49 protein-coding genes (2 of these 49 cut by a window edge) are annotated in these 57,671 nt (G+C 50.5%); 27 read left to right on the forward strand and 22 right to left on the reverse strand.

Translation table 11 applies throughout. The features are described 5' to 3' along the window. The 4 genes from DZK30_RS17825 to DZK30_RS17840 form a co-directional block, all read right to left on the reverse strand. A protein-coding gene (locus DZK30_RS17825; protein ID WP_162903202.1) for a hypothetical protein crosses the window boundary here: on the reverse strand, window positions 1-315 show its 5' portion. 258 nt of this gene lie to the left of the window's left edge; only the first 315 of its 573 coding nucleotides appear in the window; the start codon lies at window positions 313-315; the stop codon falls past the left edge of the window. A gap of 110 nt (window positions 316-425) precedes the next feature. After that, a complete protein-coding gene (locus tag DZK30_RS17830; RefSeq protein WP_118975519.1) occupies window positions 426-1,115 on the reverse strand; it encodes a DUF2306 domain-containing protein in 690 nt (229 codons plus the stop codon). Continuing rightward, window positions 1,100-1,708 carry a M15 family metallopeptidase gene (locus DZK30_RS17835; protein WP_205529482.1) on the reverse strand — a complete coding sequence of 203 codons (609 nt, stop codon included), beginning with the start codon at window positions 1,706-1,708 and terminating at the stop codon, window positions 1,100-1,102. The genes DZK30_RS17830 and DZK30_RS17835 overlap by 16 nt, the downstream gene beginning before the upstream one ends. A 40-nt stretch (window positions 1,709-1,748) precedes the next feature. Next, complete coding sequence (locus tag DZK30_RS17840) at window positions 1,749-2,705, reverse strand: YARHG domain-containing protein (protein WP_118975521.1); 957 nt, start codon at window positions 2,703-2,705, stop codon at window positions 1,749-1,751. A 204-nt stretch (window positions 2,706-2,909) separates the two neighbouring features. Here DZK30_RS17840 and fusA point away from each other — a divergent pair, with 204 nt between their 5' ends. The 5 genes from fusA to DZK30_RS17865 all read left to right on the forward strand — a co-directional run bounded on the left by fusA (window position 2,910) and on the right by DZK30_RS17865 (window position 9,901). Then, the gene (fusA, locus tag DZK30_RS17845) at window positions 2,910-5,060 is read left to right on the forward strand and encodes an elongation factor G (RefSeq protein ID WP_118975522.1); all 2,151 of its coding nucleotides are present in this window, start codon (window positions 2,910-2,912) and stop codon (window positions 5,058-5,060) included. 149 nt (window positions 5,061-5,209) lie between these two features. Beyond that, window positions 5,210-5,815: a hypothetical protein gene (locus DZK30_RS17850; RefSeq protein WP_118975523.1), complete on the forward strand. Its 606-nt coding sequence runs from the start codon at window positions 5,210-5,212 to the stop codon at window positions 5,813-5,815. Between the two features lie 30 nt (window positions 5,816-5,845). Next, complete coding sequence (locus DZK30_RS17855) at window positions 5,846-6,469, forward strand: hypothetical protein (RefSeq protein WP_118975524.1); 624 nt, start codon at window positions 5,846-5,848, stop codon at window positions 6,467-6,469. Window positions 6,470-6,631: 162 nt separating this feature from the next. Continuing rightward, the gene (locus DZK30_RS17860) at window positions 6,632-7,276 is read left to right on the forward strand and encodes a LolA family protein (RefSeq protein WP_162903204.1); all 645 of its coding nucleotides are present in this window, start codon (window positions 6,632-6,634) and stop codon (window positions 7,274-7,276) included. Between the two features lie 204 nt (window positions 7,277-7,480). Next, window positions 7,481-9,901 carry a gliding motility-associated C-terminal domain-containing protein gene (locus tag DZK30_RS17865; protein ID WP_162903205.1) on the forward strand — a complete coding sequence of 807 codons (2,421 nt, stop codon included), beginning with the start codon at window positions 7,481-7,483 and terminating at the stop codon, window positions 9,899-9,901. A gap of 229 nt (window positions 9,902-10,130) precedes the next feature. On the opposite strand, the gene hutI is transcribed toward DZK30_RS17865, so the two are convergent. Beyond that, a complete protein-coding gene (gene hutI, locus DZK30_RS17870) occupies window positions 10,131-11,360 on the reverse strand; it encodes an imidazolonepropionase (protein WP_118975527.1) in 1,230 nt (409 codons plus the stop codon). A 269-nt stretch (window positions 11,361-11,629) separates the two neighbouring features. On the opposite strand from hutI, the gene DZK30_RS17875 reads away from it, so the two are divergent. From DZK30_RS17875 to DZK30_RS17885, 3 genes are all read left to right on the forward strand, one after another. Beyond that, complete coding sequence (locus DZK30_RS17875) at window positions 11,630-13,246, forward strand: DNRLRE domain-containing protein (RefSeq protein WP_118975528.1); 1,617 nt, start codon at window positions 11,630-11,632, stop codon at window positions 13,244-13,246. Between the two features lie 547 nt (window positions 13,247-13,793). Beyond that, window positions 13,794-16,535, forward strand: coding sequence for a T9SS type B sorting domain-containing protein (locus DZK30_RS17880; RefSeq protein ID WP_118975529.1), 2,742 nt, complete (start codon window positions 13,794-13,796; stop codon window positions 16,533-16,535). 56 nt (window positions 16,536-16,591) lie between these two features. Then, entirely contained in the window at window positions 16,592-17,200 is a 609-nt protein-coding gene (locus DZK30_RS17885; protein ID WP_118975530.1) for a hypothetical protein, read from the forward strand. Here DZK30_RS17885 and DZK30_RS17890 read toward each other — a convergent pair. Further along, complete coding sequence (locus DZK30_RS17890; protein WP_118975531.1) at window positions 17,197-18,195, reverse strand: LuxE/PaaK family acyltransferase; 999 nt, start codon at window positions 18,193-18,195, stop codon at window positions 17,197-17,199. The two genes, DZK30_RS17885 and DZK30_RS17890, sit on opposite strands and share 4 nt — an antisense overlap. Before the next feature lie 110 nt (window positions 18,196-18,305). On the opposite strand from DZK30_RS17890, the gene DZK30_RS17895 reads away from it, so the two are divergent. The 3 genes from DZK30_RS17895 to DZK30_RS17905 all read left to right on the forward strand — a co-directional run bounded on the left by DZK30_RS17895 (window position 18,306) and on the right by DZK30_RS17905 (window position 23,513). Continuing rightward, entirely contained in the window at window positions 18,306-18,788 is a 483-nt protein-coding gene (locus DZK30_RS17895; protein ID WP_118975532.1) for a hypothetical protein, read from the forward strand. Between the two features lie 30 nt (window positions 18,789-18,818). Continuing rightward, entirely contained in the window at window positions 18,819-22,259 is a 3,441-nt protein-coding gene (locus DZK30_RS17900; RefSeq protein ID WP_118975533.1) for a DUF4175 family protein, read from the forward strand. A 123-nt stretch (window positions 22,260-22,382) separates the two neighbouring features. Then, on the forward strand, window positions 22,383-23,513 hold the full coding sequence (locus DZK30_RS17905) for a beta-ketoacyl-ACP synthase III (RefSeq protein ID WP_118975534.1): 1,131 nt from the start codon (window positions 22,383-22,385) through the stop codon (window positions 23,511-23,513). A gap of 108 nt (window positions 23,514-23,621) precedes the next feature. On the opposite strand, the gene DZK30_RS17910 is transcribed toward DZK30_RS17905, so the two are convergent. Further along, window positions 23,622-24,122: a hypothetical protein gene (locus tag DZK30_RS17910; protein ID WP_118975535.1), complete on the reverse strand. Its 501-nt coding sequence runs from the start codon at window positions 24,120-24,122 to the stop codon at window positions 23,622-23,624. A gap of 210 nt (window positions 24,123-24,332) precedes the next feature. Between DZK30_RS17910 and DZK30_RS17915 the strand changes: the two genes are divergently transcribed. Next, on the forward strand, window positions 24,333-25,025 hold the full coding sequence (locus tag DZK30_RS17915; RefSeq protein WP_118975536.1) for a Fe2+-dependent dioxygenase: 693 nt from the start codon (window positions 24,333-24,335) through the stop codon (window positions 25,023-25,025). A 242-nt stretch (window positions 25,026-25,267) separates the two neighbouring features. Here DZK30_RS17915 and DZK30_RS17920 read toward each other — a convergent pair whose 3' ends face one another. Next, complete coding sequence (locus tag DZK30_RS17920; protein ID WP_118975537.1) at window positions 25,268-26,251, reverse strand: GlxA family transcriptional regulator; 984 nt, start codon at window positions 26,249-26,251, stop codon at window positions 25,268-25,270. 340 nt (window positions 26,252-26,591) lie between these two features. Between DZK30_RS17920 and DZK30_RS17925 the strand changes: the two genes are divergently transcribed. Together DZK30_RS17925 and DZK30_RS17930 are read left to right on the forward strand one after the other, a co-directional pair. Continuing rightward, window positions 26,592-26,972, forward strand: coding sequence for a DoxX family protein (locus tag DZK30_RS17925; protein ID WP_118975538.1), 381 nt, complete (start codon window positions 26,592-26,594; stop codon window positions 26,970-26,972). Window positions 26,973-27,015: 43 nt separating this feature from the next. Further along, window positions 27,016-27,399 carry a DoxX family protein gene (locus DZK30_RS17930; protein WP_118975539.1) on the forward strand — a complete coding sequence of 128 codons (384 nt, stop codon included), beginning with the start codon at window positions 27,016-27,018 and terminating at the stop codon, window positions 27,397-27,399. A 64-nt stretch (window positions 27,400-27,463) separates the two neighbouring features. Here DZK30_RS17930 and ftsH read toward each other — a convergent pair whose 3' ends face one another. Continuing rightward, entirely contained in the window at window positions 27,464-29,545 is a 2,082-nt protein-coding gene (gene ftsH, locus DZK30_RS17935; protein WP_118975540.1) for an ATP-dependent zinc metalloprotease FtsH, read from the reverse strand. Between the two features lie 140 nt (window positions 29,546-29,685). Continuing rightward, on the reverse strand, window positions 29,686-30,090 hold the full coding sequence (rsfS, locus tag DZK30_RS17940) for a ribosome silencing factor (protein WP_205529483.1): 405 nt from the start codon (window positions 30,088-30,090) through the stop codon (window positions 29,686-29,688). Window positions 30,091-30,147: 57 nt separating this feature from the next. Here rsfS and DZK30_RS17945 point away from each other — a divergent pair, with 57 nt between their 5' ends. Next, the gene (locus DZK30_RS17945) at window positions 30,148-30,918 is read left to right on the forward strand and encodes a biotin--[acetyl-CoA-carboxylase] ligase (protein WP_118975541.1); all 771 of its coding nucleotides are present in this window, start codon (window positions 30,148-30,150) and stop codon (window positions 30,916-30,918) included. Here the strand turns inward: DZK30_RS17945 and DZK30_RS17950 are convergent. After that, window positions 30,912-31,796, reverse strand: coding sequence for a hypothetical protein (locus DZK30_RS17950; RefSeq protein WP_118975542.1), 885 nt, complete (start codon window positions 31,794-31,796; stop codon window positions 30,912-30,914). The two genes, DZK30_RS17945 and DZK30_RS17950, sit on opposite strands and share 7 nt — an antisense overlap. A 98-nt stretch (window positions 31,797-31,894) precedes the next feature. Between DZK30_RS17950 and DZK30_RS17955 the strand changes: the two genes are divergently transcribed. Continuing rightward, a complete protein-coding gene (locus tag DZK30_RS17955) occupies window positions 31,895-32,638 on the forward strand; it encodes a glycine-rich domain-containing protein (protein ID WP_118975543.1) in 744 nt (247 codons plus the stop codon). 29 nt (window positions 32,639-32,667) lie between these two features. Continuing rightward, window positions 32,668-33,048 (forward strand): hypothetical protein, encoded by a 381-nt coding sequence (locus DZK30_RS17960; protein WP_162903206.1) that lies wholly within the window; start codon window positions 32,668-32,670, stop codon window positions 33,046-33,048. A gap of 100 nt (window positions 33,049-33,148) precedes the next feature. Here DZK30_RS17960 and DZK30_RS17965 read toward each other — a convergent pair whose 3' ends face one another. The 6 genes from DZK30_RS17965 to recF form a co-directional block, all read right to left on the reverse strand. Then, window positions 33,149-33,511, reverse strand: coding sequence for a YtxH domain-containing protein (locus DZK30_RS17965; protein WP_118975545.1), 363 nt, complete (start codon window positions 33,509-33,511; stop codon window positions 33,149-33,151). 40 nt (window positions 33,512-33,551) lie between these two features. Beyond that, window positions 33,552-34,130 (reverse strand): guanylate kinase, encoded by a 579-nt coding sequence (gene gmk / locus DZK30_RS17970; RefSeq protein ID WP_118975546.1) that lies wholly within the window; start codon window positions 34,128-34,130, stop codon window positions 33,552-33,554. 20 nt (window positions 34,131-34,150) lie between these two features. After that, window positions 34,151-34,741: a TlpA family protein disulfide reductase gene (locus DZK30_RS17975; RefSeq protein WP_162903207.1), complete on the reverse strand. Its 591-nt coding sequence runs from the start codon at window positions 34,739-34,741 to the stop codon at window positions 34,151-34,153. A gap of 100 nt (window positions 34,742-34,841) precedes the next feature. Further along, entirely contained in the window at window positions 34,842-36,290 is a 1,449-nt protein-coding gene (locus tag DZK30_RS17980; protein ID WP_118975548.1) for a hypothetical protein, read from the reverse strand. 143 nt (window positions 36,291-36,433) lie between these two features. Further along, on the reverse strand, window positions 36,434-37,426 hold the full coding sequence (locus tag DZK30_RS17985; protein WP_118975549.1) for a sterol desaturase family protein: 993 nt from the start codon (window positions 37,424-37,426) through the stop codon (window positions 36,434-36,436). Between the two features lie 114 nt (window positions 37,427-37,540). Next, entirely contained in the window at window positions 37,541-38,608 is a 1,068-nt protein-coding gene (gene recF / locus DZK30_RS17990) for a DNA replication/repair protein RecF (RefSeq protein ID WP_162903208.1), read from the reverse strand. Between the two features lie 174 nt (window positions 38,609-38,782). On the opposite strand from recF, the gene pdhA reads away from it, so the two are divergent. After that, window positions 38,783-39,775 carry a pyruvate dehydrogenase (acetyl-transferring) E1 component subunit alpha gene (pdhA, locus tag DZK30_RS17995; protein ID WP_118975551.1) on the forward strand — a complete coding sequence of 331 codons (993 nt, stop codon included), beginning with the start codon at window positions 38,783-38,785 and terminating at the stop codon, window positions 39,773-39,775. 163 nt (window positions 39,776-39,938) lie between these two features. Continuing rightward, window positions 39,939-40,643 carry a tetratricopeptide repeat protein gene (locus tag DZK30_RS18000; protein ID WP_118975552.1) on the forward strand — a complete coding sequence of 235 codons (705 nt, stop codon included), beginning with the start codon at window positions 39,939-39,941 and terminating at the stop codon, window positions 40,641-40,643. Between the two features lie 67 nt (window positions 40,644-40,710). On the opposite strand, the gene DZK30_RS25955 is transcribed toward DZK30_RS18000, so the two are convergent. Together DZK30_RS25955 and DZK30_RS25960 are read right to left on the reverse strand one after the other, a co-directional pair. Then, a complete protein-coding gene (locus DZK30_RS25955; protein ID WP_162903209.1) occupies window positions 40,711-40,887 on the reverse strand; it encodes a class I lanthipeptide in 177 nt (58 codons plus the stop codon). Window positions 40,888-40,934: 47 nt separating this feature from the next. Continuing rightward, on the reverse strand, window positions 40,935-41,111 hold the full coding sequence (locus DZK30_RS25960) for a class I lanthipeptide (protein ID WP_162903210.1): 177 nt from the start codon (window positions 41,109-41,111) through the stop codon (window positions 40,935-40,937). A gap of 239 nt (window positions 41,112-41,350) precedes the next feature. Between DZK30_RS25960 and DZK30_RS18005 the strand changes: the two genes are divergently transcribed. Next, complete coding sequence (locus DZK30_RS18005; protein ID WP_118975553.1) at window positions 41,351-42,229, forward strand: bestrophin family protein; 879 nt, start codon at window positions 41,351-41,353, stop codon at window positions 42,227-42,229. Between the two features lie 170 nt (window positions 42,230-42,399). On the opposite strand, the gene DZK30_RS18010 is transcribed toward DZK30_RS18005, so the two are convergent. Next, complete coding sequence (locus DZK30_RS18010; protein WP_240432950.1) at window positions 42,400-43,779, reverse strand: MFS transporter; 1,380 nt, start codon at window positions 43,777-43,779, stop codon at window positions 42,400-42,402. A 196-nt stretch (window positions 43,780-43,975) separates the two neighbouring features. On the opposite strand from DZK30_RS18010, the gene DZK30_RS18015 reads away from it, so the two are divergent. From DZK30_RS18015 to DZK30_RS25965, 4 genes are all read left to right on the forward strand, one after another. Further along, a complete protein-coding gene (locus tag DZK30_RS18015; RefSeq protein WP_118975554.1) occupies window positions 43,976-46,102 on the forward strand; it encodes a T9SS type A sorting domain-containing protein in 2,127 nt (708 codons plus the stop codon). Between the two features lie 79 nt (window positions 46,103-46,181). Next, the gene (locus tag DZK30_RS18020) at window positions 46,182-48,290 is read left to right on the forward strand and encodes a T9SS type A sorting domain-containing protein (protein ID WP_162903211.1); all 2,109 of its coding nucleotides are present in this window, start codon (window positions 46,182-46,184) and stop codon (window positions 48,288-48,290) included. Window positions 48,291-48,394: 104 nt separating this feature from the next. Next, window positions 48,395-48,604, forward strand: a complete 210-nt coding sequence (locus DZK30_RS26610) for a class I lanthipeptide (protein WP_205529484.1) — start codon at window positions 48,395-48,397, stop codon at window positions 48,602-48,604. Between the two features lie 181 nt (window positions 48,605-48,785). After that, a complete protein-coding gene (locus tag DZK30_RS25965; protein ID WP_162903212.1) occupies window positions 48,786-48,980 on the forward strand; it encodes a class I lanthipeptide in 195 nt (64 codons plus the stop codon). 64 nt (window positions 48,981-49,044) lie between these two features. Here the strand turns inward: DZK30_RS25965 and DZK30_RS18025 are convergent, their stop codons facing one another. Together DZK30_RS18025 and DZK30_RS18030 are read right to left on the reverse strand one after the other, a co-directional pair. Beyond that, on the reverse strand, window positions 49,045-49,260 hold the full coding sequence (locus DZK30_RS18025; protein ID WP_118975556.1) for a hypothetical protein: 216 nt from the start codon (window positions 49,258-49,260) through the stop codon (window positions 49,045-49,047). Between the two features lie 63 nt (window positions 49,261-49,323). After that, window positions 49,324-51,216, reverse strand: coding sequence for a DNA topoisomerase IV subunit B (locus DZK30_RS18030; RefSeq protein WP_118975557.1), 1,893 nt, complete (start codon window positions 51,214-51,216; stop codon window positions 49,324-49,326). A 220-nt stretch (window positions 51,217-51,436) separates the two neighbouring features. Here DZK30_RS18030 and DZK30_RS18035 point away from each other — a divergent pair, with 220 nt between their 5' ends. The 3 genes from DZK30_RS18035 to DZK30_RS18045 all read left to right on the forward strand — a co-directional run. Beyond that, entirely contained in the window at window positions 51,437-53,353 is a 1,917-nt protein-coding gene (locus DZK30_RS18035) for a T9SS type A sorting domain-containing protein (protein WP_118975558.1), read from the forward strand. A 175-nt stretch (window positions 53,354-53,528) separates the two neighbouring features. Continuing rightward, window positions 53,529-54,503: a deoxyhypusine synthase family protein gene (locus DZK30_RS18040; protein WP_118975641.1), complete on the forward strand. Its 975-nt coding sequence runs from the start codon at window positions 53,529-53,531 to the stop codon at window positions 54,501-54,503. A gap of 140 nt (window positions 54,504-54,643) precedes the next feature. Beyond that, a protein-coding gene (locus DZK30_RS18045) for a LamG-like jellyroll fold domain-containing protein (protein WP_118975559.1) crosses the window boundary here: on the forward strand, window positions 54,644-57,671 show its 5' portion. The gene runs 464 nt beyond the window's last position; 3,028 of the gene's 3,492 nt are visible here — the first part of the coding sequence; its start codon is at window positions 54,644-54,646; its stop codon lies off the right edge, out of view.

Here is a 57,671-nt window from a genome sequence, read left to right on the forward strand (position 1 = left end):
ATAACCAACAAGAATGGTTATGCCTCCGATCAGCAGGATCAGCCTGCCGGCAGGCCAATGTTGTATAATGAACAGCTGGCCCAGCCAGAAAAAACCGATACCGCTGTAAACGAATGGCCGTAGAGGGCTCTCGCGGAGCGTGCCTTCGGTATAGAGCCATAAGCCTCCCAATAGATGAAAGGCGCCAAATGCCCACCGGTAGGCAATATAGGCTTCGTCGGCCCAAATGCCAAAGTAGTATAAAACGTGGCTCGCCACGCTAAGACAAAATAGTACCGGCAACAAAATACGCATGACTTTCCTTGTTCTGCTCATATTTCCTTTTTAGTGTCCATCCGGATACAACTCGTCGGCCAGAAACGGCTGCTGACCCGTCGAAGCATCATCTTTATCCTTTCAACAGGCTCAAGGAACGGCTTGGTTTCCTATATCGGGATAGTCAGATTCTTTTTTATTTCAGACTTGCTTTTGCGAAAGCTATAGTAAATAATCCATTCTGCCACCAGCAGGTTTCCTACCCAACCGAGCCAGGCCACCAGGCGGTACACTTCCATAGGCTTAGGCGCAAACAGCAGCACCAGTACCCATTTCCAGAGCCTGAGGCTGATCGCCGACAAGGTGAGTGCATAGCTGCGGTACATCCAACGACGATGCGCATCGAAATTGCCTTTGCGCGCTGCCCGGTAACCCAGGAAAGTGAACAACAGCCATAGTAAAGCCAGCAGGCAAAAAGCCGCCTGCGCCACCCAGCCGCCATTGCCGTAATAGCCCATCAGCAGTCCGGAAGGCCCGGCCAGCACCAGGATAAGCCCGACATATACGCGGCCGCTCCAGCGATGCAGCACGGGAAAACGTTTGCGGATCATGGGCGGGAATTGCAGTATACCCGTCAGCAATACGAAGATGCTGCTGTAGACATGGGTAAAAAAGGCCAGCTGGTAATAACCCCTGCCGGCTACGTCCTGCTTCACACGCAGGAAGGCTACATCGGGCCGTGCCGGTATATACTGCGAGGTGATGAGCAGCATGAGCCAGGTAAAAAAAAGCAGCGCCCCGTATACGGCAAGGCGTAGCAGGCCTGCGGTGCGGCGGGATGCGGTTAAGGGCAGGGCCATAGGTAAACGGATAAAGGATAGTCTTTTTTACGATAATTGAAATGCCACCATTCACCTTCATAAGGTTCAAAGCCGGCGCCGGTCATCAGCGCCCGCAGCATGGCCCGGTTGCTGTGCTGCAGCTTGCCCAGGGCAGCATAGTGGTAAGCAGCCCTTTCCGAAAAATCGTCGAAGTGTCCACCCATATCGAGCAGCTTCCCCGAACTATCGGCCAGACCTACGTCGACAGCCAGTCCACGATTGTGCATAGAGCCTTTGGCCGGGTCGGCCACGTAGCGTTTATCAGGCACCACATCATACATTTTCTGCTGGTAAGGCAAGGGCCTGTAGGCATCAAAGATCACTATCCTGAAGCCTGCGGCGCGCGCCTGCTTTCCCGCAGCCCTTAAAGCCATAGCCGCTTCGGGGCGTAGCAGGCAGCGGGCGCAATCGTATATCTTCCGGTGGGTAAAATTGGCCGTATCGGCATAGGGCATATCCAGCACAAAACCTTCGGCTGCGGCATCGATCGCTATCCATTCCTCCGGCAGCGTCACAACAAGGCTATCCTCCTCCAGCTGTATGCTGTTCTTCGCTGCGGAAGCCTTCACCATGGCGTCTTTAACATCCGGGTCTGTACAGGCAGCGCATAAGCTAGCCACGGCCAAAAACATCGTAATATTCGCGGGCATTCTTCTCATAGCGGAGCAGCAGTTCAATATTCTTTTTTTCAATTTCCGTAAATTCATGCTTCACATCGGTACTTACCGGCACATACCAGGACTGCCGGTCGAAATAGGCCCGCAGCTGCTGGTTCCTGAACGAATAGCCATGACGGGCATAAATGGTATTGCGCATCACGAAGAGGTCGGCCTTGGTCATATTGGCAACTTCCTTTGCCGTAAGCAGGTGGACAGAGGCATTGTAACGGCCTACCTCGTCGGTGGTGGTAAAGTAGCTATAGTCGTATTCCCTCGCATCTTCGTCCAGCTCGTATTCAATACGCTTGCCCTTCTTGTTCCAGTCTACATAACGGTTGTATTCGGGCATGAGCGCCGGGTCGTACCGGAACAAGCTTTTCGTCAGCCTGAATCTTCTGCGGGGTATTCGTACCTTTTTATAGGCCTCCCAGGTGCCTGACAGCACGGAATCGCCCTGCACAACGGAGCAATAAAATACACCGTCATATTTATCATCGCCAGGCTCTTTCAATACGAAATGGTACGTACTGCTATCTTTCCTCACTGTCCCTGCAAAAGGCCGGTCGTTACCGGCAACTACACTGTGGCCGGACACACTGTCTTTATTTACCTTTTCGATCACGATATTGATCTTATTGGTATAGTCCCAGTAAAATCCCTCACCGGCTGTAACCTCCCCGACACTGGTTTCGGGCTCGAACATACCCACCCAATAGCCGGGAACGTCGGCCTCGCTACCAACAGTTAAAAGGGTGTTCCCCGGCCGTTCCAGGGGTTTTGCCACCGGAGCGGCCGGCCCTGCTGCGGAAGGCAGTTCTGCAGGCGGATCTTTACTGTCGTTTTTTACTGCTGTGCTACAGGCAGCTATGCACAGCGAGAAGCATATCAAACAGGTTGTTTTTTTCGTCATATGCGTAGGGTTATCTTTCAAAAATACAGAATCCGGTCCGGCAGCAGAGCCCTTTTATTCCCTGATCATTAACAAAAAGAATACATGGAAAAAAGTTAGCAAAAAGATCATTCCCGAACGCATAAAATCAATTTCAAACATTAATATAAAAAACTTACCTTTGCACCCTCAAATTTAATCTTAAGTTTTTTAATCTAAACTGTCATGGCAGATTTACGCTTACAGCGCAATTTCGGTATCGCCGCGCACATCGATGCGGGTAAGACCACTACCACAGAACGTATTCTGTATTATACCGGCGTTAACCACAAGATCGGTGAGGTACACGAAGGTGCGGCTACAATGGACTGGATGGCTCAGGAGCAAGAGCGTGGTATCACTATTACTTCTGCAGCTACAACTTGTTTCTGGAATTTCCCTACTATACAAGGCAAACCTATTCCGGAGTCTAAAAAATATAAATTCAACATTATCGATACTCCGGGCCACGTGGATTTTACCATCGAGGTAGAACGTTCTATGCGTGTGCTGGATGGTCTGGTTGCATTGTTCTCTGCAGTTGACGGCGTGGAGCCCCAGTCTGAAACTGTTTGGCGCCAGGCTAACCGTTACAAAGTTCCCCGTGTTGGTTTCGTAAACAAAATGGACCGTATCGGCGCCGACTTCCTGATGGTGGTACAGCAGGTACGCGACATGCTGGGTGCAAAAGCAGTTCCCCTGCAATTGCCTATCGGTGCAGAAGACGACTTTAAAGGTGTGGTAGATCTCATCACCATGAAGTCTATCGTATGGGATGATTCTACCCAGGGTATGACTTACACCGAAGGCGAGATCCCTGCCGATATGCTGGAGGAAGCACAACAATACCGTGCTGAGCTGGTTGAAGCTGTAGCTGAGTATGATGATATGCTGATGGAGAAATTTTTCGAAGATCCCAATTCCATTTCTGAAGTGGAGATTCACGAAGCTGTTCGTAAAGCAACATTGGATCTGAGCATTATTCCCATGCTTTGCGGTTCTTCTTACAAAAACAAAGGTGTGCAGAAAATGCTGGATTGCGTGATCCGCTACCTGCCTTCTCCACTGGACGTTGAAGCGATCACTGGTACAGATCCTGATGATAACGAAAAAGTATTGGTACGTAAGCCTGATGCAAAAGAACCTTTCGCTGCACTGGCTTTCAAAATCATGACCGATCCTTTCGTAGGTCGTCTGGCGTTCTTCCGCGTGTATTCCGGTGGACTCGATGCCGGTTCTTATGTACTGAACGTACGTTCCGGTAAAAACGAGCGTATCTCCCGTATCATGCAGATGCACGCCAACAAGCAAAACCCTATCGACCGCATTGAAGCAGGTGATATTGGTGCCGCTGTTGGTTTTAAAGATATCAAAACCGGTGATACCCTTTGCGATGAAAAAAATCCCATCGTTCTGGAAAACATGTTCATCCCCGATTCCGTAATCTCTATCGCTGTTGAGCCCAAAACTCAGGCCGACGTTGAGAAAATGGGCATGGCCATTGCTAAACTGGTAGAAGAAGACCCTACGCTGCGTGTTAAAACCGATGAAGAAACCGGTCAAACGGTACTGAGCGGTATGGGCGAGCTTCACCTGGAAATCATCGTTGACCGTATGCGTCGCGAGTTTAAAGTGGAAGTAAACCAGGGCGCTCCCCAGGTAGCTTACAAGGAAGCCCTCACCATTAAGGTGGAACACCGTGAAGTGTACAAAAAGCAATCAGGTGGTCGTGGTAAGTTTGCCGATATTCAGTTTGAGATCGGACCTGCTGATGAAGAATTCCTGGCTCAGGACAAAGGCCGCTTCCAATTTATAAACGATATCTTCGGTGGATCTATCCCCAAAGAATTTGTACCTGCTATCCAGAAAGGTTTTGAAACCTCTATGTCCAGTGGTGTACTGGCTGGTTTCCCATTGGAAAACATGAGAGTGCGTGTATTTGATGGTTCTTTCCACCAGGTCGATTCCGACTCTATGTCTTTCGAGCTTTGCGCCAAACAAGCGTATCGTGAAGCAGGCCGTAAAGCCAAGCCGATCATCCTGGAGCCGATCATGAAAGTAGAAGTACTGACGCCCGATCAATACATGGGTGATGTAACTGGTGACCTTAACCGTCGTCGCGCTATGCTGGAAGGTATGGATACCCGTAACAACCTGCAGGTAATTAAGGCGAAAGTGCCCCTGAGCGAAATGTTCGGTTATGTAACCCAGCTGCGTTCCCTGTCTTCAGGCCGCGCTTCCTCTACCATGGAGTTCAGCCATTATGCACAGGCTCCTAAGAATGTTGAGGAAGAAGTAGTGACTAAAGCCAAAGGCAAGAAAGCTGCCGAAGCTTAATCCAATCCTTATTCTTACAAGCAGAATTCTACATTCTGCTTGATACAAAGCTCCCGGCTTCCTGCCGGGAGCTTTTCCTTTTTACCCGGACGGCGCTTACCCAAGGTCTCCTGCACAGCCTTCGTCTAACTATTTAAATCCCCCATCCCATGTCCCACAAATACGGTTTGCTGGTGGCCTTGCTATGCCTGTTTGCCTCCTGCGAGTGTGAGCGTTACCAATGTCCGGGCTATTCTGCCAACCCGGTACCCCCGGGTGGAATCTTCCGCTACCGGAATGCGCAAACGGGCACACCGCTGTCTATCGAAGTAAGCAGCAAAGATTTTTCGGAACCCTACGGCAAGAATGAGACCGTGCTGGCGTTTTCCTGTCAGAACGATTGTATGGCGACGGCCAGTGTGGAGGCTGCTACGGTAACGACTGCCGGTGCGCCGCCCATAAGCCTGAAGCTGAACATGGCCAGCTACTACGAAGGCAGGACCTATAGCAATACACAGTTGCACTACCTGCTCAACGATATGGAAAGCGCGTTTACCCTTCAGCCCGAGTTGCAAGCCGGCCATACCGGAGAAGACGGCAGCTGGTATGCCGATACGCTCAGAGAAGTGAACACCGGACTGAAAGTATATCCCAGGGTACTGATCCAGACCAGGAAAACAAGCGGCGGCGGCGACGCTATTGTAAAGACCTACTGGGATACCGATGGTCTTGTCGGCTTCGGCCTGGCCAACGGCGATACCTTTTGGCGCGAGTGATCATTTACCGGTAATTAAAATCCGATAGCCATGAAAAAGTATTTATTCCTTTTCCTCTTGCCTCTGCTTTTGGGCGCTTGTCGCAAGACCCTTCAATGCCCCGCTTTCGATGAAGCAGAACGAAGCCGATGGCTTTCCCAGGCAACTGGCAGTGCCATCATCTTTGAGCGGGAAACAGACCATTTCCTTATCCGATTTTCCGTAGCGGACAATAGCGCCAGCAGCGCTTACCAGGAGAAACCGAGAAACAGCGGTATCGGTTATTATAACAAGGATTGCAAGGCTAATAGTAGCCTCAGCACGACAACCGGCGACGCATCGGCGGGCATAACAGCATACACCCTCTCGATTACCTCCGAGTTCATGGAGGATAAAGAGCAGTTCCGTAGCTTAAAGTACGAGATCGGCGATTTCAACGGCGGGTTTGATCTTCTTCCTGCGCTCAGCATGCCGGTAGTGGAGGCCAATGCCCAAAGGGACAGGGATAGCATCGTCGACAATATGGTCCTGGGTACCAAGACCTACGAACGCGTACTGATCCAGACCCGAAGCAACGCCGATACGGCCGGGAAAATCATCAGGAAAGTGTACCTGGCGCCCGGCTATGGCATTGTGGGCTTTGTGAGCAAAGGCCAACGTTACATACGTCAATGATGACAGGCAACCTTTTTTCATAATAAAACGTTATTAGATAGTGATTACTTAAACTTTTGGCCCGGTATTTGTTCTTTATTCTGCAATTTTGCAGCCCCAAACGGGACCGGTGGCAGACACCGAATGTTTATTAATCTTATTGTCTTAAAACAACAAACAAATATGAAAAAGTTCCTTGCTTTAATGCTGACTGCGACCACTTTTCTTTCTTTTACGGCCGGTGCACAGGATGCCAAAGCCAAAGCCGTACTGGACAAAGTGAGCGCCAAATTCAAGGGCATGAGCAGCCTGAAAGCCAATTTTTCCCTTAATATGGATGATGCCAAAGGCAAGTCGAAAGGCTCTAAAAGCGGCACCTTCCTGATGAAAGGTAACAAATACCGCGTGAACATGACCGGTCAGCAGATCATCAGCGATGGCAAGACTGTGTGGACTTACCTGCAGGCCAACAAAGAGGTACAGGTCGCTTCCTACGATCCCAATGCCCAGAGCATTTCGCCAGCCAAACTGTTTTCCGGTTCTTATAACAGCGAATACAAAAGCGTTTATGGCGGAGAAAAGACAGTAGGCGGCAAGAAAGTAGACGTGATCGAAATGACACCGGTAAACGCCCGCGCTTTCAAGAAAGTAGTGCTGTACGTCGATAAATCCTCTTCAATGATCACCGGCGGCACCATGTTTGATAAAAATGGCGGCTCTTACGGTTATTCCATTTCCGGTGTGACCCCCAATGCCGCCGTATCGGATGCTGAATTTACCTGGGATGCCAAAAAGAATCCCGGCGTTGAAGTAGTGGATCTGCGCTAAATATCAAAAATTCACAATACAGAAAGACTCCGCATGGGGTCTTTTTTTATGCCTTTTAACATAAATAAGTAATCATAAAACAACATATAAAATGTTTACCAACTTTTAGCTATATTAGACCTGTCTTTATTGGCGTAACCGACCAGCAAACCACCTGAATCCATGAAATGTAGGTTGTTCTTTTCTGTCCTTTTGTTTTCAGTTATGATCGCAAAAGCACAGAACGAAAATAATATCTGGTGCTTTGGCAACAATACAGGATTGAACTTCAACAACACACCACCTACCCTCTTCCAGAATAACCTGGCGGTGCTGGAAGGTTGTGCATCGGTTGCGGATGCGGCAGGCAACCTGCTTTTCTATACCAGCGGGGCTATCGTCTACGACCGGCTGGGCAATGTGATGCCCAATGGAACCGGTCTGATGGGTAATGGCCCTTCCTCCGGTCCCATTAGTGTGTCCAGCAAAGAAGGTGTAGCCATTGTACCTCATCCTCAAAACCCTAACCAGTATTACCTGTTCTGCACCGCCGCCATTGAAGATGGAGCGCCTTATAATCTTTATTATTCTATTATCGACATGAGCCTGAACGGTGGCTTGGGAGACGTGGATGTTACCCACAAAAACTTTATCCTGACCAGTGCTTCCGACGAGGCGATCACCATTGTAAGGCATGCTAGCTGCCATAGCTTCTGGTTGCTGAATATGTCCAATAACACCAATAGTAAAACCCTACGGGCATTTGCCATCACACCTGCCGGTATTGCTCCTGCACCGGTCATTACTGCCCTTCCCTATGGCATTGCCAATAATGCTATCGTTGCTACCCGTAATGATTCCCTGCTGCTGTTTACAGGAACCCAGATCTTCACGGCGTCTTTCAATAAAGCCAACGGACAACTGAGCAATATACAATCTTTCTACACTCAGGCCTCTACTCCCGATGTGCTGGAATTTTCGGCAGACGGCAGTAAGCTATATGGCTGCGGTGTCAACACGGGTCTCATACAGTTTGATTTCGGTTTATGGCCCGGCCTGCCGGCAGTGGCGGCATCTGAGACAACGATCTACAGCAGCAATGTACCGCTGATGGGTATGCGTATAGGACCGGACCACAAGATCTATGTACGGCCGGTATATACCAACCTTATCGGTGTGGTCAATAATCCTAATGCAGCCGGCGCCGGCTGTAATTTTGTAGCCAGCGCCCTATCGTTGCCTGCGTATGCCAATCCCCCCGGTTACCCGATTCCCGCCTTTACCGAATTTCCCCATGCCTTTCTGCCACTGTTGCCACCCGATACTTTTCCGGGTCATATCAAGGATACGACGCTGTGCCTGGAGACACCGGCGCTGCTGCAATCAGACACCGGCTATACCCATTATCTCTGGAATACACTGGATACGACCCCTTCGATAACAACAGGCATGGCCGGCACCTACTGGGTAAAGCGAAGCAAGGACTGCTCGCTGTACATAGACTCGTTTTACCTGCACGCCGTTACCACCGATACGCTCCCTGTTTCGGCCAAGGACACCAGCCTTTGTGGCGCCGGTCCGCTGACCCTGTCGCCGGCAGGAAGCTATAGCAGCTACTTGTGGAATACAGGCGATACCAGTGCGACGCTTAACGTATCCTTGTCCGGTCATTACCGGCGTTATGCCATGGCACCCTGTAAAGTATACGTGGACTCTTTTACCGTGCAGTTCAACCCCAGCGATACCAGCTATCATTATACCGACAGCACACTGTGCTTTGCGGCATCTGTAACACTTCAGCCCGGCAACGATCTGAGTCATTTTTTATGGAATAACAGTAGCACGGGCCCGGCGCTTACGGCAAGCCAGGATGGCCTTTACTGGCGCCGCAGTTACGACGCCTGCCGGTTGCACGTGGATTCTTTCGACCTGCATTTCATCAGCTTCACCCTGGACCTTGGCAACGATACCCTGTTATGCCCGGGAGATACGCTGCTGCTGCAAGCGCCGGCCATTACCGGCGCGACCTACCGCTGGCAGGACGGCAGCAGCGATACCCGCTATACGGTAAGCCGGCAGGGATGGTATGCCGTAACCGCTTCGGTAAAACAATGTAGTCTGACCGATTCGATCCGGGTAACCTACAGGGAACGGCCCAGCCTGGCTATACGGCAACCAGACACCACTATTTGCAGAGGGAGCAGCCTGCTGCTGGAGACCATTGCTACCGGCGAGGGATCCTATTTATGGAACGATGGCAGTACGGAGGCGACGCTCCCGGTCAACGCACCAGGCACCTATACTGTTCAGTATATCAACCCTTGCATTTCGCTGTATGACTCAGTAACCATCGATGATGTTGACTGCCATTGCATCCCCTTTGTCCCCAATGCTTTTTCACCCAACGGCGACGGAAACAACGATCAGTTCCGTATCCGTTTAGCCTGCCCCTTGCTTCTGTTTCAACTGCATATTTTCAACCGCTTCGGACAGGAGCTCTTTGTCACAACGAGTCCTGACCAGGGATGGGACGGGACCCAAAACGGACACCCCGTCGATCTGGGCACCTATTTCTACTATCTGAAATATACCGCCCCCGATGGTACATCGCATAAACAAAAAGGAGACCTGACACTCCTGCGATAAAAAATACCGGCGTGCAATAAGATCGTACGCCGGCGGCACAAAAGGAAGTTGTTTCTATTTTGCTGACGGTGCTGCTATAGGAAGCAAACGTATCCGCCAAGCCCTATAGCCCGTCGAAAGGACAAGCTATAGCGTAGTGCTTCGACGAGCCCAGCAAGCGGGATGAGGGCAATGTTGCGCCATGTTTCCTATATCGAAGCAGCCAGATATATTTTCGGCGAAGGTAGCACTATACGAGCACGCGTTCGATCCAGTTCTCGCCGAAGCTGTAAGGCAGGTAGGCGACCGAAGGTGCCGGCCGGGTAAGGATCAGGCGGGCTTTCTTACCCACAGCAATGGTACCCATTTCCTGCTCCAGCTCCATAGCAGCCGCGCCGTTAATGGTTTGCGCATTGATCGCCTCCTCAGGTGTCATGCGCAATTGCGTGCAGGCCAGCGACAGCAGGAAATTCATATTGCCGGAGGGGCAAGAACCGGGATTGTAATCGGAAGCCAGCGCTACGGGCAAACCGGCATCGATGAGCATACGGGCCGGCTGGTAATGCATATTGAGAAAGAAAGCCGCACCAGGCAATAAAGTAGGAATGGTATCGCTTCCCTTCAACGCTTCGATCTCTTCTTCACCCATGCTTTCCAGGTGATCGACGCTGACGGCTTTGTGCTGCACGCCCACCTGAACACCACCCGAACGATGCAGCTGGTTGGCGTGGATCTTGGGCTTGAGGCCGTGCTTCCAGCCGGCTTCCAGCAAACGGGCGGTCTCGTCGACGGAGAAAAAGCCTTTTTCGCAAAAGACATCCATATAATCGGCGAGACCTTCACCGGCCACGCGGGGCAGCATTTGGTCTATGATGAGCCGGAGATAACCTTCATGGTCTTCCCGGTATTCTGGCGGAAAAGCATGTGCTGCCAGAAAGCTCGCCTTTACCGGTATGGCTGCCTGCTCTTTCAGCCGGCGGATCACCCGCAGCATTTTCATTTCACCTTCAAGGCAAAGGCCGTAGCCACTCTTGATCTCGATAGCGCCGGTACCTTGCGCGATCACGGCTTCAAGCCGCTGTACCGACTGCTCGTACAGGAGGCCTTCATCGGTTTCATTCAGCTTTTTTGCAGAATTTAAGATACCGCCGCCCCTGCGGGCAATCTCTTCATAGCTCAGTCCTTTGATACGGTCTACAAATTCCTGGTCGCGGGGCGCCGCAAATACGAGATGGGTATGCGAATCGCACCAGGCCGGCAACACGATCCTTCCTTCGCCATTGATCACCTCGTCGGCCTGTATGTCGCCGGGGATCTGTGCCATGCTGCCAAAGCTATGGATGATGCCGTTCTCGATCAACAGCCAGGCCTCTTTTATAGAAGGCAGGTCGGCCATAGCTTTACCGGCTACCCTGGCTTTACGGTCAGTACCAGGCTCTGTCTGTACCAGTTCTTTTATGTTTTCAATCAGTATGCGCATGAATATACTTTAAGCGTAGAAGGACTACAGGAAAAACAATTTTACAAATAAACGAAAGAAGCCGGAAACGGTAAAAATTATGGAGATCAATTGTATCCTGTGGAGCAACACCGTGGATTTCTACGGTCGTCTGCAAGCCTTCCCAACCGGATGGATACATACCGACCCAGAGTATTTAATGTAAAATTGAAATAGTTGAAAAAATTAATATTCTTATTATGAAAAAAGCTATAATTTCCGGATAATTGTTCACCAAACATTTAAAAACTATGAAAAAAACATTATTGCTTGCCGCTTCCTTTCTCTGTATAGGAAGCCTCATGGCGCAAACGGTCAATGTGGCCTTTCAGCCCGATGCCACAACAGGTGAAGATGCCTATATCTGGAGCCTGGATGGAGGTTGTGTTTTAACCGGCACGCCGCCGCCTTTCGGCACCAACACGCCGGCAGATGTCAACTTCGGCAATGCCATACAGCTGCCTTATATGGATTGGACCTGGAATGCAGCCAACTGTCCAAATGGTACCATAAGATCGGTGATCCGGTTTTCCCAATTGAACACGATACCGTCCAACTCCATTATCAACAATGCCACTTTGCGTTTATATGGTGTGCAGACATCGGAGTGGGGCCCCAATTCCTGGCCCAGCACCAATTCTGGCTTCTTTGCCAACCCCGGCTGGCTGAGCAGGATCACAGCACCCTGGAACGAGTCGACGATCACCTGGAACAACTTTAACGCCAATACCAATGGCAACATTACGACGGCCGGCCAGGTCGCCATTCCGCCATCCGCCTCTGAGTGGGGATGGAACCCGGCGATCAACGTGACGCCCCTTGTTCAAAATATTACCAATGGTACCTTTCCCAATTACGGCTGGCAGATGTCGCTACAGACGGAAGATATATACAGGGCTGTTGTATTTGCCTCCAGCGATCATACGGTTCCCGCATTGAGGCCCCGGCTGGAGATCAACTATACAAGATGTGCCGATTTCGAACATTGCTTCAGCTCCATGAATGTCGACATCCACAACTTTACCGCATTGAATCCGCTTCCAGGATATACCTACACCTGGGATGTCAACGGCAATTTGTATTCCGGCACTTCCATTACCGTCAATTTCGCTTCGCTGGTCCTTCCCGTGGGCGCTACCACTTTCGATGTGACCTTGACGGCAACGGGCAACGGCAATGTCTGCACAAAAACAAACACCATCTGTCGCTATAACAGCAATAGCTTCCAGGGCTCCTGCGCCGCTTATACCGTGTGCACCAAAACCACCGCGCCCAATACCTTTGTACTGCAGGCTATATTCCCATTATCTTCGCCAAGCACAACCCAATATGCCTGGGCCGGCAATTTTACAAACGCTGTTGTAACCTACCCCAATGGCATCAATGGCAATATGGCGGTTGTAACCTTCTCGGCACCACCACCGCCTAACTTCGGATGGGCAGCTGAGCTTGGCGTGGTCCCCATCAGCGGCCCTTTTAGTTATATCTGCCGCAGCCAGATAAAATTGTGCTACACCTACAACCCACCACGCCCTGCCAAAGAGACCAGCGATCCCAACGATGGCAGCATACCACAGTATACCGAAATGGTACCACCGGACGTTATACAAGGCGCCACTTCAAGGGTATTCCCCAATCCTACAACCACAGGATGGACGCTCGAGGCCGTGAAAGCTACCCGTAACGATAAGATGACTACTTCTGTTTTTGACATCACCGGAAAGCTGATCTATAGCCAGGAGCAAGCCTTAAATCCCGGTACGAATAAGATCAATATCCCGGGCAACAATATTCCTCCGGGCATTTATATTCTAGAAGCAAAACAAGGCAGCGTTTCTTTCAAGGAAAAGATCGTAAAAATACAATAGGCCGCCAGCCCATCGACAAAAGCAGCTTGCTATTGCAGGCTGCTTTTTTTTATTGAGAAACATCTTAAGGGCAAACCCGTTTCAGGCGCTGAGTTCGCCGGTAGCATGTGCATTATTTCTTCTTCTATATCCAACCGGGAGCATGCAGCAGACCGTCTTCCCGTTTAACAACCAAATTGCCACCATCTCTGGCCGGAGTTGCGCGTTTCCATCCCGTAAACCCGGGATATCCTGCCAAAGCCTGCTCCGCCTGCAATAAGTGTTATGATGTAACCAAGGTACACGTGATAGAAGGGCATTATTTAAAAAACAAAACGGGATCTTGACCGGCGCAAAAAAGGAATCCTTTTTGCCGTAAGCATAAGAACAGGTTAAGCATACATAAAAAGAGCAACATTTTCCAATATGATGTCATGTTAAAGCCTGATCTTTAACGTTTGCAAACACAGGGAAAGCCATTTTATCATGCTGTTCCTTTGTTAATTAATGTAAACAACATGTCAACATCCGGCATATTTCCTTATTTGCATACTAATTTATTAACACTATGTCTAAGTCATTTCTGAGCGCCTGGATAGGAGCAGCAATCCTCGTATTCTTCTTCGGGAAAAGCCAGGCGCAGCTGCTCCCGCCCAATCAGCCGGAACAGGATGCCTGCGGCGCCTTGCAGCTTTGCGGCAATTCTTTCTTTACGCCTTATAGCTACCAGGGCATCGGTATCGTAAGCGACCTGCCCAGCTCGCCTTGCGGCGGTGGTATTTTTAATCCCTGCGGTGAAGATAACGTTGTGTGGCTGAAGCTGGTGGTCAGTGCGCCGGGTAGCATTGTGTTCACCATAACGCCGGTAGTTACGGCAGACGATTATGATTTTGCGATCGCCAATATCACGAACGGCAATTGCAACAATATAACCCAGGCGCAAGTAATCCGCTGCAATTTCAATAATAATGCTCCCGTATTCAATAGCGGTGTGGTAGGCCTCAACAGCACCTCTACCCTGACCCAGGTAGCCGGCGGCACTACAGGAAGCTCGTTCCTGCAGCAGATCACTGCGGCGGCCGGCGATGTGTACCTGATCATGATCAATAACTTTGGCGCCGGCGGCGGGCCCAGCTCCGGCTTTACGATCGACTTCACCGGATCTACCGCCACTTTTTTCGACAATACCCCACCCCATTTCAGCAATCTGGCGCCGGCATCGCCCTGTACGTTCAAGAATAAAGTTACCGTGCACCTGAATACCCAGATCGCCTGCAGTTCTATTGCCGCCAATGGCTCCGATTTCCAGCTCAGTCCTTCCGGCACAATTGCTAGCGCTTCGGGCGTCAACTGCTCCGGCACCAATGGTTATACCCAGGACGTGGTGGTCAATTTTTCACCGGCATTGCCTCCCGGCAATTATACCCTGCGGGCTAAGACCGGAACAGACAATAACACCCTGCTCAACCTCTGCAATACCGCCCTGTCCCTGCCCGATTCCCTTACGTTTACCGTACCACCGGCAGCACAGTACAGCAGCGCGTCCCTGGCTTGTACCACATTGACGGTACAAACCAATATACCCATCAAATGCGCTTCTGTAAGCGCCAATGGCTCCGATTTCCGGATCACGGGGCCCGGACCAGCAGTCGTTACCGCAGCCACTGCTGTAGGCTGTGTGAATGGCTATAGCAATACCATTACCCTGAACCTTGCTAACCCCATCACGGCCTCGGGCGTCTATACACTGGCGGCGCAGAACGGCAGCGACGGCAATACCCTTGAAGACAGCTGTGGCACTTTCCAGGCAATAGGAAACAGCATTACCTTTAATGCGAAAGCCAGACCTGTGCTGCAATTGAGCGACACACTGGTAACCTGCAGCAATACCGGCGTGGTGTTGCCCCTGGTGATCGCCAATAATGACCCAACCTTAAATTACAACTATCAATGGACGCCTGCCGGCGGCCTCAGCGATGCCACCATCGCGCAGCCCCTGGCCAATCCTGCCGGCGATCTCCGCTATGTGGTTACGGTAGGCAGCAACGATCCGACCATGTGTACGGCCAGGGATTCGGTATGGGTACACAACCTGATGGGCTTCGACATTCTAAACAATGATACCACGATCTGCGAAGGCGCCTCTGTAACCATCAATACGGTGGGCAGCGACGAGTATGCTTATATATGGACGCCGGCCACCGGCGTTTCGGATCCGCATAGCAAGAACCCGGTGCTCACACCGGCAGCGTCTACCACGTATACCCTGGTGGCTTCGCATGCAGGCTGCAACGACAGTGCGGAAGTAATCGTGATCGATGTGCAGCCCAATCCTACCAATATCAAGCTGCAGGCCGACCGCACCGAAATGTGCCGTGGCGATCAGATCGCTATTCATGCCCTGGTAGAACCACTTAGCTTCACTTTTACTTATACCTGGTCGCCGGCCGACGCATTGCTGTACGCCAGCGGCCCCAACAATGTCTTTAGGGGCAGCACTTCTGCTTACGTATCGGTTACGGCTGCAACACCTATTGGCTGCTCGGCAAAGGACAGCATTAAGATCACCGTATTCCCCGGCGATTTTGCAGCGCTCAACACCACCGATACCGGCTATTGCCCGGGAGGTGAGGTACAGCTGCAGGCCGAAGGCGGCGTGTCTTATTCCTGGGATCCTGCCTATGGTCTTAGCGCTACGGATATTCTCAACCCTGTAGCTTCACCGCAGACCACAACCCAGTACCGCATGATCGCAACGGATATCCATGGTTGTACCGATACCCAATTCGTCCGGGTTGCTGTGTATCCTCAGGCGGTACTGGATATGCCGGACAGTGTAAACATCTATCCCGGCGAAAGCTATACCATTGACCCGGGAACCAATTGCCATTATTTTGCCTGGTTCCCACCCTCGGGACTTAGCGCTACCAATATAGCCAACCCGGTAGCACAACCAGAAGTAAGGACAAGGTATTTCGTCAACGCTACAACAGAACGGGGCTGCACCCTGCGTGATTCGATCGACGTGCTGGTAAAGGAAACGGTGATCGATATGCCCAATGCCTTCCACCCGGGCGGCAGCAACCCGCTGTTCAAACCCTCGAAGCGCGGCATCGCCAGGCTGAAGTCGTTCAATGTGTACAACCGCTGGGGGCAAAAGGTATTTGAAAGCACAGATATCAACAAAGGCTGGGATGGTACCTACAACGACAAGCCACAGCCAATGGGCGTTTATATCTACACCATCGACGCCGTTACCGATGCCGGTAAGCCTTTTACGCGGGAAGGGAATGTGACTTTGATACGGTAGTCTTGTAGTACTATACATCAAAGCCCGGTGTCAAAGAGACACCGGGCTTTGATCTTATGAAGATAACTTTCTTTCTTATACTTGCTTTTCTCCTTTGCTTGCCGGGTGGGCTTTCCAGAGCTATCGGCAACCAGGCGTTTTATGAGAAGCGGCTACAGGAAATCATACAAACAAAAGATACCTTCATCGCCTATTACCGAGATTGTTCCTGCTGCATTAGCGGGTTGGAAGCTTCGGGCTATTTCCTTTACAGGGAAGGTAATGATTACTATTTTGAATATTACCGCTGGAAAGAAGGGAAATTGATCTCCAGGTTCAAAACCAGGAAGAAGTCCAGAGAAGCCCATACTATCTTTAGGTACGCCGCCAACAATTATGATTCCCTGTCACAATACCAGGGGCGTATTGCGTTTACCATTCCTGTAAAAGTTACCGTCAAAACAGATTCAATACATACTGAAAGCTATGTTGAGCCGCAAGAACTCCTCCATGGCCCTTATGGCTATTATCTTATCGCATTTGGCGACAAAAGAATACTAACCACATTAAAGGGGCCTAACGATATCGGGTATTATTTCAGCAGAAGCGTGCCTGTAGGAACGTTCTTGCTTATTTTGAATATGCTGTACTACAAATACAGCTTTGACAAGTTTCTGGACAGCTAAACTACCATCAAGCTGCAGCCTCTCAGGGCCGAATGATCCAGCCGGCCCATCACCTCGAAGCTACCGTCTGTCGCTATTCTGGCAATATCATCGGTGGCGATGAACGCACAGGAGTGGACGTTGGCCAGATCGATCACGTTGAGGCAGCCGGCGCCCCGGGTGCTGATCTCGAAAGGATCGTTCTCGTCGCGCACCCTTACCTGCATGGTATCTGCTGCCCGGTAAATACCGTCGCCTTTCGAATAGGCCTGCGACAATAACTCGGTCATACCGTATTCGGAATGGATGTGCTCCAGCTGCCATTGCCGGCATAGAAACTGGTGGACCTGTTCCCGGGTCCATTCTTCCCGGCGGCCTTTCATACCGCCGGTCTCCATAACAATGACGCCCGACAGGTCCATGGGATAATGCTCGGCGAAATCAAGAAGCGCGAAGGTGACACCCAGCAGGATAATGCGTTGCCCCTTTGCTTTCAGCTGCCCGAGCAGGCTTGCCAGCTGTTCCCATTCATTAAGGTAGAAACCACTTTCAAACCGGCCGCTCCGGCGGATGAGCTCATCGGCCATGTACACAAGGGAGGAGTTGCCACGCTCCAGATACGAGGGCAACAGGCATAGGAATACATAATCTTCCGGTGCCCCGTAGTACTGTACAAAGCCCTGCAGGAAGCATTGCCGGTACAGTGAAGCATCCTTCACCAGGTGCCTGCTGTTTTGTGTGGTTGTGGTACCGCTGCTTTCAAAGATCACCTCCCGTGTAAAGCTGCCGGAAACGACGGTATGTGTTTTAAAAAAAGATATCGGGAGGAAAGGGATATCGTCACAGGCCTTTACACCTGCTGGTGTGCGTCCGATAGCGTCGGCAAATGCGCGGTACACGGTGCAATGCTCATATTGGTAGTGAAACAGGGCCAATGCATAGCTGTCGAAATGCTGCGGCGTGATCTGCTGCAACCAGTTATCCTCACGAATAATATGTTCAATATTGAGTGACATTTACTAAATTTGGAAAAGAATAGAATCGGTTACTGGTCGGCTGGTCGCCAGGTATGCTTCATGAGCGAAGCGATATCCGGCCGGAAGCCGTAATAAAGCAATTATCAAAGATGAAAAGGCAAATATTTCTGTTGTTGAGCCTGGCCCTTTTTTTAGCCTCCTGCACCAAGCAGCCCAAGGATTATCCACCGGAGCCGCAAATTTACTATCTATCTTTGAGACCGCAGCAGGTAAACCTTAACGATACTGCGGGCGTGCTCATAGAGCTAAAATTCACCGACGGCGACGGCGATATCGGTACCGACCGCAGCGGCGAAACCAAAAATATTTTCCTGAAGGATTCAAGAGATACCTCTTCTTCGCCCTTCACGCTCCGCCAGCCTTTTCCCTATATTGAAGATTATATGCGCCCGACCAAAGGTGGCCTGGAAGGATTCCTTTCGATCAACATGGGGCGGCAATTCTTTTCTGTAACCGACTCGCTGCACTTGGCCCTGCGCAAAGACACACTCTATTTCAACATTTATGTAGAGGACGATGCAGGGCATAAGAGCAACGTAGTGCAAACCGACCCGATATACCTGGAATTCTAGCTGCCCGCTGCAATAAAGGAGATTTTCCCCATGAACAATTACGATCTACTGATACAGCGGCTGGATGCTTTCACCAGGAAGTACTACCTCAATCAATTAATGCGCGGCAGCCTTATTTTCCTGTCTTGCCTGCTGATATACCTGCTGCTGGCAGGTGTAGGCGAATATTTTCTTTATTTCCCCTCCTGGCTTAAGCTCACCATCATAGGCCTGCTGCTGGTGGCCGGAAGCCTGAGCCTGGTCGCATGGATCGTAATACCCTTACTAAAGATACGCAAGCTCGGAAAGGTCATTTCCCATGAGCAAGCGGCCCGCATCATCGGCATTCATTTTCCCGAAGTAAGCGACAAGCTGCTCAATATCCTCCAATTGCGTCACAATCAGAATAACGCAGAAAGCAGGGAGCTGATCGAGGCGAGCATCGATCAGAAAGCCGGCCAGATCGCGGTTGTTCCTTTTACCCAGGCGGTCGACCTCAGCCGCAACCGGAAATACCTGCCCTACCTGCTGGTACCTGTATTGGCCGTGATCGCGATCCTCTGGCTTGCTCCCAATGTATTCCGGGACGCTTCGGATCGCCTGATGCAGCCTTCCAAAAATTTTGCGCCGCCGGCGCCGTTTGCATTTAAAGTGACGTCAGGCGATCTGAAGGTGCCACTTTACGGCGACTATACCCTGGAAGCCGAAGTAAAGGGCGATAAGCTGCCCGACCAGGTCTATGTACAGGTTGGCCGCGAGCAGCTTGAGATGCAGAAGATCAGCAAAACAAAATACAGCTATACGTTCAACCGCGTGGGCCAGCCTGTCGATTTCAAGCTTACGGCAGCGAGCGTATCGTCCGACGCCTATAAGCTGTCTGTGATCGAAAAGCCACAGCTATTGTCTTTCCAGGTACAGATCGAATACCCCGCTTATACCGGCAGGAAAAACGAAGTACTGCAAAGCCTGAGCGATATGACAGTACCTGCCGGTACCGTATTCCGCTGGACATTAAAGGCCCGTCATACCGATGCCATCAGCATGCGCATGGGAACGGCAGGGAACAGTATACCCTTAAACCGGGCGGCACAGGATACCTGGACCAGCAGTGCCCGCTTCTTAAGTGACACAGCCTACACGTTGCTCTTGTCCGGCAAACAAATGCCGAAAGCCGACTCCTTCCGCTACCTGGTACAGGTGATCCCCGACCTCAATCCCCAGGTACAGCTCCAGGAAATGAAGGACAGCGTCAGCGGACAGCAGCTATTGCTTACCGGCAATGCCAGCGATGATTATGGCGTATCCCGCCTGTATTTTCACTATACCATTTACGATGCGCGCAAACAAGTGGTTTCAGAAAAGAACATAGCCCTTAAGGCCGGCGGCGCGGTCATTCCGTTCCAGCAATATTTTGACCTGGGCACACTGAACCTGCTGCCCGGCCAGGAAGTCAATTATTATGTCGAAGCCTGGGACAATGATGCGGTTCACGGCAGTAAAAGCGGCCGCAGCGAGGTGCATACCTATCGCATGTACGACCTGAAACAGCTGGATTCGGCTATGGATCAGCATTCCAGGCAAATCAACCAGGGTCTGAGTTCCAGCGCCGACCAGGCGCGCAAGCTGCAGCAGGAGATGAAAGATATGCAAAGCCAGCTACTCCAGTCGGAGAGCATGAGCTGGGAAAAGCAGCAGAACCTTAAGTCGCTCGCCGACAAGCAGGAGCAACTGAAAGACCGGGTGGAGTCGATCAAGAAGCGATTTGACGAGCAAAAGAAGCAAAGTGAGCAAAAACAATATAGCGAAGAGGTTAAGGATAAGCAGGAGGCCGTACAAAAACAGCTGGACAACCTGCTGAATAAGGAGCTGGCAGAGCAGCTGCGCAAGCTGCAGGAGATGATGAAGCAGATGAACCGCGACAATGCCTTCCAGAACCTGCAGCAGATGGATCAGCAGAACAAGCTGTTCAATATGGACCTGGAACGTATCCAGGAACTGATGAAGAAGCTGGAGATGCAGATGAAGATGGAAGACCTGGCCAATAAGCTGGAAGGGCTGGCCAAACAGGAACAGCAATTGCAGCAGAACACCGACGCCAGCCGCAAAAGCGACGATGCCCTGTCGAAAGACCAGAAGGCGATCAGGAACGACCTGAAAGAAGCCATGCAGCAGGATATGAAGGCCATCGACAAGCTGAACAACGAGCAAAAGCGCCCCGAGAAGACGGATGATATGAAAGAGATGGGCAAGGAGGCCGACAACAATATGCAGCAGAGCGACCAGCAGCTGCAGCAGAGCCAGAAGCAAAAGGCCAGCCAGGCGCAGAACAAGGCGCAGCAGAACCTGCAGCAAATGGCCGCAGCCATGAAAAAAATGTCGGCCGGCATGGATGCCGAGCAGATCGATATCGACATTAAGGCCACGCGCCAGATACTGACCAACCTGATCCGTTTTTCCTTTGACCAGGAGCAGCTGATGAATAAGGTGAAGCAAACGCCCATGTCGAGTCCGGCTTATATAACCAACTCCCAGGAGCAAAATCGTCTGAAGGGAAACGCGCGTATGATCAGGGATAGCCTTTTTGAGCTGAGCAAACGCGTGTTCCAGATCGCGGCGGGCATCAATAAAGAGACCACCGACATGGAGCAAAATATCAACAGCACCATCGCCTCACTGGAAGCGAGACGGCTGGGTGAAGCGGTTACACGGCAGCAATATGCCATGACCAGTGCCAACAACCTGGCCCTGATGCTGAATGAGCTGCTGGAAAATCTACTGCAGCAGCAGGCACAGTCAATGTCGGCCGGCAATGGTAGCTGTTCCAAGCCCGGTGGCATGAATCCCAAGCCCGGCAAGGGCGGCAGCGCCGGCCAGATGATGAAAGACATCATTACCGGGCAACAGCAGATGGGACAAAGCATGAAACAAGGGAAAGGACAACAGCAAGGCAAGGGACAACAGCAGGGTGGACAGAAACCCGGAGGACAACCCGGAAGCGGACAAAGCGGCAGCGGGAATGGTGGCAACGGAGAGGGCGACGAAGGCAATCCTTCAGATGCCGAGCAAATAGCCCGGCTGGCACAGCAGCAGGCAGCCCTGCGCCGGCAGATACAGGAATTATCGAGCATGCTCAACAGCAAAGGGCTTAATGGCAATGCCCGTGAATTGCGCGCCATTCAGGAGGAGATGGACAAAAACGAGACTGACCTGGTTAACCGCAGAGTAGCCTCCCCGCTGTTCCGGCGGCAGCAGGAGATCATGACCCGGCTACTTGAAGCCGAAAAGTCGATCCGCGAACAGGAAGAAGACGATAAACGCAATGCCAATGCGGGCAAGGATGAGCAAAGACCCATGCCCCCCGAATTGCAACAATACCTGCAAAGCAGGCAATCCCTGCTCGACCTGTATAAGACCGTACCACCTGCACTACGGCCATATTACAAAAAAATGACTGACGACTATATGAAGCAGGTGAAGCAGCCTGCCAATTGAGGCCGTTACCTTTTTTAAAAGGCTTTATCTTATCTTTGCCGCCTTGGCGGGAAACCCTAACTCGTATCCCGGATTTATCCGGTTTAATTGAGAAATATTACTGAAAACCCCAGGAAACAATAAATGCAAGCAGTATATATTACCCGTATGGCAAAATACCTGCCATATGATCCGGTGAGCAATGAGGACATGGAATCGGTGTTGGGTATGGTCGACGGGAAGCCTTCGAAGGTAAGGGCGCTGATATTGAGAAATAACGGCATCAAAACAAGATATTATGCATTCAGGGAGGGGCAGAAGTCCTTTTCCAATGCGGAGCTCACAGCCGAAGCGATCAAAGCGCTGTTCAAAGAAGACAGCATGTTGGATGAGGTGCAGCTGCTGGCCTGTGGCACCACCTCTCCCGATCAAACCCTTCCTTCTCATGCTTCCATGGTGCATGGCCTGCTGGGCGTTCCTCCTCTTGAGCTGTTCTCTTTTTCAGGTGCGTGCAATACCGGTATGCAATCGTTCAAATATGCTTTTCTCTCCGTTGCTTCCGGTGATACGGATAATGCAGTATCTACCGGTTCGGAGCGTATGTCCAAATACCTTACTTCCGACAAGTTCCAGGCTGAGATCGACAAAGCACATGAAATAGAAGAGAACGGCTACATTGCTTTTGAAAAGGATTTTCTGCGATGGATGCTGAGCGATGGCGCCGGCGCCGCCTTTTTTCAGAACAAGCCAAACCCTGATGGGCTTTCGCTGCGGGTAGAATGGATCGATATGACCTCTTTTGCCGGCGAAATAGAAACCTGTATGTACAGCGGCAGTATCAAGGAAGGCGATCAGCTGATCGGCTATAATGAGCTGCCTACGGATGAATGGCTTACCCAAAGCGTGTTTTCTATGAAACAGGATACCCGGCTGCTGGGAGAACATATTGTTCCGCGCGGCGTGGATTTCCTGGAACAGGTGATGAAAAAACGGAGTTTCGATACCCGTGAGATCGACTGGTTCCTGCCTCATCTTTCCTCCGAATTTTTCCGCAGGAAGATATCCGAAGAGCTTGAGCGCCGCAATATACCGCTGCCGCTTCACCTGTGGTATACCAATCTTGACCGCCTGGGCAATGTAGGATCGGCTTCTCCTTACTTTATGCTGGAAGAGCTGATGAACCAGGATAAGCTGAAAAAAGGGCAAAAAGTATTCCTGATGGTACCGGAAAGTGCACGTTTCTCTTACACTTATGCGCTGCTAACGGTAGTCTGATCGTTATTAAAAAACATGGTTGTTGGCCATTAGCCGGCAATCTATACAAAGTAAGGGCCTGGCTCCAATCCAATTGGAACAGGCCCTTATTTTTACAGACAACAATCCCTAAATATTCTTTTCGACATATGCCTTCAGGGTCTTCTTTTTCTGCATGTCAGCATAAGCTTCTACCTGTTTGTTTTCCGCCAGCTTTTCCTTATTGTGCTCATAATAGCTGATAACGCTTTCGAGCCCTTTCAAATTACCATTTAGCTTGTCCTCCGGCTTTTTGCTTTCCAGCGTGTATTTGGTCCAGCCGCTCATAAAGATCATCAGCAAAGTGGGGGTCTCCCCTACAAAGTTGATGATACCTGGCGCCAACTGGAGCTTTACGTCGGGGCTGCCTGCGATCCATTGCATCAGGAAGGCGCCGGCAGCCTGTTGCTGCGGCGAGGCCGGATCGTAAGGTGTGGCCATCAGCCAGTCGATACACTGCAGCACATTCTTATTATACTGCGCATAGTCTTCGGCTTTGGCCGGCTTAAAAGATTGGGGAACGCCATTATCCTGGGCATTCCCAATGGAGGTTGCTGCCGCCAGCAGCAGAACGGTGAGGATCTTTTTCATTTTGGTGTTTGGTATTTTTATACAAATATGGAAAATACCGGCTATAAAGCAATGCCGCTGCAACTATTATTCACGTACACTTTTTCATTCTCAATGGAAAGGGTGCATATCAGCCCTTCGTACGGCAGGTAGAATCACCTGTTTAGGCCGGCAATTTCCCTGCGACAATACATTTATTGTAGATTTGTCTTTTAACCAAATCCACCTGAAATGCTGTCGATCCCATCGTCTATTATACATATAGCGAATTTGCTGCCGGAGCAGGACCTTCCCCAGATCGATTTTCTCCTTTCCCAGATCCCGTTTGAAGATGGCAAAAATACCGCCAGCGGCGCCGCGCGCGAAGTGAAGAACAATATGCAGGCCAGCCGCGAAGAGAATGCCCATAAACGCCACCTGCAGCAACTGGTGTTCCAGGCAGTGGCTGGTCATCCGTTGATCCAGTCGGCGGTAATGCCTAAAAATATCCTGCCGCCGATGATCAGCAAATACCACGACGGCATGGCATACGGCTGGCATACCGATAGCCCCGTAATGACCATTGACTACACGGTAAGAGCCGACCTCAGCATGACCTTATTCCTGACCGCTCCCGAAAGCTATGAAGGCGGCGAGCTGGTGATCCACACGCCAAGCGGATACGTCCCCTACAAGCTGCCCAAAGGCGATGCGATCATTTATCCGACCACCAGGCTGCACCGGGTTAATCCTGTGACTTCGGGCGAGCGCATCGCCTGCGTTACCTGGATGCAATCGCTGGTAAAAGAGACAGAAAAAAGAGAGCTGCTGTTCCAGCTGAAGCACGTCCAGGAGCAGATCGCGGCAAAAGACCTGCAATCGGAAGAGAACCTGTTGCTGATGCAGGTGTATAGCAACCTTATGCGCATGTGGACGGATCTTTAATGAAAGAAGCTATCTAAAAGCTGATTATCCCCTGGGGCAGCAATCAGATAGCTTCGGCGCTTACCGGCCTTGGGACCGGGTCACAATCCGTGTTTGTTTTATAAGCATCATTACACTCAGCTCCCGCAAAGGTTAGCATTCTGCTTTACATCAGCAACCCCCTTTTTCGTACCTCTTCTTTATACTACAAAAGCCTTGTCCCGCTCCGGGCAAGGCTTTTGCATCCATAAAACGTACAGCAATTATACCGCCACTACGTCTTTGTTGTATTTATTTTTGTATTCGATAGGAGACAGGCCTGTGATCTTTCTGAAGGTGGTACGGAAAGCTTTGACATCGGCATAGCCCACATCATACATCACTTCATTAATATTCTTGCGACCGGATTCAAGGTCCTTCTTGGCAGCCTCGATCTTTACCCGCTGAATATATTCGGTTACCGTATTGCTGGTAGCCTTCTTGAAGCGGCGCTCCAGGCTGCGACGACCAAGGGCAAACATGCCGGCCAGCTGATCCACGGTGATCTTGTCTTCGAAATTATGCTCGATATACTCCTGTGCTTTCTTGATCGGCTCGTCTTCATGGGCCTTCTGACCACTAAAGATGATAAACGGCGATTGGCTGTCGCGATCGATATCGATCATAAAAGCCTTTGAGATGAGGATCGCCATATCGCGGCCGGCATGCTTCTCTATCAAATACAATAACAGGTTCAGATAGGAATAGGCGCCGCCGCTGGTATAGATACCATCGGACTCTGTCATGATCTTGTCGTCGACCAGGTGGGCACTGGGGAACATAGTCCTGAATTCATTGGCAAAGCGCCAGTGCGTAGCGCACTGCTTGCCGTCGAGTAAGCCTGTCGCCGCCAGGAAAAAGGCGCCGATACAGAAGCTGGCCACTTCGGCGCCATTGCGGTACTGCTCTATGATCCAGGGCAGGAAGGCTTTGTTGTGCTCCCGCACCTCGTTGTGATCACCGAACAGCGCCGGGATAAAGATGATGTCTGTCTTTTCGACTTCAGACACCAGAACATCGGGCTTGATGGTAAAGAGCCCGTTGCGCTGGCTGGCTTCATAATCGAGGCCTACAAACCGGATATCAAACAATGGCTCCCGGTCCACGCTGCTCAGAAAGGAATTGACCTCCGAAAAGATCTGGTGCGTGCCTTCAATATTGGTAATGCTGCAAGTCCCGCTGGGGACGAGGATTGAAATGTGCTTCATAAGGGTTAAGATGGTATAAAGGCTGTCGCAATCACCGCCTTAGATTGCCGTGCAGACACCCTTTCATTATTGGTTATTGGTACTATTTTTGCATTGATAATAATCAACGAAATTAATTAAACAAAATGAGATTGTCATATGAATGTAACCGGCCACACGCACCATTGCTCATGCGACAAGCCAGGGATAAAGACCTGAAACACGCGCCAGAAGCGATAAACGGATAAGCAGTGGCGTATATTGTTTAGGCATTTTTTAACAGGAATATCTTTACACCAAATCAAACGACTTTATCACAAACAGCATTTTCAAACCTTTTTTTTCATCTAAAACAAAGCACATGAAACCCAAAACAGTCCGTACCCTTTACTGGATCTTTGCCATTCTTTTTTCGCTCCTGATGCTTATGGACGCCATAGGTGGTATTACCCTGCAGCAGGCCGGGATCGATGCGCTGCAGCAATTAGGCTATCCCATCTATTTGCTACGCTTCTTCGGTGTATTAAAGATACTCGGCCTTATCGCGATACTCGTGCCCGGCTTTCCCAGGCTGCGGGAATGGGCCTTCGCAGGCTTTGCCTTTAACTTCATCGGCGCCTTGTTTTCCTGGTCGTCGGTAGGTCAGGCGTCCAATGTCATTTTTCCTGTCATCGCCCTGGTATTGCTGGCGCTGATCTATTTCTTTAACCGGAAGGCGGCGATGCCAGCCATAGCCGCTTAGCCCTTATTCCATCCATACATTACTCACCTAATTTTCCTCTTTTATGAAAAAGATCAATATCGCCTACTGGATCTTCACGATACTACTGGCTGTCCTGATGGGCGCCGGCGCCATACCCGACGTGCTGAGCACACCGGATGCCGTAAAAATAGTTTGCGACCATTTGCATTATCCTGCTTATTTCCTACCCTTCATCGGCGTGGCCAAGATCCTGGGGGCTATAGCGATTCTCGTACCCGGCTTCCCACGACTGAAAGAATGGGCCTATGCGGGCCTTACCTTCGATATTACCGGCGCTATTTATTCCAGCATAGCAGTAGGCGATCCGCCTTCGGCCTGGGTATTTACGATCATCCTCGGCTATGGTCTTATCTTTGGCTCCTATATCTTTTATCACAAGCGCCGCAAAGCGATAGCATCGCGGTAGGACTATTACAACAAAAAATGGCCGGCAAATAATGCCGGCCATTTTTGTTGTCAGTTATTTGATATTAGCTGTCTGCTGTAGTATCTGCTGCTGCGTTGTTGTCCTTGGTATTTGCCGTAGCATTTTCCTTGTTCTTCAGCGCCTCGCTCACGGGCAGACTGTCGGCAGCCGGCAGCACATCGGTTGCCTGGTTGTCGTCGTAAGGACGTTTGCCGATGAGCCGTTCCAGGTCGTCTTTGAACAACACTTCCTTCTTCAACAGCTCCTGCGCCAGGTCGCTCAACGCCGTCATATGCATACGCAGCAACTCCTTTGCCCTTTCATATTGGGTTTCGATCATGATGCGTACTTCGCGGTCAATCATCTCGGCAGTCGCCTCGGAGTAAGGCTTGCTCATCGTATATTCCTGCTGCGAGTCGTGGAAAGAAACATTACCGACCTTACCATTCATACCATAGATGGATATCATGGAATAGGCCATTTTGGTGATGCGTTCCAGGTCATTTTGTGCGCCCGTAGATATCCTGCCGAAAATAAGCTCCTCAGCCGCACGGCCACCGAAGAGACCTACCAGCTGGTCGTTCATTTGCTCAGTAGTATACAGGAACTGCTCTTTGGGCAGGTACTGCGCATAGCCCAGGGCGGCTACGCCACGGGGCACGATCGATACCTTTACCAACGGATGCGCATGCTCCAGGAACCAGCCGCATACTGCGTGGCCGGCTTCATGGAAGGCAATAATCTTTTTCTCCTCGGGAGAAATGATCTTGTTCTTTTTCTCAAGACCACCGATCACACGGTCGATGGCATCGTTGAAATCCTGCATCCGTACCTCGCTCTGTCCTTTACGGGCAGCGATAAGCGCCGCTTCGTTGCAGATGTTGGCGATATCGGCGCCGGCAAAGCCAGGTGTCTGGGAAGCCAGCTTTTTGATGTCGAGATCGGCCGCTTTCTTGATGGGCTGCAGATGCACGTTAAATATTTTTTCCCTTCCATTCACATCGGGCACGTCGATCGAGATCTGGCGGTCGAAGCGGCCGGGACGCAGCAGGGCGCTGTCGAGTACATCGGGACGGTTGGTCGCCGCCAGGATGATGATGCCACTGTCGCCGCTGAAGCCGTCCATTTCCACGAGCAGCTGGTTCAGGGTATTTTCGCGCTCGTCGTTGCTCATGACGGCATTTTTGCCACGGGCACGGCCTATAGCGTCAATTTCATCAATGAATACGATACAGGGCGCTTTATCTCTGGCCTGCTTGAACAGGTCGCGCACACGGCTGGCGCCTACGCCTACAAACATCTCCACAAAATCGGAACCCGACATGGAGAAGAAGGGCACCTGAGCTTCACCGGCAACGGCTTTGGCCAGCAGGGTCTTACCGGTACCGGGAGGGCCTACCAGCAGCGCTCCTTTGGGTATCTTACCACCAAGGGAAGTATATTTTTTCGGATTTTTAAGGAAATCCACGATCTCCATTACCTCTACTTTGGCTTCATCCAAACCGGCAACATCGTTGAACGTGATATTGACCTTGGTCCCTTTTTCAAAAAGCTGCGCTTTGCTTTTACCAATGCTGAAGATACCGCCACCGGCACCGCCACCCGCTGGTCCCATTTTACGGAAAATGAGCACCCACATAGCGATCAGGATAATGAGCGGTAGCAGGGCCGTGCTGAGGAAATCGCGGAAAAAGCTACCCCTGTTTTCCACCTCAACGGGGACCTGGGGCTTGCCTTCGGCGGCATATGCCTTCATTACATCCTGAAAGTTGCGGTCAAACACATCGTAGGAGCCGATATTGAACTTAAAGTCGGGCTCATCGGCATTGCGGTTGTTGAACATGGGGTTACGCTGGTTGGCATTGGCCGGCGCATCATGACGATAGAGGTATACTTCGGCGATCTCCTTATTTACGATCACCACTTTCTTTACGTTGCCTTTATCCAGGTAGTTTTGCCTGAACTCCAGGAAAGAGGTCTTCTTTTCTGAAGACTGGATATTGCTGCCAAAAATATTGAGTCCCAGCAGGGCAACGACAATAAGGCCGTAAATCCAGTACATGTTGAATTTAGGGCCTTTCCGTTTCGGGTTGTTATCATAACCGGGCGGCAACCCACCGCCCTGTCTGTTTTTATTATCTTCCATAATCTCCAAGATTGTTTACTGCTCTTCCCGCATTATTTTATGGGAAGCAATAAACGGTAAACTGTACGCCTGCCCTACTGTGGTCCGATCCGGAACAGGAAGGGCGCTATCTAAATATAAAAAGCCGGTCTGGGGGAATGTTAAGCCGTAGCAGGATGTTCCATTTTTTCAGCGTCCAGCCACAACCCCTCCAGATCGTAAAATTTACGTTCGTCCCGCTGAAAAACGTGCACTACAATATTGACGTAGTCGACCAGGGTCCACAACTGCCCCGATTCCATATGATAAGGCTTTTCCTCGCAGGCCTTCCTTACTTCCTCCTCTACGTTAGCAGCGATCGCATTGATCTGTATATGCGACTGCGCCTCGCACAAAATAAAAAAATCTGCCACCGCTTCATCGATCTTCCTGAGATCCAATGAAACGATCTGCTCCCCTTTTTTATCCTGGATGGCTTTAATGATGGTTTTGAATAATCTGCTGTTGCGGTTAAGGCGTATATCAGACTTGATACGGTTTTTCAGTGAACTGATGATTTTCTCCAATGCTTAGTGCGAATATGCGTTATTGAATTATATTGCGTTCAAAATTAAGGAATCTTTTTGGCACAAAACGTAGAAAATACATTTCCCAAGTGGCTTCACTACTTTGATACTATAGATAGTACCAACAATTATGCCATGCAGCGTATCGACGACGGATTGGCACAGCAGGGTGAAGTGATATGGGCGGCGCACCAGTTGCAGGGTAAGGGGCAAAGGGGTAAAAAATGGGAAAATGACGAAGGAAATGTAATGATGAGCCTGATATTGAAGCCGGTAATCCCCACGGAGCGGCAGTTTATACTGAGCGCCGCCGTGGCCCTCACGATTGCTAAATATTTACAAACGCTTTCTGACCGGTGGCAGGTTGCCATAAAGTGGCCCAATGATATTTATCTGAATGACAAAAAGGCATGTGGCATCCTGATCGAAAATGTATTCCGGGGTATGCATTGGGCTTATTCGGTGGCAGGTATTGGCTTGAATGTCAACCAAACCGCCTTCCCGCCGGAGCTAACGCGGGCCACCTCGATGGCCATGGTTTCGGGCCGGCAGTTTGATCTTACCGAGATCATTACCGATATCCGATCGGGCGTGCTCAACCTGTTGCAGCCGCTTGGCCCCGACCGCTACCCTGCCCTGCTGGCGGATTATAATAAGCTCCTTTTTCGGCGGGACAAAGAAACACAGTTTGCCGAAAAGGCTACCGGCAGGGTATTCGAAGCCTTCGTACAGGAGGTAAATGTGGAAGGACAGCTCGTGCTGCTCACCCATAAAGGGATTGAAAAATACCAGTTCGGCGCGCTGGAGTGGCTATTATCACCTCAATAATCGCTGATCTGCTGCAATCCTTTATCTTTCAATTGCTGCAGCACATGCGCCGGCAGCTCTGGACTGCTCAGGGCCAGGTCCACCGATATTTTTTCAAACGCTTTGGCCGGCACACGGTCAAACAGCTCATTGAGGGCTACCGGGTCGCCATTGAAGCTGACGCAAGTGCTTACAAAGTTCATCTGGTCTATACTAAACCCATTTTGCTTCAGCTTGCTGGTGGCATCTTTTAGCCGGCCAATAAAATGCCGCTGCCGGATGAAGGTGGTGCTGTTCATGATGATAAAGATATAATCGGCGTAGGCGGTGATCTTTCCATAGTACAGGTGATTGTCCTTACCGGAGCGTTCGACCAGGTACTCATCGCCCGATTTATAGATCTCCATGGCCGAGCGCCGTACCCGCTCTTCCTTGTGACCCGGTCCGCTCAGCGGTAGATTACTGTTGTAGCAATACCAATAGCCCACCAGGTGATCCAGCAGGTTCCTGTTGACGGTGCCCAGCGGAATATTGATCTTCAATTCGTGAAAGCTGAAGCTGGCTGCGGCATTGCTCAGAAAATCCATATAGCTGTCGTAACCCAGCAAGGCAGCGATCGTATTCATTTTGCCAAAATTGGGGCTGCTGATACCCTGCAATGCCTTCCCTGTACCGGCAGCCTTGAGCCGCTTGATGACGAGATGCTCGTAAAAATAATTATCGCCCAGGAAGGCGACCTCCTGCTGCAGGTGCTGATGCTTTTGCTGCAGCTTGTTGAATTCCGACGAGATATACAGCCACTCTGCTTTGGATACTTCTTCCCAGGCATTCTTGCGGATAAAATGATGTGCGATATAATTCATTAGCCGTTCCAGGTGGGCCAGCTCCTCTTTGCTCATAATACGATTTTAATACGAAAATAAGGCTTCGGAGGATTATTACAAGACGTTCATCTTATGGCCTTACCGGAGCTTTGTTCCAACTAAAAAGATTAATTATGGAACAAACGACAATTTACAGCTGCAGCCGGGAACAGCTGGCACTATGGCAAAAGATAGCCGCCTTCCGGTTCGACGAGCCCGGCGCCTCTTTCCCCTTTTCCCGCAAGCTGGCCAGCGAAAACGGCTGGACTTACGCTTTCAGCCAGGAGGCCATTGAAGAATACCGGAAATTCATTTTCCTCTGCTGCATTTCGCCGCATGGCGCTTCTCCATCGAAAGTGATCGACGAAGTATGGCACCTGCATCTTCTCTATACGCAAAATTACTGGCAGGCCTTTTGCCGGGACACGCTGGGACAGGACATCCACCACCATCCCTCACGCGGCGGCCCCGAAGAAAAAGAAAAGCATGAGCACTGGCAAACGGATACGCTGACCCTTTACCTCCGCACCTTCGGCTACGATGCGCCGGAACGTTTCTGGGACGAAACGCATGAACCACTACCAGCACGGAACAACAAATGGCAACGAGCCTTACAACGCCTCTCTCTCCTGCTCCTGGTTATTTTCCCCATTTTATTCCTTACCGGCTGCAGTGATGGCGAGGTCGCCTTTACTCCCATCATCGCCATTTTCCTGTTGCTCATGGGCATATTCTCTTCCAAGGCACAAAACAGCTACGAACAGGAACAGAAGAAACACAACCGGGATAGTGGCGGCGGATGCAGCAGCGATGGTGGCAGCAGCTGTGGTAGTAGCTGCAGCAGCGGATGTGGCGGCTGTGGTGGTGGTGGCGATTGAGCCGGACAATAACCTTAAAATAAATTCATATGCTATATAAGACTTCTGATAAAACACCAGACCCCGGTTTGCTTTTCCTCTGTTGTGCGGGCTATTTGCTGTTGCCTTGCCTGGCGGCAGGACTACTTTTCGGACAAGTTTTTCCCTTCTTTTTGAAAGGTCCGCAATTCCTGGTGTTTTACCTTATCCACATGGCCATTGCCTGCGGTATCTTACTGCTCCTGAAGCAGCGCGCGCTACCGGTACGAACATGCGCCAACTGGTTCCTGGCGCTGACCTATATCGTAGCGCTGGCCCGCATAACACAAGGATGGTTGCATCACAGACCGGTAGGCTTCCTGGTGCTGCTGCTCCTGCTGCATTTGCTGCTCCTTGGAGGTCTTGCCCGCTTTACCGCTCGGTCCCGGTAAGCAAACCCTCCGAAGACCGGTATTCCGGATAATGACCATAATACCAATGAAAAAGCTGCCCGGGTACCCGGACAGCCTTACGTTCTTTATAGCAGCCTGCTTACTTTTTCAGGTCTTCTTTTACTTCTTTGGCTTTCTCTTCTACTTTCTTAGCCCCTTTCTGAGCCGCTTCCTTCACATCTTTTGCGGCCTCTTTTGTACCTTCTTTCACATCCTTGGCAGTCTCTTTAATCCCTTCCTTAACATCTTTAGCCGTTTCTTTGGCATCTTTCACAGCGGTATCGACTTTCTGTCCCACTGTATTATCCGGTGTGGTTGTCGTTTCCGTAGTTGTCGTTGTTGTGGTGGTACCTTCAGGAGTTGCGGTGGTATCGGTCTTCGTTTCGGAGGTAGTTGATTCCGAGTTGCAGGCTGTGAACGAAATAGCAGCCGCTACTGCAAATACAAGACTTAATTTTTTCATGAGCTTAATGTTTTAGAGCAGCAAAAATGCAATAATTTCTCTATACCAACACATCCTTTTGCAAAAAATTACTGATTACGGCCATCGTCTCTTCAATAGCATTTTCAAGATTGTCGTTGACAATGATACGATCGAAGCGATCGGCGAAGCTGAGCTCATAGGCAGCCTTGTCCAGGCGTTCCTGCAAGGTTTCGGGCGTTTCTGTTCCTCTTGCCGAAAGCCGCCGCCGCAATTCTTCTATCGATGGCGCCTGTATAAACAGGGATATTGCTTTTTCGCCGTACTGCGCTTTTATGTTCAGCGCACCCAGCACATCGATATCGACCAGGGGCGCCTTATCTTCCGACCATATACGGTCGACTTCGGAGCGCAAGGTGCCATAATATTTGCCGGTATACACCATTTCCCATTCTATGAAGGCGTCGGCCTCGATCTTCTGCTTAAAATCTGTTTCGCTGAGAAAATAGTAATCCTTGCCATGGACCTCTCCCGGGCGGGGCTGGCGTGTGCAGGCCGAGATGGAAAAGCCCAGGCTGCCGGCATGCCGCTGCAGCAATTGCCGCACAATAGTCGTTTTTCCCGAACCCGAAGGCGCAGTAATGATAATGATCTTATTCAATTGTCTTGGTTGAAAAGCCCTTATTTTTTGGAAGTCTTAGCGCTTTTGCCGGCTGCTTTGGTTGACTTTGCCGGTGCACTTTTACCATCGTCCAGGTATTTGCTGATATCGGCAGCAGCCAGCGAAGAGGTGGCATACTTTGCGAGTATGGTACCATCGGGCCCCAGCAGGAATGCCTGGGGAATGAACTGGATACCATAAATGCTTACGGCATCGCTGCTCCATTTCTTCAGGTCGCTGGTATGATAGGGCCAGGCCAGGCCGTCGGCAGCTATGGCCTGCATCCAGGATTCCTTACGATTATCAAGCGATACGCTGAAAACAGTGAAGCCGTTAGGTGCTTTTTTGAATTTCTGATCTTTAAAACGGTTGTAGGTTGCTACCAGCTCCGGATTGGACATACGGCAGGGGCCGCACCAGCTGGCCCAGAAGTCGAGCAGGATATAGCGGCCCTTATTCACCTCCTTAAGGGAGATGGTTTTGCCTTCAGGATTGCTGAAGGCAAGCTCAGGAGCCGGTTGGCCTACAGCCATTTTGGTGTTCTCGTATTGCGCTTTTGCCGTAAAGGAAAGGGCGGTGGCAAGGGCCAGCAGGCCAAAAATCTTTTTCATATCGTACCGGATGGCATCTACCGATGCTGTGGTGTGAACAATAAAGTAAACCTTGCAGGCATGCTGCAAGGCTCACAAAAGTAAAACTTTTTTGGTATCGCTACTCATAGCAGCCGGCAGAGGGCGGATTGCCCCTGGGCTTGCCATCAAAGTCTACAGTAAGGCCGGGAATGACCTGGCCGGCGCCCTTAGCGGGAGAGCCTTCCTGCAGGTGATAGTTGGCCTTGCTGTAATCGACAAAAAGCGGGTCCTGGTTCAGCTTGTTGTTGCTTACAGCTACAAAGCCGGGTATCGGTTCCGTCGATTTCAGCAGGCAATTGCCGAGCGTAACGGCAGCCGGGCTTTCCGGCTTTGCATCGATGAAAATCTCATCTGTAAGCGAACCATAAACAATGCAGTTACGGATATCGGCGGTAAGCGGATGGCTATCGTAAGTGGTTTGACCCGTAGGAATATAGTTCAGCACTGCCATACTCAGGTTCTCGGTATGGGAAAGATAAGAGCTGCCGTAGGTACCAATGGTACAGAAGCGCATTTTGTAGTTACCGCCGTCAAAGAACATGACGTTCTCTCCCCCGCATTCGGTGATCCGGCAGTTGTCAGCCTGTAGCGAGCTGTTGAAGGCCAGGATGCCATAGCCCTGCGAAGAATAAATGACCGAGTTGTTGATGGTGAGCTTGGGCGTACCATTCTTTACCGTGTCGGCATCGATCTGTATGGTAGCGCCCTGCGCCGCCTGGCCGTTCAGGGTGGTAATGGCTCCCCCGTTTTTGAATACGGCATGGTTGATCACATTGCCATAGCTTTGCTTAAAGAAGTAAAGACCGCCCCACTGCCCCGGTATATCGATATAGTCGCCTATCCATACCAGGGGATCCAGCCGGTCGCCCTGGAAAATGACGCTATCGGCAGCAGTGCCGTTGATCTTGAGCGTACCCAGCACGTACAAGCGGGAATCGCGGTGCACATATACCCTTGCGCCGGCCGGTATGGTAAGGGTCTGACCTTCGTCTACCACGGCATTATGCACGATCACATAAGGCTTATCTGTGCGCCAGGTCTGCGTTTGCAGCACACTGTCGCGGATATAGTAGGCATTTTGGCCGTAGGCCATCAGGGGTAAGGAAAAATCTTTTCCATTAAGGGTGACCACCAGGTCGTCGTCTACCACAAAAGGGTCGTTCTCGTTGGTAGGATCGATCGTGATCGCAGCAAATACCCATACGCTATCGTTGCCTGCTACTTCGACATCCCGGATCTCCTTCCCCGGCTGACCATTTACATTGAGCCGGTAAGGCGACTTTTCCCCTTTCCGCAACCGGATAGAGCTGAGCATTATTTTATCTTTCTGCTTGTTAAAGATACGGATGCTGCGCGTGGCGCTGCCCTGCTGCGTAAATACGGTGTCGAAAGTAAGCGTATCGAGAGAGAAGGCGATCTCACCACCCGAAGTGAGGAACTTTTCCTTACGGCAGGAAGTAGAAATGGCGATCACCAGCAGCAGTATAGCCAGGGGAAATAACCAATGTCGTAAACGTTTCAATTGCATACACGCAAAAATGAGATAAAAATAAATAACGGTAAAATATCGGCAATAGTATTTTTAAGCGACAGGCCAGGCGATATATTGGCCCGGATGCTTCAAAAGAAGAGGCTGTCCGGTTGGGGACAGCCTCTTTGCATTTGCTATTTTCAGGCGATGCTTTCCATCGCCATTGCTTCTGTAGCCTGCTGCCGTTCCAGGGCTTCGGCTTTCGCTTTCTCTTTTTCCTGCATAATCCTTACCGGGCTGCCGAAGAGGAAAAACAGCTTGCGCCGCAGGCCTTTGGCATGCCGCACATCTTTGATCATATCTTTTACTTCATGGAAATTGATGAAGATGGGATTGGCTTTGTTTTCGATATTGGTAGTGATGCCATAGATCACTTTTTCACCTTCCGGCTCATAGGTTTTCCAGATACGGTCCCAGAAAATGAAGGTAGCGCCGTAATTTTTGTCAATATATTGCTCCTGTGAGCCATGATGCACCCTGTGATTGGAAGGTGTAGCGAAAATATACTCCATCCAACGGGGACACTTACGGATGTATTCGGTGTGTACCCAGAACTGGAACAGCACGGCTACCTGATTGGTCACAAAGAAAATAATGGGATGGAAGCCCATAAAGGCAATAGGCAGGAAGAAAATGACCTTGATATGCTGGATCCAGCTGAGGCGGAAGGATACCGCCAGGTTATAATTTTCCCCGCTATGGTGTACCACATGCGTGGCCCACCAGAAACGCTGCTCGTGGGAAATGCGGTGTGCCCAGTAGCTGCATAGATCGTAGATCACATAACAAGGGATAAACATCCACCAGTAAGAATCCCAACGCCAGGGCGCCAATTTGTAATTGAGCTCCATACGCCAGGGTACCAGGTTGTAGATGCCGACCACCAGGTAAAGCAAGACCACTTTTACGCCGGCACTCACTACAAGATTGCCTGCGCCAACCAATATTGAGCCGATCGTTTCTTTCTTTTCGTAGAATTTGCGGTCCTGGAGATAAGAGATCAGCATTTCGAGGGCTGAAAACAAGACCATAGCAGGAACGGCCCAGATTATCAGATTAGGTGCATTTTTCTCCACACTGTGAATCACGTCCATCGGTATCTTGTCTGCACCAAAAAGAGATAAAAAAGTCATCGGCTATTTTTTAAAAGAGGCATAAAATGTTTACAAGAATAACGAAAACGGCCCACCTGGCCTAATGATCAGGCTATTTCTTATGTTATTTTTACAATGAGACAATTGACGGCGCTAAGACCCTAAGGGTAATAATTGCACTGTTTCATAGTAAGGATGAACGGTTTGCAGCAGATCGTCGGCCGAGGTATGCGTCATAAACACCTGCGACAGGGAACATTGCTGCAGCAGGGAAAATAATTGCAGCAAGCGCCGGCGATCCAGCTTTTCAAAGATATCGTCGAGCAGCAGGAAGGGCTTTTTGCCCAGGCCCTGCAGCCAGTTGATATGCGCCAGCTTGAGGCTCACGAGAAAGGATTTTTTTTGCCCCTGGGAGGCATATGATTTCAACGGGTTATCCTCTATCGTAAACAGCCAATCTTCGGTATGCGGGCCGGTAAGGGTACGTTTATATTCCACATCGCGCTGGCGGGAGCGCTGCAACAGGGTAAACAGCTGGCCGGGTTCGGCGCAACGCCGGTATTGCAGGCCTACCTGCTCGGCATCGCCGCTGAGTATGCCGTAATACTGCTGTATCAGGGCCGGAATACGAACCGAAAGCTTTTCCCGCTCCTGTACCAGATAAGCGCCATGCCGGGCCAGCTGCTCGTCGTATACGTCGAGCAGACTATGGATATGGTGCTGTCCGCCTTGCTGCCGCAGCAGGGCATTGCGCTGCATCAGGTACTTCTGGTAGGCCAGCAGCTGCTCGAGGTAGTAAGGATCGCTCTGCGACAGCAATCCGTCGATAAACTTACGGCGTAGCTCACTGCCTTCGTTGATCAGCTCTATGTCGTCGGGCGCGATCATTACGGCGGTGTATTTACCAATATGCTCCGTTACCTTTTCGTACAGGACATCATCATGCTCCACGGTTTTTTTGCCCTCCTTCCATTTACAGACGATCTGCTCGGGGCCAAAGTGGCCTTCGATGCGAAAGCCTGCAGTGCCCCGCTGTGCATTGTTGAGCTCACGGCTCTGAAAATAGCTTTTGGTGTAGCAGAGGTAATAAATGGCATCGAGCAAATTGGTTTTGCCCACGCCATTGAGTCCCGTGATGCCCACCACAGGCGATTGGAAGCTGAATGTCTCGGCTGTGAAATTCCGGAATTGGGTAATTGATATTTTCTCTAAAAAGGACAAGCTTAAGGGATTGGCTATGCAGCTGCTGTTAGGGCCGGAACACAGCTTACCGGCATGATATAAGTCAATAATTGCGCTGTGGCCTTGCAGGCCGCGAAAGGCGCCGGCATTTTTCGCCCTTGCCCCAAGCATTTCTGCAAAGTTTTTATATTTTCGCACAAAAATAGTTAAACTGTGCAAACACAATTCGGAAAAGAGATTTATCTGAAATGGTATGAAAGTATGCTGTTGCAGCGCCGTTTCGAAGAGAAGGCCGGCCAACTGTACGGCATGCAGAAGATCCGCGGATTTTGCCATTTATATATAGGACAGGAAGCTGTATCGGCGGGCATTATGTCGGCTATTCGGGAAGACGATAACCTGATCACCGCTTATCGTGATCACGGTTTAGCTATTGCCAAAGGCATTACTGCCAATGCCTGTATGGCTGAGCTCTATGCCAAAGCCACCGGCTGTACCGGTGGCAAGGGCGGCTCCATGCACTTTTTTTCCAAAGAAAAGCGCTTCTTCGGTGGGCACGGTATTGTAGGCGGACAGATAGGCCTGGGCGCCGGCATAGCCTTTGCCGACCAGTACAATAACAACGACCGGGTGACCATTTGCATGTTTGGCGATGGCGCTGCGCGTCAGGGTATGCTGCACGAGACCTTCAATATGGCTGTGCTGTGGCAGCTTCCCGTGATCTTCATTTGCGAGAACAACCATTATGCCATGGGTACTTCGGTTGAACGTACCTCCAAGGTGCTTGATATCTATCGCCTGGCCGATGCCTACGATATGCCCGGCGATTCGGTAGATGGGATGAGCCCCGAGGCCGTGCATACAGCTATCGAGCGCGCCGCCAAGCGCGCCCGTGAAAAAGGCGGACCTACCTTCCTGGAGATCAAGACCTATCGCTACCGCGGCCACTCGATGAGCGATCCGGCCAAATACCGCTCCAAGGAAGAGGTAGAAGAATACAAGGAGCAGGATCCAATCGAAAAGGCGCTGGTAAAGATAAAAGAGAACAACTGGGCTACCGACGAAGAGATCGAAGCCATCAACGAAAGGGTAAAGGAGGAAGTGGAAGAATCGGTGCGTTTTGCAGAAGAAAGTCCTTATCCCGAGGACAGCGCCCTGTATGAACACATCTACATGCAGCCCGATTATCCTTTTATCAAAGACTAAGACCATTCCGGACAAATGCCGCCCGGGAATTAAAGCCCCGGACGGCATTTGCTTTCAAGCATAATTTATTGCGGGTAAGGCGACTCTTTTTGCCAGGCGACACTTGACAAATTGAGAAAATATTTTACCTTTGCGCTCACTTTATATTACTTTATTACCCCAAATGGCAAATACTACCAGAACGAATCCAGGCGAAGCCCCGGTAATTACGGAGAACAAGGGAGGCGACTCCCTGAGAAAAATGCAGTCTTCTTTTGAAAAAAATCAAAAAATAATTGTCGGCGCTGTTGTGGTGGTGGTGTTGCTGGTAGGCGGTTATTTCGGTTATAAACAATTGGTGCAGAAGCCCAACGAAGAAAAGGCAGCCAATGCCTTATTCAGTGCCGAGCAATGGTTCGGTATGGATTCGCTTAACTACGCCCTCAATGGCGATGGCCAGCATGGCGGCGCTTTGAGCGTGATCAAGAAATACGGCGATACCAAAGCCGGTAACCTGGCCCGCTATTATGCCGGCCTCAGCTACCTGCGTACCGGCGATGCCAAGAATGCGATCGTACAGCTGGAAAAATTTGACGGTAAAGGTACACCGCTGGAATACCTGGCCTATGGCGCCCTTGGCGATGCCTATATGGAAACCAACAACAATGCCAAAGGCATTGAAATGTACAAGAAAGCTTCAGCCAACGAGAAAGATAACTTCATTTCTCCACTGTACCTGTTCCGTGCGGCCCTGGCCAGCGAGGTATCGGGCAAAGCAGATGACGCCAAAAAGCTCTATCTCGACCTAAAAGCCAAATATCCCTACAGCCAGCAGGCTCAGGAAGTGGATAAATACCTGGCCCGCCTGGGTGAGCTGACTAACGATTAATAATCCTATTCGATAAAAGAACCCTCCGGCCTTAATGACCGGAGGGTTCTTTGTTTATACGGCGAGATCAGCATTTACAAGTAAACAGGTGCTTGGAATCGCTGCACATGACCTGGCTGAGGCAGGTAAAGGGATCCACTTCGGAGCTTCCGCCGCGGAGCAGATACATTTTTTGCTCGCCCAGGGAAACGATGGTTTTTTTCTTCAAAGACAAACGGGTACTTGCGCTTTTCTTTTTCATCATTATTTGTTTTTGGGGGTGAAAAAAGAACTTGTTCCTTACCGGCAGGCCTACCAGTCGGGACAGTTGCAGGTAATGCAGGGCTGATACTTGGTGCAGCCTACAGAAGGCGGGCAGTTCGCATTGGTGTTAACACCACCCAGGATCTTCCGGCTTTCGCCGGTGCTGAGGCTGAGGATTTCTTTTTTAGCCAGGTTCAGCTTTGACGATTGCAGTTTCTTCTTCATAATCAAAATGGTTGTTTGGGGTGAACTTAAAATTACCAAAACCTGCTTTGTTATTGCCCTTTTTAATACACATCGTCGACAGCAGATGCATAAAAGACTGCCTGACAGCAGCTGAGCATATGTTAATTATAATACAAGGGAAATAACCTGGTGGAGCAAGCCGATACGGAACACAAGTGGAGGCTCCGGCGGTTTTAATACAAATCGTATATATTTGCCGCCTATATTCTATAGCATCGATGAAGATATACAACCCCAAAGACTGGTACGAAGTATTGTTCCATATCCAGAAGTCGGATACGCTCAGGCGGCTTTTTCCCTACATGGTTTTCGTAGCCCTTTTTTCGCTGGGCATCGCCTTCTGGGAGATAGAGTACCTGCACCTGGGCCAGAACAGCTGGGTGAAGAATGTGCCGGTGATGCATACGTTGCTGGGCTTTGCGATATCCATGCTGCTGGTATTCCGTACCAATACGGCATACGACCGCTGGTGGGAAGGCCGTAAGCTTTGGGGCGCCCTGGTCAACAACAGCCGCAACCTGGCGCTGAAGCTAAACGTGATGCTGGATACCGAAGATAAAAACGCCAGGAATTTCTTCCGGGAAACGATCCCTTTATATGCCTCTGTGCTCAAAGACCACCTGCAATCGGAAGTAACCCGCATGGCCCTGGACGAGACCGACCATCCCGAGCTAGACAGTATCGATACCCGTAAGCATGTGCCCAACCAGGTAGCAGGCCTCATGATGCAAAGGATCAATACCCTGTACAAGCAGGACAAGCTAAGCGGCGACCAGCTGATCACGCTCAATGGCGAGCTCTCCTCTTTTACCGATATCTGCGGAGCCTGCGAGCGTATCAAGAATACGCCTATCCCCTACTCCTACAGCTCCTTTATCAAGAAATTCATCTTCATTTATGTGATGACGCTGCCCTTTGGCTATGTGGTATTGCTGGGCTATTATGTGGCGCCTATCGTCACCTTTGTCTTTTATGTGCTGGCGAGCCTGGAGCTGGTGGCCGAGGAAATTGAAGATCCTTTCGGCTTCGATCCCAATGATCTGCCGATGGATAAGATGGCTTCCAATATCAAGAAGCATGTGGGGGAAATTATCTGATCTTCCAGTACTATTCCGTAGAGGCGTAGCAAATGCTGTACAGACGTAGCAATGCTACGTCTGTACAGGTATGAAAGATTCCCGGAGCGGCATGTAATGAAAATTATTTGATCTCTCAGCAGTATTCCGTAGAGATGTAGCATTGCTACATCTCTACGGAATACTGCTTGCTAACCCGATGTAGCATCTTCCTTTTTCTTCGTACCCCTTTCTTCGGCAAATGAGAATAGCCGTAATTGCGGCGCCCGCCAGAAGGTAAGGGCCACCACGGCCAGAGTAAGACAACCGCCGAGAACGATAGCGTGCACCGTACCCAGCCAGTTGGCCATTACGCCGCTTTCAAAATCGCCCAGTTCGTTGGAGGAGCTGATGAACATGGTATTGACAGAAGCCACACGGCCCCGCATATCGTCGGGTGTTACCAATTGCAATATGGTGCCGCGGATAACCACGCTCACAGCATCGAACATACCCGATAAGATGAGCACGCCGAAGGAAAGGAAGAAATTGCGGGAGATCCCGAAAATGATAATGCTCACGCCAAAACCGGCTACACAGGCAAACAGTTTTTTGCCGGGATGAGTACGCAGCGGTATAAAGGCCAGCAAACCCAGGGTGATCAAAGCGCCGATGCCCGGCGCCGCGCGCAGGAAACCGAATGCCGTGGCCCCGCTGAAGAAGCTGCCGTTGTCGGGGAAAAATTCCTGCTGTACGGCAGGGAGCAGCGCGACCGCGCCGCCAAACAATACCGAGAACATATCAAGGCATTGCGCCCCCAGCAGTGCGGGGGTTTTGAAAACAAATTTAAGACCCTCTCCTATGCTTTTGAATATAGGTTCGCGGGTCTGCTTCAGGATCGGTTTAGGCTTTATGCGCAATAGCGGGATGAGCAATAACAGCTCGATGAAGAATACCATGGCCGACGCGATAACGATGCCGCCGCTGTTGGCTTTCAGGGCACTCACTTGTTCCGCATTGTTGATCATACTTTCTGGTATAGCCGGGCTGAACATAGCGATCGTAGTACCGGCAATAAGCGGTCCCAGTACGGCGCCGATCTGCCAGGCCATGCTGGACCAGCTGGTCGCGTTGGGATATTCGGAGCGCGGCACCAGTTGCCCCAGTAAGGAAAAGGAAGCCGGTCCCAGGAAGGAGCGTAAAATACCGCCGATGAAAATGAGAAAAAAAATGCTGCCCAGCCGCAGGTCGTGGCCCAGGTGCTGCATCGCGAAAGGTGTGGCCAGGTAGAAGAGCCCCAGCCCCAGCATAATATAGCCTGTGAGCGCCTTGAGGAGCATACCCCTTTTTTCGTGCTGGTCGACAATGTGGCCCGAAAATAAAGAGCAGCTGATAACGGGGATCACTTCGGCCAGACCTACAAAACCCAGCGCAAGCTTGCTTTGTCCCGTGAGGTGGTATACCCAGTAACTAACAATCGAGAACTGCATGGCCAGCGCAAAAATGAGACCGAAGCGAATGGCGAGGTAGTTTCGGAATTCTTTAACCGCAAGCGCGGGATTCTTTTGCAGAAAGGTATCGGAAAAGGACAAGGAGCTAACTTTTTTTGCAAAAATACGATTCCCCGCAGGAAGGGGTTTTTATTTCTGATCAAAAGAACGTTAAGCGGCGGAGTGTGGCTACAATCCCGCCAATCCAACAGCCCATACCACAAAGTAATTCTGCTATACCACAAGTTAATCCTGTCCGGGTCCAGCCCCCCTGCTTACTTTTATTAAAAAACCAAACATGAACACACCAAAACTAGTTTTATTCGTCCTGCTGCTATCCCTTACCCAGGTGTGTAGCGCGCTGATAACCGGTACCACTTGCGTTAAAGTTGGGCAACCGGCATCCTTCACCTTGCAATATCCTGGCTCGCAAGGTATATATTGGATACTTTCCGGCAACGGTGACGTCACTTTAGGTCAATATTCGAATAAAGTAACTATTGTACCGACACAGGGCACATGCAATATGACGCTTGAAGTGCAATTTTATGATGCCGGTTGGAACTATCAAAGCGAAAGCATCACACTGACACTCGCCCCTTACATCGCTGCACCTACACAGGATGTTTATCCCGGCGAACTGTTTTCGGCCAATATGATCAACCCATGTGGCAGCGCTTGCAGCTACTCCTGGAGTATTCCCGGCTGTGTATGTATTACTGGTTCCAGCAGCCTGCCTTATATCCAGGCATACCCACCACCTTTGACCGGGGGAAATGGCTCTTTCGTGGTCAACTGTACCGCTAACTGTAACGGCAACTGCTCTTCGGGAATAACGGCTTCACTCACCTTCCAGACAAGACTACGGACACCAAGTAATCTTACGGCCTCGGGGCAGCCTTTCTGTTCTTCTTCAACACCGATCACGTTTTCTGTCAATACCGTTAACGGCGCCGCCGCCTACGACTGGAGCCTGCCCACCGGATGGATAATCACCTCTTCGCCCACCACCAGCAATACCATTACCGTAACTCCCGACGGCATTCATGGCGGTACAGTCTCCGTCAGAGCAGTGTCGGGTAGCCTTACTTCCAATTCTGTCAGCCTGAATATGCCACTGATCAACGACGACAGCCGTCACAATCTGATTACGATGCCTAATGGTCAACTGATGTATACAGGTACTGACCAGAAACTGCATCACCGTCGATGGGATGGCAGTCAATGGGCTTATACCGCCATTAACCCTATCAATGGCTGGGGAAATGTCAGGGTCTCCGGTTGGTTGGCAAGCGATGATCTCGGAACCTTGGTCTATTTTAAGTCGACGAACAATAAGCTCTACCGTATGCTTTATTCCACTGCAGCCAACTTTTGGGTATTGCAGGCGATTCCTACCATAGTGGATGTCAAAAGCAATATTGCCTGGCGGTCTGATGGTATTTTTTACATTGGTACCGACGACAAAATTTACAGGGTTTATCAATCGGGAGGCGGCTGGGTCGCCTCAGGTATTGACCCCGGCAACTGGCAGGGAATACAAGTAGCAGGTTCCCTCGCCCTCAGCCCCGCCGCGGGAGGCAATGTCTTTTTTAAAACTACCGATAACCGTATTTTCAATTTATGGAACGGATATGCTGCTCCCCAGCTAAATGAAATTCCTACTACCGGTTGTATCGGAGAAGTCGCATTTTACGGAAGCAGGCTTTACTTTAAAGGTACCGATAGCAAGATACATTATGTAACCTGGAATGGCAGTACCTGGGTTGAATCCACTTACGGTGCCAATATGCCTTATACCATGGATGGCTTTATGGCTTTCGACAATCTTACGGACAAGATATTCTACAAAGGAACAGACGGAAGGATACACAATGTTTATCCTGTAAGCCCGGGAAGTAGTACCTATACTGATGGCCCACTCGCTAACAACATAACGAATGTTGCCGGCGATCTTGCTTACCCGGGTGGTCAGCTATTCTACATTTCGAAGGATAATAAGATCCATGATTTTATGTGGAACGGAACAGCCTGGTGGGATGCCGATTTCCCCTTGGCTAATGCTAAGACTTGCTCCGACCAGTACAACGGTTTTATGTATAAGCCTGCAGGAACAGGAGGAACTAACGCGAGCTCACAGGAAAATACCGGCATGTCGACGGTGCATCAAGCTACAAGTTCCGGCAACCTATCACTCTATCCCAATCCCAGTGATGGCTTGTTTACGATTGAAGGCGATGGTATAGGCGATGCTGTAATTGATATGTATGATGCTAGGGGCAGGAAAATTGTGCCGGTATTCGGCTCAAGAAATGCTATTACCGTTACGGTAGATCTTCGCAGTTATCCCAATGGGCTTTACATGGTACATATCGTGACGCCGCAATACCGCATTTCGAAAAAAATATTGCTGCAACGGCAATAACGTCTGCAACAGTGCTTTATCAATACCGGTACCGGGATCGGTACCGGTTACTATTCTTTCTACAACCAATCTAAATACTATGTCACTATCCCGAATTATTTCTTTAATCGCTGCTCTGTTGCTTACGGTCAGTGGCAAGGCAGCTATACAAGGCGATACCTGTCTTACCAAGAATGCGCCTTCCATGTTTACCCTTGTATTCCCCGGTGCCCATAATATTCAATGGTCGATGTACGGAGGAGCTTACTTTCAGTCGGTCACCAATATGGCCAGCGTTTGGGTTTTCCCATACGATAATATTTGCGCTACCGTTCTTACTGTGAATTATGACGATGTAAACAATGTTCATCTAACAGAGCGTGTTGTGTTACACCTGAAACCATACCTGTTGACATATCCAAATCAATTGGTTGAGGCCGGCGTTCAATCTGTAGTATCTTGTTACAATCCCTGTCCGGGCAACTGCACCTATCAATGGAGCATACCAGGTTGTTCCAATTGTATTATTGGATCAAGTACTTCATCCACTGTCAATTTCTATCCGCCGCCCATAAGCGGCAATGGCAGTTTTACTATCCAGTGTTTCGTCGATTGTGGCACCGCCTGCGTACCGGGTAATACACTGAGCATGAATTTGAAAACGCAACTGGCCCGGCCACAGGTGACAGCCTCGGGACAAGGGTTTTGCGCTTCGGCAAATCCGATTACTTATACCACAACACCAGTTCCGGGTGCAACCAGTTACGAGTGGACGCTCCCGGCCGGCTGGACCGGTAACTCCACTACCAACACGATCGTAGCTACGCCCAACGGAACTTATGGAGGCAATGTTACTGTCGCGGCTAAGGCTGCTAATGTCAGCTCTGCCACAGCTGTAGTTACGGCTGCACAGCTTTCTGATACCAGCAGGCACAACCTGATCGCCATGTCGGATACCAGGATTGTTTATGTGGGTACAGATCAGAAACTGCATAGCCAGCATTGGGACGGCACACAATGGGTCTATACTGCTATTAATCCCTCAGGCGGCTGGGGCAATATCCAGGTAGAGGGCTGGTTGGCCGCAAACGATCTGGGCACCAGGGTCTTTTTCAAAACAACAACCGGCAAGCTTTACTTCCTTATCTTTTTGAATAACAGCTGGTTCATTAGCTCCGTTCCCACAACTACAGATGTCAGAAGCAATATTTTGTGGCGGTCCGACGGTATATTTTATATTGGCGTCGATAATAAAGTTTACAGAGGTTACCAGTCGGGCAGCTTCTGGAATGTAGCGGCAATCGTGCCTCCCGGATGGCCGGGTATACAAATCGCAGGCAACCTGGCACTGGATCCGGCAACGGAAGGCAATATTTTCTTCAGAACCAAGGATAACCGGCTGTTCAACATTTATGACCTTACAGGTGGCTATAGCTCGCCAAAGCTTGGTGAGATTATTACCTCCGGCTGCAGCGGAGAGGTCATTTTCCGTAACAACAGGGTATACTTCAGGGCGACGGACTACAAAATCCACTATATGCAATGGAACAATGGCTGGGTAGAATCAGTTTATGCACCGAATACAGCCTACGACGTTAATGGTTTCATCGCCTTTGACAATATGACCGACAAGATATTTTATAAGGGATCCGATGGCAAAGTGCGTAATGTTTACCCTGTGAGTCCCGGAAGCAGCACTTATGCGGACGGCCAGTTGGGCAACAATTTAAATGTTGCCGGCGACCTGCTATACATGGGTGGGAAGCTTTTTTATATCGCAACGGACAATAAAATTCACAATTTCCAATGGAACGGAACCAATTGGTGGGATTCTGATTTTCCATTGCCCAATGCAAAAACTTGCTCCCGACAATACTTCAGTTTCAGCGCCAAACCAGCCGCTGATCCGGACGATATATCCCCTACAAACAATGGCTCTGATCAACATATGGTCAAAGAAATGCGGGAGGCAACAGGCTTTTCCCTGTATCCCAATCCCAGCAAAGGATTATTCACTATCGAGATGCCGGACATAAAAACTGCCGGTATTACTTTATACGACGCACAGGGCAACAAACTGGTGCCGGTAATGAGCATAGGAAATGATACACGCTGTACCATAGATCTCAGCCGCTATCCCAAAGGCCTCTATATGATACATATCACCACCAACGGGCAACGGATTTCCCGAAAAGTATTATTTCAGTAACCCCGATCAGGAAATGTTTCTAAATACTTTTATCGAAGCCATGCCAACAACGCTGAAATATTCCTATGGCGGTCAAGACAAGGAAATTACTCAAACCAATTTTTATGAAAAAGAAACAGTTAGTACTCGGCCAAAAATTATTCATTAGGAAAGAACAGATCGGAGCGCTTACAGCAGGAGCGCAGCAAGCACTGGCAGGAGGAAGTACAATAGGTCCCGGCTGCTCTGTGACGCCTACTGTATGTAACTGCCCTGTCACAGGAACCTCTTGCCTTACCACAACGACGGGGGGAAGCATTCGTACAGTTTGTTAGTATGACTTGAATTAGGTGCCTTCTCCTTTACGCACAAAGCGGTGGTGGGGCAATAATCTTTGCCCACATTTACCCTGTGGTTACTTATAGAAGATGCCTTTGATCATCCCCTTTAACCCTTGTGCCCGACGCTGACAACTCCTTACGGCGATTAAGAGAAAGGAGCCACTCAAAAAAAATTATGAAAAAAACGAAACTGGCGCTTGGCCCGAAATTAGCGATCAGAAAACAACGTCTAACGCTCCTGGCTACAGAAACGCAACATGAAGTAGTAGGTGGCGCTACGCAGATCGTTACCTGCCAGCAGGCCTGTCTGATAACCCGCTCTTGTGCGCCCGCCATTTGCGAAACGACAGCCTGCCCGCCTACCAATTAAAAGAATGCGCAGAGGCTGGCTCCTGTGTTTGCGCAAGCAAGCGTAAGAGACAGCTTCTGTTGCTTTAGTGCGGCAGTTGCAGCGCCAGCAGGAACAGGGATCCCAGAAACAATACCACCGCCAGCAACAGCGTAAAGAAAGCGGCTGTGGCCTTTTGCTCAAAGGGATCGCCCAGCCGGCGACTGCGGCCCGCCTGCCGGTAAAAGAACAGCGAAAGGCATAAGGCTACCATTCCCAACAGGAATACCAGAACTATGCCAGGCGTGATCCGGTGCAACATATATAGGTTCAAAAAAAGCAAACAGACCGCCCTGCGGTCTGTTTGCATAATACATTATGTCGATCAGGCTGCGGCTTCTTCTGCCAGGTCCTTTTCCACGATCAGGTTTTCAATAATAAATTTCTGGCGCTCGGGGGTATTTTTACCCATAAATTCCTGGAGCAGCTTCTGGATGTGCGCATCCTTGGTCAGCAGCACCGGCTCCCGGCGCATGTCTTCGCCTATGAACTGGCCGAATTCATCGGGCGATATCTCACCCAATCCTTTAAACCGGGTAATTTCAGGACGGTTGCCCAGCTCGGCCACGGCCTTCTGCTTCTCTTCCTCGTTGTAGCAGTAAATGGTCTTTTGCTTGTTGCGTACCCGGAACAAAGGCGTTTCCAGGATATAAATATGCCCGTTGCGCACCAGGTCGGGAAAGAATTGCAGGAAGAAGGTCATAATGAGCAGGCGGATGTGCATACCATCCACATCGGCATCGGTCGCGATCACGATATTGTTGTACCGCAGACCTTCCAGGCCCTCCTCAATATTGAGCGCATGTTGTAGCAGGTTGAACTCTTCGTTCTCATACACCACCTTTTTGGTAAGGCCAAAGCAATTGAGTGGCTTACCCCTGAGGCTGAATACTCCTTGTGATTCTACATTGCGGGTCTTGGTGATGGAACCGCTGGCCGAGTCGCCTTCGGTGATAAAGATCGTCGATTCGAGCTGGCGCTGCTGGAACACTTCCTTGTTTCTGGCAGGAGGCTCATCGTTAAGGTGAATGCGGCAATCGCGCAGCTTCTTGTTGTGCAGGTTGGCTTTCTTGGCTCTTTCATTGGCCAGCTTACGAATACCAGACAGCTCTTTGCGTTCCCGCTCGCTTTGCTCGATGCGCTTTTTAAGCGCTTCAGCTACTGCGGCATTCTTATGCAGGTAATTGTCCAGTTCCTTGGACAGGAAATCCAGTACGAAGCTCTTCATCGAAGGCCCGTTCTCATAAGTGGTAAGCGAGCCCAACTTGGTCTTTGTCTGCGATTCAAATACGGGCTCCTGTACCCTTACCGAGATCGCGGCGCATATACTCTGCCGTATATCGGCGGCATCGTAATCTTTTTTATAAAAATCCCTGATCGTTTTCACGAAAGCCTCGCGGAAAGCCGCCTGGTGTGTACCGCCCTGGGTCGTGTGCTGCCCGTTTACAAAGGAATAGATCTCTTCGCCGTAATCGCCGGTATGGGTAAGCGCCAGCTCGATATCTTCTCCTTTCAGATGAATGATCGGATAGCGGATCTCTTCGGCATTGGTCTTATTAGTAAGCAGATCGAGCAAGCCATTCTTCGACAGGTATTTTTTACCATTGAAATAGATTGCCAGCCCTGCATTGAGGTAGCAATAATTCCATATCTGGTTGATGTTATAGTCCTGGATGAAGTGGTAATTCTTAAACACGGAATCATCGGGTGTAAAGCTCACCTCGGTACCGTTCGGCTCACTCGTCGCGACTTCTTTATGCTCCTTCTTCAGCTGTCCTTTTTCGAACTCGGCCGTCTTGGCCCTGCCATCGCGATAAGAGGTCACCCTGAAGCTGCTGCTGAGCGCATTCACGGCTTTTGTACCCACGCCGTTAAGACCCACCGACTTCTGGAAGGCCTTGCTGTCGTATTTGGCGCCGGTATTGATCTTGCTCACCACATCGACCACTTTTCCCAGCGGAATACCCCGGCCATAGTCCCTTATCAGCACCGAGCCTTCGGCTACCGTGATCTCGACCTGCTTGCCAAAACCCATGGTGTACTCATCGATACAGTTGTCCACCACTTCTTTCAGCAATACATAGATACCATCGTCCATGCTGCTGCCATCGCCCAGCTTGCCTATGTACATACCCGGGCGCAGGCGTATATGCTCGCGCCAGTCGAGCGACCGGATACTATCTTCATTATATTCCACCATTACTTTTTCTTCTGCCATAGTGCTTCTTGTTGCTTTTTAGCTGCGCAAAAATAAGGAAATGATCGCTGGATCGGAAAGCATGTTATAGTTAAGCAATAACGCATTATTACAAAAAATACATAACCATGTACATTAACTGTATATGAAATTTACCCGCATGCTTGTGTGGCTTTGGGGGAATCTCTAATTTTGCCCAACTTATTTTTATAATATAATCAAATTTACAAAAACGGTGTGTATGAGATCATCACTATTGAACAAGAGAACATTGGCTACAGGCCTGGCAGCGCTGACGCTGACAGCTGTATTGGGAACGGACGCGAATGCCCAGCTGAGCCTGACCGGAGCCAGCTATACACAGGATTTTAATAGTATTGCCAGCGGCCTGCCTGTAGGTTGGACCGTACGTACCGGCGCAACGGCTACCATACTGGGCACTGACGTTACCGCCACTAAATATACCGGCACTGTCGGCGCTGCGACAGAGTGGGCTAACTTTTCCGGCGGTTTCCGGAATGCTGCATCTGCTACCCCTTTTACCTATTACGCTTCTGGTACAACTGCTTTGCAGGCTTCTGAAACCAACCGTGCACTTTCTGTAAGGCAGGTTGGCGCTACCAGCGCCAGTTTCCCCAATTCTGATTCCGGCGCTGCTTTTGTATTGCAGATCGCGAATACTACTGGTCTGACCGCCTTCAATCTTTCTTTCAAATTGCAGTCCCTGGATTCTACTTCGGCCAGGGTAACTACCTGGAAAGTGGATTATGGCTTCGGCAGCAGCCCTACTACATTCACTCCGGCTACCACTACCGGTACAATGACTACAGGCGGCAACACCTATGCCAACCATGCCGTTACCGTGAATTTCGGCACTGCACTGGATAACCAATCCGGTCCGGTATATATCCGTATCGTAACGTTGAACAATAGTACTGGCGCGAGCAACAGGACCACTACAGGTATCGACGATTACACCCTTACCTGGACCGGCGCTGCTACTGCTACCAATATCCAGGTGGTATCCAAAACGCCTACAGGAACCGGCGTTCCCCTGAGCACCAATACCCTGCATATCAAATACGACAACCCTGTAGCGATCGGCACGGGTAACGTACGGCTGTACAAAGCATCTGCTCCCAGCGCACCAGTGGCCACCTTTAATGTGACTACTGCTGCTACGGCTAATACCGATTCGTCTGTTACCATCACCGGTATGGCGCTGGAAAACAATACCAACTATTTCGTGAATATGGATGCCGGTGCTGTCACCAAAACCGGTGGAACCCTGCCCAACGAAGCGATTACCGGCGCTACAGCATGGACCTTCTCTACTGTAGACACTACAGGACCTGCTGCGATGACCAGCCTGAACGAGACCTTTGCTTCTTGCAACTTCCCTGCCATGGGTGTATTTGTTCAATATAGCGTTGCCGGTACCAAAACCTGGAGATGCTCTACCCGCAACTACCATGGTACTGCCGATACCTTCTCGGTTTATATCAACGGCGGTTCTGCTACCGGTATATCTGAAGCAAACGATGACTGGCTGATCTCCAAAGCGCCTTTCGATTTTTCTGCGCTTACCTCACCCGAGCTGAGCCTGTGGCAATACCGTCATTTTGACGGCAATGTAACCCGTACCGTGAAGATCTCTACCAACTACGTGGCTGGCACCAACCCCAACAGCGCCATCTGGACTACATTGACCGTACCCGCTATGGGCACCACGCCTACTGCAGATACCTGGGAGCAGGTAGCCGGTATCGATCTTACGCCTTATAAGAGCAGCCCCTTCTACATTGCCTTTACGTACAACTGCGGTACAGACGGTGCTTATGAGCTGACTTATGACGATATCAAAGTACAGAACAAAACAGTGGGTATCTTCGGAACCAACCGCGGACAGCTGGCCCTGCAAGTGCTGGGTGATGCTACTGCCAACGCGATCCAGCTGGGCATCTCCCTGGAGAAAGCAGCTGACGTAACTGCCCAGGTTTTCGATATGACCGGCCGTAAAGTATACAGCCAGGCGCTGAAAGTAAACAGCGGTCGCGGTGTATACACCCTGTCTAACACTGGTCTGCAAGCCGGCATGTACGTGATCCGTATCACAAACGGCGCCGAGTTTGGCTCGATCAAAGCAATGGTAAAATAATATTGACCGGCAACGGTATCGATAATGAAGTTGCCGGGTTTGTCCCGGCAACTTTTTTTATGGCCGGAACCGGATCACCTGCTGTTTTTTGTGCCCGGATTCCGTGTACCTCCCCCGAAAAGCTTACTTTTGCAGCGCTAAAACAAATCATCCTTTAAACAATAAATACAACGATATGAGTAAAGGCCCGGTTTCACAATTCATACAACATCATTACCGTCATTTTAATGCGGCTGCCCTGATGGACGCCGCGAAAGGCTATGAAACGCACCTGGCGGAGGGCGGCAAAATGCTGGTCTCGCTGGCTGGCGCTATGAGCACCGCCGAGCTCGGTATCTCGCTTGCCGAAATGATACGCCAGGACAAGATCCACCTGATCTCCTGCACCGGCGCCAACCTGGAAGAGGATGTGATGAACCTGGTCGCTCACTCCCATTATAAAAGAGTGCCCAACTACCGCGATCTTACCCCCCAGGATGAGTGGGATCTGCTGGAAAACCATTATAACCGTGTAACCGATACCTGCATTCCTGAAGAGGAAGCTTTCCGCCGCCTGCAAAAGCACCTCGAGCAGGCCTGGAAAGATGCCGAGGCCAAAGGAGAGCGCTATTTCCCACACGAGTTCCTGTACCAGGTGGTCCGGAGCGGCGACCTGGAGCAATACTACGAGATCGATCCCAAGGACAGCTGGATCCTGGCTGCCGCAGAAAAAAATATTCCCATTGTAGTACCAGGCTGGGAAGACAGCACTACTGGCAACATCTTTGCCAGCTATGTGATCAAGGGCGAATTAAAAGCCAGCACCGTAAAAAGCGGCATCGAGTACATGGTATGGCTCACGGAGCTGTACCGCGAGATGAGCACCGGCAAGGGACTGGGCTTTTTCCAGATCGGCGGTGGTATCGCGGGCGACTTCCCCATTTGCGTGGTGCCTATGATGTACCAGGACCTGGAATGGCATGATGTGCCTTTCTGGTCTTACTTCTGCCAGATCTCCGACTCTACCACCTCTTACGGTTCTTATTCCGGAGCGGTGCCCAACGAGAAGATCACCTGGGGCAAGCTGGATATCCACACCCCTAAGTTTGTGGTCGAAAGTGATGCGACTATTGTAGCGCCGCTGATCTTTGCCTGGCTTCTGGGTTGGTAATACCGGTAAAGAATTATCGTTGAATTGCAAAGCAGCACCTTTATGTAGGTGCTGTTTTTGCTTTTACATCATTTAATTTTTTTAAATTCGATGGTTCACCATTTTTCTAAGGCCCATTAACGACGGACAAACAACCAACGATGAAGCAACTCAACTATTTCCTGCTGGCAGCCGGAATCTTTTTTCTGGCGCCATCTATGCAGGTAAAAGCCCAGGACACGACATGGGTACAGACCTATACCTTCGATTCCCTGTGGACACGCAGGGCAAAATTCTACTTTCCCACAGCCGATGAAAGCTACCGGAAGATCCTGATGTTTTTCAACATCAAATGTTATCCCGACAAGTCGGGCGACGGCAACTATGCCTGCGGCGAGTGGGACTATATCTACTTCAACAGCATTTACGACCATCGCGGGAAGCTGGACTCAACCCTGATGCAGCAACGTTATTTTACAGTAGACGGCCGTAGCAATGTAGACACGTTGCATTACCAGCCGCAGGCGCAGTACGACATTTACCGCTCTTTTCTTTACAATACGGTGATCGACAACCTCAGCAGCAGCAACAGCTATACGCTTGGCGGGTCGGGCGTGGCTATGCCCCATCCTTTTAACCTGGCAGCCGGCCACGAGCGTAGCCAGTTCATCTGGAAAGCCGGCGAGCTAAATACAGCCGGCCTCACAGCAGGTAATATTACCGGCATCCGCCTGAATTTTCAAAATAGCACTGCGGTCCTGAACAATGTGGTGATCCGCATGAAACAGCTCCCAGCCGACGGTTTTACCGTGCCGGCCATGGAAAACGACACCTTGCAAACGGTATACAACTATCACAGAACGATCACCACTGCGGGGATGAACAACTTCCAGTTCAGCAACGCTTTTGTGTGGAACGGTACTTCCAACATCCTGGTGGATATTTCTTTTGAAAATAACGCAGCGGCAGCCGCTAATCCTCTCCTTGGCGAAACAACCACCGCTTCTTCGGGACTGTTCAGCACGGTTACCGACTATGCTATGGGCTCTTATGGTACTACAGGTGGCAACATCCGTTTCCCCGCCTCGCTCAATATGTTTGCGGGCACGGCGCCCCGCACCTACGACCTGTGGATGAACGTGGATTCCTTTATAGCACCCGAGGGCACGCTCTTCAGCGCCGGTCTGCGCGGCACCAACAGTGCAGATTTTACCATGCGCACTACGAGCCCCGACAACAACTACAGGCTTAACCTATGGGGTACCAACGATGCAAGCTTCTCGGGTCCCAATACCAAGAAAGTATGGAAGCACCTTACGGTTACCTATGCCAACGACACCTTCAAATTTTATATGAACGGCAGCCAGGTGTACCTGAAGCGGCGCATCGGACTCAATACGGCAACTGCAGGCGATTTCTTCATGGGAGAGTCGCGGGAGGGCGGTTACTATTACCTGGGGCAGTTCTCGCACCTCCGTATATGGGATAAGGCGCTTTCGGCAGCCGACATACGCAATTGGGTAGGTCAGGATATTACAGCCGCCCACCCCGAGTACAGCCACCTGAAGGCAGATTACCGTATCAATACCGGTATTATTGACAGCGTGCATGACCAATCTTCGTCCCTGCAAGCTTCGGGTGCTGTGAACGGTAACCTGTGGTGGAAAAGGATCAAGGCAAAAGATAGCTATTATGGCGCCCAAAAGCTGAGCTGGCGGCCGCAGATCGTTTTCGAACGCAATACCTATACATCACACCGGGATTCTGTGCCGGTCAGCGATACCGTTTATAACCAGCCGACTTTCGTCCGTTTTTATGAAAACCCGGATGGGAGCTATGTTATCAATGACAATGATCCTGCCAATCCCGGCCTGATCACAAAAAAGCGTCATGTATGGACACATGCCTATACTTATGTTTACCAGAACGGCGCCCTTGTCGACTCCATCCCCAATGCGCTGGATTCGATGTTCGTGAATCGCACCAAGACCTGGTACAGCAATACGGTGAAGTATGAGATCGGCCGCAGCATATCGCCATACGGCAAGCAGCTGGACCTGGGCGGTGGCCGTACCCGTATTCACGATGTTACCGACTATTATTCCTTGTTACAGGATACGGTAGACCTTGAAGTAGGTGGTACACAGGAAATACAGGACGTAAAATTTGCCTTTATCAAGGGTGATCCCCCGGCAGTCGTTAACCGGATCGACCAACCTTGGGGCAAGGGCTGGAACCAGTACAGATATGCTGCGCTTGCGGCAGATACCGCGCTGCGCCCGCTTTCCATACCATTGGACGCCAGTACCGACCAGGTAAAGTTCAGGTCTTATATTACCGGTCATGGCGGCGCCGAGAACAGCGGCCCTGGCTTTCCCAATGGCTGTTGCGAATTCATGTACAACGACCATTTTTACAAAGCCAATGGCCAGGTCATTCATCCGTTCCGTATCCAGCGTGTTGATTGCGGGCTTAACCCCATTTATCCGCAAGGCGGTACCTGGGTATACGACCGCGAAGGCTGGTGTCCCGGCGATATCATTACCGGTCACGACTACAACGTGAGCGCCTATGCCTCCGGCGGATCGATCAACCTGGACTATGCGATTTCTCCCATCCCGGCCGGCAATGCCAACACAGGCAACGGCGTCTATGATGTGGGCCTGCAGGTAATCGAATACAAAACACCCGGCAGGAACAACGATGCCGAGCTATACGATATCCTGAAACCCAGCGATGCCTTTGCGCTGTCCCGCATCAATCCCATCTGTCACACACCGCAGGTAATTATCCGCAACGCCGGTAAAAATCCGCTGACTTCGGCTGTGATCAAATACAAGGTATCGGGCGGCACAGAAGAAACCCTTAACTGGACCGGTAATCTTAAGTTCCTGGATACGGCCAAAGTAGATTTGCCGGTGAGCGGGCTCCCCTTCTGGAGCGGCGACCAGAGCAACCGGTTCATTGCCCGCATAGCCGGGGCCAACGGTGGTACCGACGAATACGCCGGCAACGATGAAGCAACAGCTGCTTTTAACATACCGGATATATTGCCCAACGATAAGGTTGTGATCAAATTCGCCACCAACGCTTCGCCACAGGAAAACACCCTGCGTATCCGCAACAGCCAAGGCAATGTAGTACTGGAGCGCAGCGGGCTCGCGGCCAATACCACCTACCTCGATACCC

The organism is Taibaiella koreensis (assembly GCF_003545715.1).
GTDB lineage: Bacteria > Bacteroidota > Bacteroidia > Chitinophagales > Chitinophagaceae > Taibaiella > Taibaiella koreensis.

Excerpts from the sequence above, each read along its gene's own strand:
- DZK30_RS17880 (WP_118975529.1), top strand. The coding sequence starts at position 13,794 with ATGTCTAAGTCATTTCTGAGCGCCTGGATAGGAGCAGCAATCCTCGTA.
- DZK30_RS17920 (WP_118975537.1), bottom strand. The coding sequence starts at position 26,251 with ATGAAGCACATTTCAATCCTCGTCCCCAGCGGGACTTGCAGCATTACC.
- DZK30_RS18015 (WP_118975554.1), top strand. The coding sequence starts at position 43,976 with ATGAACACACCAAAACTAGTTTTATTCGTCCTGCTGCTATCCCTTACC.
- DZK30_RS17965 (WP_118975545.1), bottom strand. The coding sequence starts at position 33,511 with ATGAAAAAATTAAGTCTTGTATTTGCAGTAGCGGCTGCTATTTCGTTC.
- DZK30_RS17860 (WP_162903204.1), top strand. The coding sequence starts at position 6,632 with ATGAAAAAGTTCCTTGCTTTAATGCTGACTGCGACCACTTTTCTTTCT.
- ftsH (WP_118975540.1), bottom strand. The coding sequence starts at position 29,545 with ATGGAAGATAATAAAAACAGACAGGGCGGTGGGTTGCCGCCCGGTTAT.
- DZK30_RS17950 (WP_118975542.1), bottom strand. The coding sequence starts at position 31,796 with ATGAGCAAAGAGGAGCTGGCCCACCTGGAACGGCTAATGAATTATATC.
- DZK30_RS17840 (WP_118975521.1), bottom strand. The coding sequence starts at position 2,705 with ATGACGAAAAAAACAACCTGTTTGATATGCTTCTCGCTGTGCATAGCT.
- DZK30_RS17855 (WP_118975524.1), top strand. The coding sequence starts at position 5,846 with ATGAAAAAGTATTTATTCCTTTTCCTCTTGCCTCTGCTTTTGGGCGCT.
- DZK30_RS17910 (WP_118975535.1), bottom strand. The coding sequence starts at position 24,122 with ATGAAAAAGATCCTCACCGTTCTGCTGCTGGCGGCAGCAACCTCCATT.
- DZK30_RS18040 (WP_118975641.1), top strand. The coding sequence starts at position 53,529 with ATGAGTAAAGGCCCGGTTTCACAATTCATACAACATCATTACCGTCAT.
- DZK30_RS18000 (WP_118975552.1), top strand. The coding sequence starts at position 39,939 with ATGGCAAATACTACCAGAACGAATCCAGGCGAAGCCCCGGTAATTACG.
- DZK30_RS18005 (WP_118975553.1), top strand. The coding sequence starts at position 41,351 with ATGAAGATATACAACCCCAAAGACTGGTACGAAGTATTGTTCCATATC.
- DZK30_RS17905 (WP_118975534.1), top strand. The coding sequence starts at position 22,383 with ATGCAAGCAGTATATATTACCCGTATGGCAAAATACCTGCCATATGAT.
- DZK30_RS17890 (WP_118975531.1), bottom strand. The coding sequence starts at position 18,195 with ATGTCACTCAATATTGAACATATTATTCGTGAGGATAACTGGTTGCAG.
- DZK30_RS26610 (WP_205529484.1), top strand. The coding sequence starts at position 48,395 with ATGAAAAAGAAACAGTTAGTACTCGGCCAAAAATTATTCATTAGGAAA.
- DZK30_RS17850 (WP_118975523.1), top strand. The coding sequence starts at position 5,210 with ATGTCCCACAAATACGGTTTGCTGGTGGCCTTGCTATGCCTGTTTGCC.
- DZK30_RS17980 (WP_118975548.1), bottom strand. The coding sequence starts at position 36,290 with ATGCAATTGAAACGTTTACGACATTGGTTATTTCCCCTGGCTATACTG.
- DZK30_RS17925 (WP_118975538.1), top strand. The coding sequence starts at position 26,592 with ATGAAACCCAAAACAGTCCGTACCCTTTACTGGATCTTTGCCATTCTT.
- DZK30_RS25960 (WP_162903210.1), bottom strand. The coding sequence starts at position 41,111 with ATGAAGAAGAAACTGCAATCGTCAAAGCTGAACCTGGCTAAAAAAGAA.
- DZK30_RS17915 (WP_118975536.1), top strand. The coding sequence starts at position 24,333 with ATGCTGTCGATCCCATCGTCTATTATACATATAGCGAATTTGCTGCCG.
- DZK30_RS17865 (WP_162903205.1), top strand. The coding sequence starts at position 7,481 with ATGATCGCAAAAGCACAGAACGAAAATAATATCTGGTGCTTTGGCAAC.
- DZK30_RS17930 (WP_118975539.1), top strand. The coding sequence starts at position 27,016 with ATGAAAAAGATCAATATCGCCTACTGGATCTTCACGATACTACTGGCT.
- DZK30_RS18025 (WP_118975556.1), bottom strand. The coding sequence starts at position 49,260 with ATGTTGCACCGGATCACGCCTGGCATAGTTCTGGTATTCCTGTTGGGA.
- DZK30_RS17955 (WP_118975543.1), top strand. The coding sequence starts at position 31,895 with ATGGAACAAACGACAATTTACAGCTGCAGCCGGGAACAGCTGGCACTA.
- DZK30_RS18020 (WP_162903211.1), top strand. The coding sequence starts at position 46,182 with ATGTCACTATCCCGAATTATTTCTTTAATCGCTGCTCTGTTGCTTACG.
- DZK30_RS17875 (WP_118975528.1), top strand. The coding sequence starts at position 11,630 with ATGAAAAAAACATTATTGCTTGCCGCTTCCTTTCTCTGTATAGGAAGC.
- DZK30_RS17885 (WP_118975530.1), top strand. The coding sequence starts at position 16,592 with ATGAAGATAACTTTCTTTCTTATACTTGCTTTTCTCCTTTGCTTGCCG.
- DZK30_RS25965 (WP_162903212.1), top strand. The coding sequence starts at position 48,786 with ATGAAAAAAACGAAACTGGCGCTTGGCCCGAAATTAGCGATCAGAAAA.
- DZK30_RS17975 (WP_162903207.1), bottom strand. The coding sequence starts at position 34,741 with ATGAAAAAGATTTTTGGCCTGCTGGCCCTTGCCACCGCCCTTTCCTTT.
- DZK30_RS18035 (WP_118975558.1), top strand. The coding sequence starts at position 51,437 with ATGAGATCATCACTATTGAACAAGAGAACATTGGCTACAGGCCTGGCA.
- fusA (WP_118975522.1), top strand. The coding sequence starts at position 2,910 with ATGGCAGATTTACGCTTACAGCGCAATTTCGGTATCGCCGCGCACATC.
- hutI (WP_118975527.1), bottom strand. The coding sequence starts at position 11,360 with ATGCGCATACTGATTGAAAACATAAAAGAACTGGTACAGACAGAGCCT.
- DZK30_RS17960 (WP_162903206.1), top strand. The coding sequence starts at position 32,668 with ATGCTATATAAGACTTCTGATAAAACACCAGACCCCGGTTTGCTTTTC.
- DZK30_RS18030 (WP_118975557.1), bottom strand. The coding sequence starts at position 51,216 with ATGGCAGAAGAAAAAGTAATGGTGGAATATAATGAAGATAGTATCCGG.
- DZK30_RS25955 (WP_162903209.1), bottom strand. The coding sequence starts at position 40,887 with ATGATGAAAAAGAAAAGCGCAAGTACCCGTTTGTCTTTGAAGAAAAAA.
- DZK30_RS17985 (WP_118975549.1), bottom strand. The coding sequence starts at position 37,426 with ATGACTTTTTTATCTCTTTTTGGTGCAGACAAGATACCGATGGACGTG.
- DZK30_RS17830 (WP_118975519.1), bottom strand. The coding sequence starts at position 1,115 with ATGGCCCTGCCCTTAACCGCATCCCGCCGCACCGCAGGCCTGCTACGC.
- DZK30_RS17835 (WP_205529482.1), bottom strand. The coding sequence starts at position 1,708 with ATGGTGAAGGCTTCCGCAGCGAAGAACAGCATACAGCTGGAGGAGGAT.
- DZK30_RS17895 (WP_118975532.1), top strand. The coding sequence starts at position 18,306 with ATGAAAAGGCAAATATTTCTGTTGTTGAGCCTGGCCCTTTTTTTAGCC.
- DZK30_RS17900 (WP_118975533.1), top strand. The coding sequence starts at position 18,819 with ATGAACAATTACGATCTACTGATACAGCGGCTGGATGCTTTCACCAGG.